A 57671-nucleotide genomic window follows, 5' to 3' on the forward strand; every position below is an offset into this window, starting at 1 on the left:
AATTTAAAATTATAAAATATTCTTTCAATTCTATCAATATTTTTTTAAGTATGTGACCTGATATATTTTGTCAGTAATTTTAAAAACGTAAACAATTAAATGAATTTGTAAATTTTTACATCAAACTATTACATCTCCACTATATTTCGATTATTATAATATACGCAAAACAAAATGTAAGGAGTGTTTCTTTTGAAAAAGCTGCTAGTGATTCCTTCTATTATGTTGTCTTTTTGTATAGGTTATAAGGTAACATTTGCGACAAATGAAGATACTCATTCAACCGCTAAAATTGCCCAACATCATAAAATAGCGAACGAAGAAATTCATTTTTTCGGATCAAGTATTTCTGGCTTTAACTATTCTCATGGAGATGAATTAAGTGTTCTTGTAAAAAATATAGGTGATTCTCCTTTTAGTTACACTTTATATAATGCTAAAGATTCTTGGATGATTGACGGAACTTTAAAACCTGGGGAACAAGCGATCAATGAATTTAGTATAAATTGGAGTGATTGGCTTCCTGAAGGTGAATACAAGATAAAATTTAGAAATAATGATGGTTCTCTTTCAAAAGTTCAAGTTATAGCAAAACCTAACATATAAATAAGGCACAAAAAAAGTATGGAAGAATATTTCTTCCATACTTTTTGTTTTATAACGCTCTTACTTGTTTCAACGGCCAGAAAACAGCTTGTCCTTTTCCGACAATCTCATCTTCTGAAATGAATCCGAACATACGACCATCTTTCGAAACTTCACGATTATCTCCTAAAACAAACACTTGGCCTTCTGGCACTTTCGTTTTTCCTGTGATTTGTTCTAACGTAAAGTCTGGAGTTAATACACGGCCTGCTGCTTTTTCTTTAAACTCTTTTAAATATGGTTCTTCCATCGCTTTTCCGTTTACATATAAAACATCGTTTTTATACTCAACTGTATCGCCTGGTAAACCAATTACTCGTTTTACTAAATCGTACCCTTCTTTTCCGTGGAAGACGATAATATCAAAGCGATCTAATCCACTTATACTATAACCGATCTTATTCACAAGAACTCGTTCGTTATTTTCTAAAGTGGGCATCATCGATTCACCTTGTACTAATGAGGGTGTAAATAAAACACCGCGAATAATAGCAATTAGGACAAGGGTAAATCCTATCGTTTTAGCCCATGAGAATAATTCTTTCTTCGTATTTTCCTTCATCGTTTCTCCTCTTTCTTATGTGCTTATTTTATTATTTGAACTAATTCTTGTACTAAATTCGGATCAATTTCAGAAAAACATGATTTCCCTTCTCTTACCGCTGTACCGACATGAGCTTGCGTGATTCCAGTTTCATCTAGCAATTGCTTTATATTTTCTTTCGTCACGCCAGCTCCAACTACAAGCTGAATTTGACCATCGCTTACCTTTTGCATTTCTGTAAGCACCGGTATATTCTCTACTATATTTCCTTGTCCACCTGAAGTTAAAACGTGAGTCACTTTATGAAACTTCTTTAAAGTTTCCATCGCTTCTACTGGATTTTCTATATCATCTATTGCACGGTGGTACGTTACATTTATTCCATCTACAACAGATAGTAAATCCGCTAATTTCTCGTCATCCACTTCATTTCGTTCGTTTAATACGCCTAATACAACACCAGCTGCACCTAACTTCTGCGCAATGATAATATCTTCCTTCATCATTTCAATTTCTTCTTCCGTATATGTAAAAGACTTCGCATGCGGACGAATCATAACGTGAATCGGTATATGTACCGCTTCTACCGCTTTTTTAATAAATGCATAACTCGGCGTTAAACCGCCTTCTGTATAAGATGTAATTAATTCAATTCGCTTCCCACCAGCTCGTTCAATTCGTTTCACATCTTCTAAACATGTTGCAATAACCTCTAGCATGAGATGACCTCTTTTCGTGCTTTTTTCTTATTATAACATTAGTAAAAATAAGAAACCTAGCTTTCTCCTATAAAACTGTAAAAAGAAGAATGAAAAGAAAGATTTTTTTATTGATTGCGTTTATTGGTAATTTTATATTCTACAAAAAAAAGGAGCGATACCTAGCACTTCGGACTAGGTATCGCTCCTTTTTTTTAGTTATTTTTCTTAGTTACTTCATTATAATAGTGGCTAAATGCTTCTACTAATGCGTCAACTGACGCATACAATTCTTCTGGTGTATTATCTACCCCTCCCATTTCAATAAGTAATGCATTCGGAGAAAGGTCTTGATTATATACTCCGTTCCCGCTTTTACGATCTTTAATAAAAATCCCTCGGCTTAAACCGTAATACTTCTCATCTAAATATGAATTTATTGTCGTTACTATTTTTTTATTTTTTTCATAGTTAGGATTTTCTCGTCCTAAAATAAAATAGAGCCTAGCATAATTCTTTCCGTTAATATTTTTTGTTGTAATATTTTTTCGGGCATCATCTCTATGAAGGTCCATTGGGAACATAATATTTTTATCTTGTGCTAATTTATCTTGTAATATTTGACGGGATCCTTTGTAAGATTGGGCCCAATTTAATTTTTTATTTCGCAGAAAATCCCTCATATTTGTCGTATCATGTGAAACACCTATTCCTTTTTCTTCTAACTTTTGTTTTAAATAGTTTCCAACAAACGTAATATTCACTTCATTATTTGTACTGGAAGCATCATCAGGTATCGTAGCACCTGGAATAAGAGGAATAAACGCTTCCCAACTATGTGTATGATAAATAAAAACTTTATTTTGTGTATTTGAATTTTCACCAGTAGAATTGTTTTCTTTCCCACTCTTTGGGTGTTCAATAGCAGTACCTTTATCTTTAATGTTATCTAAAGGAATACTGGATTCTTCAGGAATGTTCGTATAATCTGTTCCTTCCCCAGCAATTAATATTTCCGAATAAAATTGATTCATATTAGGAAGTTCCCGGGTTAATAAACTTCGGAGATCATTTACATTAATGTTTGTAGAAAGTGATAGTAAAAAAGATTCTAAAGACGCTCGTCCTTTTTCTTTATGAAATTCTTCTGCAAAATAACGATTTTCACTTCCTATCATATACATAAGTCCTTTAGTAGAATTCGTTCCTAATAACTGATTTATATAAAATGATTTAAATACGCTTGAATTACTAGAAATGAAGAATGAAGTGAGGATACATATAATAGTGAATAAAATACATATCACTATATACCTTACATTTAATAATTTCAGTTTCACTTTATTCATTTTATATCTCCCTTCATTTACTATATTCTTACGCATAATTTTTAAGTAATATGATTAATAATTTAATAGAACTGCCTCAACTACTATGTTTTCATTTAACCTCTTTCTGTAAAGTGAATGAGCTTAAAGTTGCTGTACGCAAATATCATCAAAGGTTTTAAAAGAAATTAAATAACCTGAGTCTATATAAATATAGAACTCAGGTTATTTAATACTATCTATTTGACCGGAGGCATTGCATTTTGATTGACTTTTTTATTTTCCATGTCAATGTCTAATTGATCTTTCAATAGCTTCACACCTTTTTTTGTAAGATGGACAGCCCGACTCTTATCCGTTTTTGTAATCCATTCCTGTTCAAAAAATAGTTTTGCTATTGCAGATCCTAACCAACCAGAAATATGGTAGCGTCGTTCACTCCAATCAAGACAAGGTTTTGCAAATACTCTCCTTTTTATCTCTGCCGTTTCAATATTTATTCCAAAATTCAGAAACCACCCCTTACCTTGTTCCGTTACAATGTATTCTCCTTCCTTTAAAATTATAAATTCCCTATGTAGTAATTTTTCAGTTATCTCTACACCGAGTCTGCCTGCAAGATGATCATAGCAAGTTCGCGCATAACGAATTTGTTTTAGCTGATCCGATTGTTTTAAAGACCGAACTTGGACTGTTGGTGCAATTGTTCCTAACTTTTCAAGAACTTCTGCTACCTCTTGATTAGCAAGTCGATAGTAACGATGTCTACCATGTTGTTCAACTGTAAGTAGATTTCCCTCTACTAATTTAGAAAGATGAGAACTAATCGTTGGATGTGACACCTTTGCCATATAAGCCAATTCGCTAGCAGGTAGTGCCTGATTATTCATTAGACAATCTAAGATAATTGCTCTTGTAGGTTCAGCAATTAGTTTAGCTATATATGAGATATTCGGATATACATTCATATTTCGATGATACCCTAACTATTAAACTGATACAATTATTTTAAGTTTAATAGTAAAGGAGAATGTATTATGAATGCAATTGATCTTAGTATATTAAATTTGAAAGAAACGAGAAGGCGCTCAGAAAAATTATGGAATTCTCTTCCCGATAATTTTCTTAATTGGAAGCCTGATCATGAAGCTATGTCCTTTGGTGAGATGATTCGTCATGTATGGAGCTCAACTTTTTATTATCATATGATTTTAAAAAACAACGGCTCAATAAATGACATACGTATCCCGTATGATGACGAGCCAATTACTTGTGTAAAAAAAGAAATTGAATTGGCACAAGTATACTTTACTGACTTTATAGAATATGTACAATCCATAAACAAAGCTGAGCTAGATTCCACTCTTATTGATCGAAGCGATGTTGGCTATCAACGATATTTAGGGGACATGCTATTACGAATTGCCTATCATGATGCGGTCCATGCAGGTCAATTTTTACAATATTTACGAATGGTAAACTTGGAAAGACCTTTAATTTGGGATTAAAAGTTGTCAAACTAACATTGCAATACATATTCATTCAGCCAATAACAATCCAAAATCATGATAACCATTTATACTAAAAATCTACATCTCAATTTGGTACTTTGTACACATAAAAAGCACATGTTCGATTAGTAACCAAACATGTGCTTTCAAAACAACTATATTGTCCATAAACAATAAAATGTAAATTTTTAAAAACTACAACCGAAACGCCGCATCCGCCAGCATAGACAGTGTTGCATCATCCATCGGCGGATTGTGCAATCCTGCTCTGACGTTTAAATAGTAGCGATGAAGTGGATTTTTTTCTGATAAACTTTTTGCTCCTACGATGCGCATTGCTTTATCTACAATTGATATTGCCGCATTCGTTACAGCATATTTCACTGCTGCTAATTCGGCTTGCAATGATAGTTTATCCTCTGCTTCATCGTACTTTTTCGCAATTTGATATAAAAAGACGCGAGCTTGCATAAGCTCAAGTTCTAATTCTCCAACTAATCTTCTAACATTCGGCAATAAACTAATAGAATGATTTAAACTATTTGGCTTGTATGATCCCGCAAACTGAACTGCATAATTTCTTGCTGATTGTGCAATTCCTAAATAACATGCTGGTATATGTAGCAACCAGCCAATACCCTTTTGTTTCACTTTCCCGCCCTTTACATCTGTAAAAAAGCGACTTTCTATCTCTACATTTTGTAAGACAAGGTCATGACTAGCAGTCCCTCGCATCGCAACGCTATCCCACGTTTCTTCAATGGATACACCGAGCGTATTTCTCGGAATGACAAACTCACCAACTTCTTCTCGGCCTTCAATACTCGCTGAAATAATAAAATAATCAAGTATTGGCGCCATCGTTGTAAAAGTTTTTCTTCCATTTATAATCCACTTCTCGCCTTGTTGAACCGCTATTGTTTCTGGTTTACCGCCACGCGTCGGACTCCCTGTTTTTGGTTCTGTTGCTGCCCGGTTAAAGAGTGCACCGTTACGCACTTCTTCGCAAAACCATTTGAACATCTCATCATTCCAAGAGTGATTTTCCGCTAGCTCTTTCACAATGCCAATATGCCAGCCAATTGATAATGCAGTAGCTCCGCAGCCTTCCGCGATTTTCTCTTGAAATAAAACGAAGTCATATAAAGAAATCGCACTACCACCAAATTCCTTTGGTAACGTTAATTTCGTATATCCGATATCTTTCAAATCACTCATATTTTCATACGGAAATGACCCTAATTCACTTAGTTGATGCTCCCTTTCCATGAACTTTGGAAGCAATTTATTTATTTGTGCAATAATGAAATATTGTTCTTCTGTTTCAACAAATGAGAGTGCCATACTATAATCTCCTTTATGCTCGATTCATCAACCGCTCACTTTTTCATTATGATTATATGAAGCTACCTCTCTATTGTTTCACTATTCCGATAAAAATACAATGTTTTTGACTAATAAGAAAAGTTCCTATTTAAAGATAGGTTCTTTTCTTATATTAGTCTCCCTTCAATGCCTTTAATGGCAAAGAGGTTACATATCCAATGTACGAGAATAATTCTTTAAAGAAGAATGGAATTTCTGTATCTAACGTTTTATATGCTGATGTCGGCGTTGGTGAAGCATACGCTTCAATATTAATATGTTTTGCGATTCTCATTGCGCGTTTCATATGAAGTGGATCACTTACAATCGTGTATGTGCGTATTCCGTTCTCTATTCCAACTTCCTTCGCATTCTTTAAGTTTTCTTCTGTGAAAAGGGATTTTGTTTCAATTAAAATATCTTCCTCTTTTACACCTTGTTTCATTGCATATACTCTTGCAGTACGCGCTTCCTCAAGTTCTGCCTCGAACTTTGTACCACCTGTAAAAATAATCTTTTTAATATCTCCGTTCTTATATAAAGAAATCGCATGATTAATTCTTTCTTTAAATACAGGAGATGGTTTTCCGTTCCAAGAAGCTGCTCCTAGTACGATACCAGCATCCGTTTTCACGCCATCATTTGTTTTAAAACGATAACTCCAAATATCGTAAGCTGCATAACTTACATATAAAATAGCAGAACAAATCATTAGTAAAAATACTTGAAAGATTCGTCTTTTCTTACTCTTCTTATTTTCTTTCATTTGTAATTGCCTCCGTACATCATCCATACTTCTATAAAAAAACATTTATATCAAATCGTTTCGTTTGAGTTTATTTAAAAGAAGGAACTTTACTTGTTATTTATGTATAAAAGGGTTTTCATTTAAAATTGAGGATTATCAATTCATTTTTATTTGCGGTTTTCATTACATGTTTTAAATTCATAAGTTTATTACCATACAACTACATTGTAACGAATTTTTTCTCAGAAGGGAACGATGAAACAAAAGGAATTAAAATAAAGTAGCATTTTGTAAGAAAAAAGGTATATTTTTCATACATCACGAACAATATACCTTTCAAAACACGAATTATAACTTTTCTTTATACAACTCTAAATTTTCTAATAAACGTGCTTTCACAACTGGCCATTCGCTTACGATAATACTATACACAACCGCATCTCTCACATGTCCACTTGGCAATTTCCTTTCATTTCTAAGCACACCTTCTTTAACTGCACCTAACCTTTCAATTGCTCGTTGTGCATTTTCGTTTCTTGCATCTGTCTTAATTTGTACCCTCAGCATACGCAGTTTTTCAAAAGCATACTGGAGAAGCATATACTTACACTCTGTATTGATACTCGTACGTTGCACACTTGGATGATACCACGTTTGTCCTAACTCGACTGTTTTATCTTCTACTGAAATATTATATAGACGTGTACTTCCTACAATCGTATTCGTCTGTTGATCCACTACAACGAAAGGTATTTGAGTACCCTTCCCATAACCCTGTATCGCTTTTTGAACGTATTGTTGCATATCTTGCACATTATCCATTTTAGAAATTAAATACGCCCAAATATCCCGATTTCCTTCTACAATCGAAAACAAAGTTTCGACATCATCACTATCTATTATCCGTAACTTTGCTCTTTCGTGAATGATTTCCATTTGTAAGCCCCCTTTGTTGTTACTATATCATACGAAACGAAAACGCTTTATAATAATAATAGAATATTTTTAAAAGAATTCCTTTTCAGATATAATCTTCTCGTATAAGGTAGGAAGGCTCATCAATAACCTTTAAAAAGGAAAATTTTGATAATTCCCAATAAATTCTATATAATGATAAACGGGAGGGGATAAAAATGCTAGATCAAATTACTTGGGGAACGCCAGGCAGCTTATTATGCTTAGGTTTCTTTTTTGCAGGACTAGGAATCTTCTTAAGAAGCATGACGTCATATTCAAAAAATAAATAAAAACATCACAAAAACAGAAAATAGTATATTTTCACGTTTTAGGATATTTGATTTTCTTAGCTTGATAGTAATGTGGGAGTAGCCCGCTTTTAAACAAAAGAAGCCTTCTGTAAAAAGGCTTCTTTATTTATAGCTTTATCTGTTAAAAACTTTAAAGCAACAAATAAGCAATCGGTGTAATAATAAGTAACGTTAAAATCGTTCTTTGTACGTAGAGAATAATAAGTTCTGATACTTTTAACGGAATGTCTGTCGATAAAATACAAGGAATGGAAGCTGAGAAGAACAATATAGATGATACCGAAACAACCGCAATGACAAACTTTGTCACAAGTGGTGCACTTACAACTAAAAGAGAAGGTAAAAACATTTCTGCGATACCAACGGATGCGGCTTTAGCAGCTAGTTCTGCTTCTGGTAATTGTAATAGCCATGTAAATGGATAGAAAATATAACTGATCCAATCAAATATTGGCGTGAATTTCGCTAAGACGATACCAATTAATCCTACTGACATAATGGATGGTAAAATTCCCATCGTCATAATAAATCCATCTTTTAAATTCACTGCGATATTTTTCATAATACTCGGTGCAGACTTTGATACTTCTAACGCATCTTCCCAAGCACGTTCTAGCATTTTCTCTTTATAAACAGGTTCTGGAAACCCTTCTTCCGTTACATATGTATCTGGTTTTCTACTAAGAGGCGGGATTCTTACGGTGATAGCAGTTACGATGAATGTTACAACGAGAGTAGTCCAAAAATAAACATTCCATAAATGCATAATGTCTAATGTTTTTGCGATGATGATCATAAATGTTGCGGATACTGTAGAAAAACCTGTAGCGATGATCGCTGCTTCTTTTGTCGTATACTTTCCTTCTTTATACACGCGATTTGTAATTAATAAAGCGAGTGAATAACTCCCTACAAAGGATGCAACCGCATCGATTGCTGATCGTCCTGGTGTATTCCATAACGGTCTCATAATGGGACGGCAAAACGTACCGATAAATTCAAGTAATCCGTACCCGACTAATAACGCTAAAAAAGCCGAGCCAATTGGCACGAGTAAACTTACCGATATGACTAGTTTTTCATACAAAAACGGCCCTACATCTGGCGCAAAGAACCAAGCTGGCCCTACTTTCAAGCAATACAATACGCCAAAGACAACACCAACTACTTTTAAAATCGAAAAACAAATGTCTACGATAGATGCATTCCACTTTTTCGTATAAAACGGATAAATCGCACCTATTATCATAACGAGTAGTGCATAATAAGGTACGACGCTCGGAACCGAAGTCCTGATCCATGATACGATATGATCAATCATAATGGACGAAGCACCGTTTATCGTAACTGGTACGAAAAACATAAACACCCCAACTAGACTAGCGAGTATAAACCGGAGAATCCCCCCCTTCTCACTCCCAGTCTTAATTACATTCCTTTTTAATTCAATTTCACTCAAAATTCGACACCTCCTATTATCTAAATATTCTGTATAATAATGTTGGATTCCTTCTTTCCATTTCTAATATTTCATCATATGAAAAAGCCTATTTTAAAATAGGCTTTTTCTACTATCTCTCATAATCATCCACAATCACTTGAATAACACGATACGATTCCTCTGCTACTATTTTATTACTAGTCTTATTTGCATCATATGTAATTAACGCTTTCCAAAGTGCCCATCCTCTTGCTCTATTCCACGTTTCTTCATCTATGCGCAATACGTCTTTAAATATGTTTCTGCTATTCTTATCAAAAAATGTCCATGCCATCGCTGCATCACAAGCCGGATCTCCTACTCCTAAAATACCAAAATCAATTACGGCACAAAGCTTTCCATCTTTAACGAGTAAGTTTCCTGGTGTAACATCTCCATGAACCCAAACTGGTTTACGCTCCCACGTTGACTGAAGTGCTACATCCCAAAGATGCTTTAATATTGTTTCATCAAAAACGTCCTTATTATTTTTGATAGCACCTCTCGCCTCTTCATCATATACAGCTATAAGCCCACCTCGGTAAAAATTATGTGCTCCAGCTATTGGGCCTTTACTCGCATCAATGGATTGTAATTCTACTAAAAATGATCCTAAGTTCTCCGCAAATTCATTTAAGTCACGGACATTTTGTTTCGTAACAGTTTCTCCTTCTATCCACTTATTTATAGACCAAGGCCACGGATACTCTTCAGATGGATTTCCTTTCGCAACTGGTGCAGAAATCGGTAAAGAAAGCTCCTTACTTAATATAGGTAGCCACTTATTTTCTTTCTCTACTTGTGGTGCATATGCCACGTCACTTGGCAATCTTACACTCATCTCATCCCCTAGGTGAAACGTTCTATTATCATGCCCACTAAACTTTACAGGCTTCACGTCTAAATGTGCCCATTTAGGAAATTGTTCCCCTATCAACCTTTTTACTAAATCAGTATGAATTTGATTCATTCACTTGCCCCTTCTCTTTTGAAATTTACTAAGTCCATCTGTACTCCCAATATAATCAAAACCACTACTCTTATAAAAGTCATTCAACGTACGATTATGTCCAACACAATCTAGTTTCAAAAACTCTTTGTCATGTTGTACATTCTCTTCTACCCACTGTAAAATCCATTCTCCGATTCCATTCCCCTTATACTTCCGTTTCACCGCAAATCTATGAATATATAAAGAATCGGAAACTTCCTCCTTACCAAAAATATGCTCATCCCATTCACTTTGTTTAGGAGATACTGTAACTGTACCGATTATTTCATCTTCATTCGTAACCACATATGTATATTTCTCTCTTATAGCTTCTATTATTTCAGCCGTAGCTTCTCCGCCTAACAGATACTGCCATTGATCGACTTCTTTATGTTGAAGCCACTCTGCTACTTCTTTTAATAGAGTTATAATGCTGTCGCTTTCCTCTTCAGTAGCAGTTCGAATTGTATATTCTTTAACTGTATTCCTCTTCATATTGCTGTTCTCCTGTCAAAACTTACTTCTCTCTTTATTAATTTACGTTTTATACATTATATACCAAAAATAATCATTACACCTTCAAGGTACCTATTTTACAACTTGTATTCCATCAAAAAAACCGCCCACTACTAGTGAAACGGTTTTAATTCCTTAAACATTCACTTCGACTTCACAAAATAATATAAAAACCACACCGCATGATTTTGTTCATCGGCAGCTATTCTGCGCAACAACTCTTTCAGATGTGCATCCGATGTCTCATCTGAAATTTCCAAATAGAAATCAACTGTCTTCTGTTCATCTTCTATTGCGAATTCTAATCCTTGTAAGTACGTATTCGGACATTCTTCCGTAATTTGTGGTTTCGGCTGCTGGCCAGTTACATTTGTATAGATTTGTACAAACTGATGAAAATGCTTTATTTCATCGTTTCGAATTTCAAGAATTTGATTTCGTTCCGCCACATTTGGAGCCATCTTAGCTAATTTCGCATAGCAATTTATAGCACTAAACTCTCCATTAATCGCTTTCTCAATATCACGAATCAGCTTATCATTTTGCCTATACGAATCATAATAATTCGAATTATACATCGTATCCCCTCCATTATTTCGCATAACATTTTATGCAATTTGAAATAGCAGGAGCATGTATATAAAATGATACCGCATCTTCTATTCCCTATAAAATATAGAAAAACCTGTTCTACTTGATTTCCCTATAAGTTTATAAAAATCAAACAACGCTTCACTCCTAGTGAAACGTTGTTTGATTTTACGCATTTACTTCCGTTTTATGTTCCTTCACTACACTACGTTTGAAAGCAGTCGCTAAAATAATCATCATACTTACCACACCAATCCAAACGAGCACAGTAAGGGGTGTACTCCAGCTTAGCCCTTTTCCGAAGAAGAATATTTCTCTAAGTCCTTCGATCATAAATCGCATTGGCAACCATGCGTACACCCAGTCTTGATAAAATGGCGACAACATTTCCGGTGCTAACGATAATAACGGTGCACCGAAGAATAGTAAGAGAGCGAATACACCGATTCCCTTTAGTCCAACTAATGAAAGTACCGCCGATATCATTAAGAAGAAACTAAAGGATGTAATAGATAAAAACAGTGCCGTATCAGTGAAATTCGAAATGTTTAATCCTACCATTCCATCCGCAATCCATGTAAGGCCAAACCCAATTACAAGTGCCGCGACAGCTCCTGTTATTATTTGTTTTAGTTTTAATACGAAGTTTTCTTTTCTTGTACCTACTAGCATTTTACTTATCGCAATAAAGATAATTGCTGCGCTCGCTAAACTTGCAATCCATAACGGCTGGAATAAAGACATTGGCGAGTTACCGTTCGCACTATTTTTTCCGATTTCATTTACGTTTGTCACTTTCTTTGCAATTGGTGTGACTACATTTGAAACTTGGTCTGCTGTTAATGTAGCTCCTTTTGCTTTCAATCCTTCTAATAGTTGTGTGCGAACAGTATTGTTCATATTATCAACGATCGTATTTAACATTTGTCCTGCCATAGTTGATGCCGCTGTATTCATTCCTTGGTTTATGAATATTTCTATCTCTGGCGAAGATGGCTGTGGTGTTCGTAATGATGCTTGTTTTGTGCTAAAGTCTTTCGGAATAACTAATACTGCGTAATATTCTTGATTATTTAAGCCATTTTGAACTGCTTCTTTATTTTTTACTTCTACCCACTTCACCGCAGGTTCTTCCTCTGATTTTGATGTCTTTTTCATATTATCAACAATCGTTTGCCCCATATTCATCTTCGATTGATTCGGAATTTCTACTCCTTGATCCTCATTTACAATTGCGATTGGCAAATTTTTCGGCTGAGGTTGAACGGTTGGAAATAACGTTAATGAAAAAATAAAAACTACAAGTAGTGCAATAACCGGTGATAATAATAAAAGTTTATTTTTAAACATTTTCTTTTCTCCTCCTATAATTTGATTTATAATAACCAACAACGTGTTGTTTATTTATATTTGAATTATATGTTCGAGTTGAACCTTATACAATAATCAAAAATCGTGAATGTGTCGGTTATAAGACACATCTTCGAAATGTGTTGGCTAAAAAGAAGGAGGGACATACTTTGCGTGATAGTAATTTAGATTTACGCGTTATTCGTACGAAAACTGCGATGCGAAATGCATTGGTCGAATTAATTGAAGAAAAAGGTTTTGACGCCATTACAGTGAAAGATATTACAACGAAAGCAAACATGAATCGCGGTACTTTCTATGCGCATTATCAAGATAAATTTGATTTAATGACGAAATGCCAAGAAGAAATTATGTATGAGTTTTCTAGCATTGCCAAACAGAGATTACCTGAAGTTATTGCTGATCTTGGGTCAAATCCTTCCCCAACAATGCCGTTTATACTTATCACTTCTATTCTTGAATTTCTAAATGAAAATAGTGATTTTATGAAAGCTGTATTAAGTCCAAAAGGTGATTTATCTTTCCAAACAAAACTGAAAGACTTTATGTGGAAAACACTATTTGAAGATACAAATGGTGCTCTCATTAATAAGGAGAATTTACTTGTCCCAAGCCAATATTTAGCTTCTTATATGGCATCTGCTCATATAGGTGTCATTCAGCAATGGTTAAATACCGGGCAAAAAGAAACACCTGAGGAAATTGCTCGTATTTTATCAACAATCGCAGTTCATGGACCTTTTTATGCAGCTGGTTTAAAGAAATAAGTCAGCTATATAATAAAAGATCATCCACTATAATAGCGGATGATCTTTTGTTTCATTACAACACTTCAATATACCCTTCTGTTCCATGTACACGAATTCGTTGACCGTCTTTTATTAATTTCGTAGCATTCTCTACTCCAACGACTGCTGGTAATCCGTATTCACGTGCAATCACTGCCCCGTGCGTCATGAGCCCGCCAACTTCGGTAACTAATCCTTTTATAGACACAAATAACGGTGTCCAGCCCGGGTCAGTAAAAGCAGTAACTAATATATCTCCATCTTCTAAATTCGCATCTTCCATGTTTAAAATAACGCGAGCTCTTCCCTCTATAACTCCTGAAGAAACAGGCAAACCTACAATCGCGTCAGCTGGGAGGTTTTCTCGTTTATATTTACCTGTAATGATTTCTCCATCAGACGTCATCACACGCGGAGGCGTTAGTTTTTCATATAATTTGTAATCATTTTTTTGCTTATGAATAAGCTCATAATCTAGTTTATTCGTGCGAACGACTTCGTGAAGTTCTTCAAAAGTTAGATAATATATATCTTCTATTTCATTAATAACGTTATTTTGCACAAGTTGCTCCGCTTCTTTCAGTAATGCCTGCTTATATATGAAATAACGATTAATCATGCCGTATTTTGGATATTCACGATAACCGATACAATTACGGATGTTACGAATCATACGCTTTGTCTCTTCTACTTTTTGTTTTCCATCCGGCAAGTGCTGTAATCGATCTAATAACTCTTCTTCTTTTTCCAAAGCTTCCTGCAGTCCCTCTTCAAACTTCCGCTTACTCGCACCAACTTCAAAGTCTCTTATATTATTTAAAATTATTGGGATCATGGTTGTTGGCTTTTCACTCCAGCGCGTTTTCGTAATATCGATTTCTCCGCTACATCTCATTCCGTATTTATTTAGAAAAGTTAGAATGGCATCTCGAGCTTTTTCTCCGCCTTTAAATTGAACTAATTCATCTAAAAAGTTATCATTTTCTACATGTTGTAAATACGCAATAACTTCTGGATATGGCCGAATCACATCAGCAACATCGAGTAATGCTAGCCCCATTTCAGACGTAATATTATTTTGTACGGATTGAGAAAGTGTGTCTGCTGCATTCTTTTCGCCTAGCCATTGCTCCATTTTTTCATTGATCCATGTTGAAGCATCCATACCTGCCATAATGACAGCCATACTTTGTGGATGAAATAATATTTTCTTTAATTGCTGAATATCTTCCAAAATAAAATCAAGTACATCCACTCCTGATTTCGTTTGCATGTTTCGTTTTAACTCTTCGATTGATGCTTGATTCCTCTTTATTAAATCCGTAACGATTGCTGGATTGTTTTCGACTTGTGGTTGCGAACTTGCAGGTGGTCCACTTTTACCAACACTCTTTTCTTTTTCATCATCTCGTAACAATGTAATAAAATCATCTCGCTCGACTACAGTCGTTAATGCATCTTTAATAAGTGGTTCCGAATTCCCTATCATATTTAATAAAAGTTCTCTACTAGTAGGCGAAGCCAATCTTTGTGCAACATCTACAAACAACCTTCCTCCAGCTTGAAACCTCTGTCCAAAAGATGTTAACTGGAATAAAGACATTCCTAATGGCTTCAAAGGATCGGTCATCATTTGCTGGTGACCAACCGATACATACACATGATTTTCCCCATCATTTACTTCTGGTATTGGATATAAAGTCGTGATTGGGCGACTTTGAACAATATAAAATGTATCATCCACTAAACACCATTCAATATCTTGTGGACAACCAAAATAGGCTTCAATCTGTCTTCCGATCTGTGCTAGTTGTAAAATTTGTTGTTCAGACAATGTTTGAATTTTTTGCTGAGCCGGATCAATCTGTTTCGTCTCCGTTCCGCCCTCTTTTAAAGCATAAATAGCTAATTTTTTAGTCGCTATCATCTTTCCGGTAATTTCGCCTTCTTTTACTTTATAATTATCGGCAGAAACCAGTCCTGATACTAACGCCTCACCAAGTCCAAAACTGGCATCAATGGATAACACCTTTCGGTTAGAGGTAACCGGATCAGCCGTAAATAAAATACCCGAAGCCTTAGGGAAAACCATTTTTTGAACGACAACACATATAGAAACTTGATTATGTTCAAAACCATTTTGCATGCGGTACATAACTGCTCGCTCTGTAAATAAAGAAGCCCAGCACTTTCTTACATGCTGCAAAATCGCTTCTTCTCCGATAATATTTAAATACGTATCTTGTTGACCAGCAAACGAGGCATACGGTAAATCTTCAGCCGTAGCACTAGAACGCACCGCATACGCATGTTCATTTCCAAAACGTGAGAGATAATGAGCTACTGATTCCACTACATCAACTGGAATTTCCACTGCCATAATGCTTTCTCTAATTTCCTTACTGATTTCACCAATTTGAGCTCGCTCTTCACGTTTCAACTTTGTTAGCTGCTGCAACAAAGTTTGAAGCTCTTCATTTTGCTCGATGGCCTTTTCATATCCTACCGTTGTAACACAAAATCCTTCTGGCACTTGTATCCCTTGAATTTTGGATAACTCCCCTAATTTTAATCCTTTTCCACCAACGAGTGAAAGCTGCGCGTTTTTTATTTCCTGAAAATCGTGAACGAAAGAACTCATTTACCATCTCTCCTTACTATGCATGTGTTCTTGATTGTAGCAGTAGTAAATACGAATAAACAGTCTATTTCGAACTTGATTTACATGATATAATTAAGTTAGGAAGAGATTAATAAGAAGCCCCAGTTGAACAACAGCAACTGGGGCTTCTTATTTCCGCTCAATTTTAAATTATAATTTATTCACAACTAACTTCAATGTATTTCTGCTTTTTCCCCTTTATATATAGAAACGCCATTCATTATCACACACAATTCTTACCTCAACAAATGGTATCTAACCCGAAATATGCTTTATTTTATCCTCCTGTGAGCCTTTTCACAGGAGTTTTTATACATACATATATTATTTATAATGAATCAGTTCTCCTATTTTTCAAAAGCATGTTCGGTGTCATAATAATGCTTTTTAGAATTTATATATACCTACTAATTTTTCTGAAAAAGGATGATTGTATTGGAAATGAAAAAGCTTCAAGGAATTTATGATGATGTTATTAGTTTAGGAGAAAATTGTTATACTGCTATTCATCTAAAAAAATATAGGTTGCGGAAATATTCAGGTCCTCTAGATTGGTTTGTATCACCGAATCTTTCTTCTATCAACGAATTATTGAAAAATAATTTTATAGACTTTATGGAGTTAAAAAACATGCACGCAATGCCGGATCAAAATGTTGTGTTTAATGATGGCGTGATACAACCTGTTTTTTCTCATATTATAAAAGATACAAAATATAACGTGACATCTTATCATGATTTCCCTGTTATTCCAAATGAAGATTGGTTCATCACATACCATGATTTTAAACAAAAATTAGATCGAAGAATTGATAATCTTTACAAAAAAATGCATAATTCACAATCCATTTTATTTGTTAGATGGGGCGGAAACTTGACTGAAGCACTAGAATTACAAACAGTTTTATCAAATATTGTTAAAAATAATTTTAAGATCCTTTTCCTCTATCCAACAGGACTTGAAAATGAAATAAACGAATTAGAATGGGGGCTTGATCATGTTTTTCCCATTCAAGTTTCAAGTAATTATCTAAATAAAAGAACTTGGTATATCCTCTTAAAAGATATACACCTAAACTCAAAATAATAAGTAGCTAATAATATAGCTTAAATAATGAACAGTGGGGCTATCGCTTTTCACACGCTTAAGGAAAAAATTTATTTCGGTACATTCATTAAAAATAAGATTATTAACCTTTCTCTAAGAACATACAAATGCATAACATTCCATATTTCCCCACCAGAACGATTGGTAGATGAACGAATCGTTCTAGGCATAAGCTTAAAGATGAGCCTGTTACCTAAAAACATACTTTAATCAATCTCAATTATATCACCAAACTTTAATATCCTTTGATTACGAAAAGCATCGGTACAAGTAATCGACTCATTTAATGGATTTATATCAACTACAGTTATGTAATTTTTATATAAGTAGCCACCACTATACTATGTATTGTAAAACCTCCTCCTCACCTAAATACAAAATTAACAGCTTATTTTCAATCATTTCTTTTGCATCTTGCGTTCAGATTGGACGCGGGACTTTCGTTTGCTCATGTATCATTTCTTTAATACAGGCGAACTGCTCTGGCATACTAGCAACGATAAAAAAGTAGGCATGCTAAATAAGCCTATTAAGTTTGTTTAAAAAATCGCTTTACTGCATTTATACAACGATATTATACAAAAGTTATGGCACCCTTCTGAATTACCATTAATTAGGGATAATATATGTTATTATATATTTGTAATTAATGAAATAATAAGAAAGAAGGGGTTGTTGTGGAAACAAAGATTATAGAAACAAAAAAGAAAATTGATTCAAAATCTCTTTTGGCTTTAGGATTATTAATTATTTCAGGAATTGTATATCAATGTATTGCACTTATAGTAGGTAATATACCTGAATTATTAGAAATGATTCTTGAAGCTTCATGGAATCTTGTATTATGTGGAATTATAGGATACTATTTTTTAGGAAAAATATCTTTAGAGCAATTCAAACATTTTAAATTTAAAACATTACTCTGGGGTGTACCTTTAACAATCATAGTGGGCATGGGTTCAGGCACACTATATAGCTATATTTTTGAACCTCCAACTACAAATTCTGTTGCTCAAGTAATAAGCGTTTCGATGATTTTGACCCGTGTACCATTCATGTTAATGGGTGAAGAATTGCTATGTACTAACATAATCATCGCATTACAGAAATTAGGATTAAAATTTGGTACAGCATCAATAATATGTAGCGTTCTGTTTGCCTTGTGGCATATTCCTGCTTATGGTTTCGTGCCAATGCAATTATTGATAACTATAGTCCCTGTTAGGTTATTACTGAATTATATATGGAAAAATTCAAAGAGTGTTTGGGTAAGTTGGATTTGCCACCTTGCTTTCGACATTATTGGATTTTTACCAATGCTTTTTAAATAAAAAATTACATTGTATTTATAAGTAACAAACAATAACATAAAAACAAAAAGAACCTTAGGGTTCTTTTTTACTTAACAGAAAATATTACTTAGAATATAGATAAAATACCCATTCATTTCAGGGACAGGTACATGAGAAATATATATATTTTTACACCTATAAAAGGACTCTTCAATGTTTGACACAAACTATATTGACTTCGAAAATTTTCAAATAGGCATTCAAAATATGAATTCGTATTTTGAATGTCTATTTAGTAGTGATCATTCTTATTTTTTAGGTTCTTTAAGTTTTAATATATTAGTCGGAAGTACGTGTTTTATAACTTGAAAACCCATGGTACTTACACTTTATATTATGAACTTCTTTTGTAACTTTGGGTTTTGCATAAAAATAGAAATAACACTTGAAGTAAATGAGCATTTCTTTGTAAATAGTACAAAAATACATCAGCTAAAAAGTTCTAATCAATTTCAATTACATCACCAAACTTAAAAATCTTCTTATTACAAAAAGCATCCGTGCAAGTAATCAACCCATTCAAGGGATTTATATCAACTACAGTTATGTAATTTTTATATAAGTATCCACCTCTATAATATGTAAGTAAAATCTCTTCCTCACCTAAATATGAGATTAACAGCTTGTTTTCAATCATTTCTTTTGCATCTTGCGTTAAGATGGGACGCGGGACTTTTGTTTGCCCCTGTATCATTTCTTTAATACAGGCGAACTGCTCTGGCATACTAGCAAACGGTTGCCACTTTACCATTCCTCTTCCTTTTGGCATATTAGCATTCTTCACGATTTGTGCCCTCCTAATAATGTGTTTCTATATCTTGCTGTTGCGACGCTTGTGTAGGAAATTCCACGTAAAATACTGTTCTTACCAAATCGTGTTCGAATTTCGTCCATAACCTTCGTTAATCTCATTTCTTTTTCTCTTTGTATAATGTTATCGAAAAGCGAAATTTGCTCTTCTCCTTCATGTATTAAATTTGTTAAGGAAAGACTTATCGAGCGAATCGGCTCTCCTGTATGCCGTTCGTATAAAAAATATGTACAAACGTTGTAAATGTCCATCGTTAAATTTGTTGCTCTGTTTAACGTATGTGCTTTTTTTATTCCTCCTCCGTATTCCCTACTATACCCAACTGAAAAATGAATCGTTTGCGCGTATTTCTTTTCTCGTCTCAATCTGTAACAAACTTCTTCTACATGCTCTAATAAAATAACGATGAACTCTTCTATTGAATAATCACGAAATAATATTTGGCTTTTCGCTATAGATGTTGTCGCTGGAACATATTTCTCTGCTATTCTGCTCAAATCAATCCCGTTACTATGCAAGTGTAATTCTTCTCCTATTACACCAAATGATTGTTTTAAATACTTCAATGGGTACTGCGCTAAATCCCCAATCATATGTATACCTTTTTGATTTAATTTCATTTCCGTTTTATACGATATACCCCAAAATTTACTGAGCGGTCTAATACTCCATAACTTCTCGGGTATATCGTCATACGTCCACTGCGCTATTCCATCTTTATTCTTTTTTGCTTCCACATCCATCGCTACTTTACTCAATAATAAATTTGGCCCAATACCAATCGTACTTTCGATCCGTGTACGTTCATATATTTCTCGCTTGAACTTTAATGCAAACTCACACGGATTACTCGCAAACAAATGAATACTTGCGGTCATGTCCATAAAAAACTCATCGATACTATATTGATGAAAATCTTCCGGTGCAACATACTGTAAAGCTAAACCTGTTATATAAGTTGAACACTTCATATACGTATGCATAATTGGATTCACAATAATAATATCTGGTCGCTTCGGTATTTCATACAATCTTGCCATCTTCTTTATTCCTAACGCTTTTAATGGTGGTGTTGCTGCCAATACGATCGATCCACTCCGGTGTACGTCTCCTACAACAGCCAATTTTGTATATCGTGGATCCAGTCCTTTTTTAATACATGATACGCTTGCATAAAAGCTACGAAGATCTACACAAAGAATAATACGATTCGGTAAAAGAGAATAATCATACAAGGTTATCACTCCTAACAAAAGAACGTTTGTTCTTATTATATACGAACTAACGTTCTTTTTAAAGGTATTTTCATGAAAATTTTGGTTAAAATAACCGTCATATCTATGCGCTATCAATTAAGGCAAGAAAAACTATGTATACAAAACCGCTATAATTTCCAATTAACTCATAAGTATAAAACTACTAAAACAAACCAATTAAACCTTTATTCTCAAAACATACTTTATATAAATTCCTTTGTTTCTTATATGTGTGAAGATGATAAAATAAAAAGCAAAGATTTTTATTTTACTTCAGCTTTCTTGCCTCTCATGCATATATTCTTCTAATTTTAATTTTTTCTTGTATATTTTTTCAGCAAAATCTCCTATATAGCGCATGTACCAAGATTCATCCGCATAGCTAGTTACATCCTCCTTTTTTCTATTGTTAATAGCTTCACAATAAAAACTGTTAAACGGAAAAAGTGCGAAGTCTTAAATTAGACTTCGCACCTTATATAAATTTACAATTAGTTACAATACCTATACAAATACAATAGTATATAAAATAATCACTCATTATATGTGTTGCTCTTTTAATCGACCAATGTATAAACCAATCCTTTTACTTAGCCATCTCTTATAGTTGGTTTGATTGTTTCTATATACTTAATTCCCTCTATACTCATTTCAAGCGGTAATCCATTCCGATTGGAATTATAAATGACAAAATTTATCCGTTTTTCCTTTTTTCCTACTTGCTAAATTCAGCAAGTAAAATATCTTTAAAAAATTCCGGATTATGAATGTTTAAACTGTTCGCATTGATAGCAAATGTATGTTTCCCTCCAAGTGTTCCACCAACAAAAGTGGAAAACCCTGGAACAGCACCCCTGTGTCCCCATACCGAAACACCGTTCGGAAGCTTAATTTCAAGGATTCCAAGGCCATATCTAGTTCCCTCTCTTTCTGTAGGAACTGTAGTAAGCATTTGTTTTAGTTGCTGTTCCTTCAGTAGTTTGCCACTGAGTAAATAAGAGAAGAATTTGTTTAAGTCGTCAGCATTAGAAATCATATCTCCATCCGAGCTACCTGGGTTAATATAAGTAACGTCTTTTAGCTCACTTGCTCCGTCTAGTTGCAAATAGCCACGTGCATGCTTGGTGCCTGGAATCACGTTTGAATTGCCAGGTAGGAATGTATTTGACAAATCAAGCGGTTCAATAATCCGATTTTCAACCTCTTCCGCATAGCTGTTTCCTGTTACTTTTTCAATAAGGATCCCCAGTATTACGTATCCTGTGTTTGAATAAGACCACCCCTTCCCTGGAGCAAAGTTTGGAGGAAGGGAAATCCCCATCTTTACAAATTCTTCAGCCGTATACGATTTTTTTATATCCGTAATATCAAAGTCTTTTGAATTTATATAGTCAGCAATACCACTTGTATGATTCAATAGTTGCCGGATCGTAATCTGGTTACCATCATATCCGTTTCCTTGAATGACACCAGGCAACCATTTTTCAATGGAGTCGTCTAGATTCAAACGGTTCTCTCCAGATAATTGAAGTAGAACTGTTGCAATGAACGTTTTCGTCACACTGCCAATGCGAAAGCGAAAATCTTCTTTCATTGGTTTCTTAGTTCTCAGATCCGCTACCCCAGCAGTATAACTCCAAGTTTTCCCCCCCTTAGAAATTTGAGCGAGTATTCCCGGGTATCCAAGTTGCAGTGTATCCCGCATTGCTTTCTTAACGGAAGTACGATCGCTTTGTGTATTTGTATGTAACGAACTAGATACATTTTGCACGGGTTCTGCTTTTACAATTGAGGCTGGTGGTATGTATAACAGGGAACTTCCAGCTATTAAAAGTGCTAGACTTGCACATGTAATTTTACTGCGTGTTTTCATAAAGTATTCCTCTCTTCTATTAAAATTGTATAGATAGTTGATAGCAGTGTCATATACGAACCACACAGCTATCCATTCTCCCAATGATGAAAAGCAACAATACATTTGCAATCATTGTACTCATTATTTTCACAAAACACTCTTGTTACTAATTGTTTTATATGTAGGCCGTACTTATCCCCCCTTCACGCCTCCTTATATTTTTATCCTACACAATGAAAATCTCTTTTTCCTTACCTATCCCTTACGAATTCCTTACATTCGAAATCGTTTCTATAATGATAGGATTGAAGTAGTATCTGTGCCCGAAAGCGCAAAAAAATAGATTACCTGCACACGAAAAATTATAGCGTACAGGTAATCTATTTGTTTTTGAGATTAATAAAAAACTAATTTATCTTTTGAATTCTTCCATCAATAATAGACTGAATTGGTTCTTTTGATTTCTTTATATAATCTACTAATGCTTCAAAATCAGTCGGTCCTGTTTCAGCATCTTTACCGTTTTTAAAGGATACAAATCCATCTCCACCTGAAGCTAAAAATGCGTTAGCAACGACGCTGTAAGTTTTAGAAGGAATGATTTCTTCTCCATTTGTTAAGCGAATACTTGTTACTTTTTCTCCATTAGGCTTGTTCGCATCCCAAGTGTATTGGATCCCTGAAATTTGAAGCATTCTTGTTATGTCTTTTTGCCATTGTTGATTTAAAATATCACGAATGTCTTGGCCTGTTAAATTTACTTTTATTAATTGATTTCCGAATGGTTGAATACCATATATCTCTCCCCATGTAATATCACCAGCATCTAAGTCATTACGAATACCACCAGGATTCATAAGTGCAATTTGAGATTGCATTGTTGTACGCTGGGCATCAGCAACTAAATTTCCGAGAGTAGATTCACCAGCCGTATTGAGTTTGCGATCTAGTGGAGCAATAGACTTACCTACAACTTCATTGACAAGAGGTGCGATTTTCGCTTGATATTTCTCCATCTTCTTCTTTATTTTTTTATCAGGCTCCATGCCTTCATGGTAAGTTGTAACAATTTCTGCTTTTTTCTCAACAATATCTTGTGTTTTACGATCAATCTTTACATCAACATCAGCAAAAGCCATACCATAAGAATTTGCTTGTACGACAAGTTTATTATTAACAGTTCCATTTACATAAGTGTGGCTATGCCCACCAAAAATAACATCAACTTCTGGATCAGTCTCATTTGCTAATCGGACGATATCACCATTTGTTACGCCGTTCCCATCTGTTGTACCTCCGTTATGCGCAAGAACAACGATAGATTTAACGCCTAGTTTTTTTAATTGCTTTACGGATTTGTTAATAGCTTCAACTTCATCTGTAATTTCTACATTCTTTAGCATAGTAGGCATAACAAGGTTAGGAACATCCGTTGTTACGACTCCTATAAATCCAACAGGAACTCCTTGTACCTTTTTTATAGTGAATGGTGGTAAAAATAAGCGACCGGTGGATTTATTATAGAAATTTGCAGCAACATATGGGAATTTTGCTCCTTTAAAATTCCCTGTTTTCTCATGGTACCCACCATAAATAAGGCGGTTCATTTCTGCAACACCTTCATCAAATTCATGATTTCCTATAGTTCCAACATCGAATTTCAAATCATTTAGAAATTCAATCGTAGGTTCGTCTTGTAATAATGCTGAAACAGGAGTACTTGCTCCAACAACATCGCCAGCATGTACCTTTAATGTATTCGGATTTTGTTTTTCACGATCACGTAAATAAGCTCCTAAGTACTCAATTCCCCCTGCATCTTTATTGTTAATTTTTTTTACAGTGTCTAGTTGCCCATGAAAATCGTTAATACCGAGCATTTGCACATCTATGTAGCGGTTTGGTCCTGTACTTGCTTGGGCTGAAGGCGCAGCAAATACACTAGTAAAAGTAACTGTACTTAGTGCTAAAGCAACTGGAATAATTTTTTTCAACATAAAATTTCTCTCCCCTAATTAAAATCTGACATAATACAATGTTATTTTAATATATTAAGAGGATTATTTCTATAAAAATTCTACCAATTATAAAAATTAATAAGATTTTATTGTTTTCCGACAAAGTACTTCTTCCTCAAAACGTGAAGGTGTAAAACGACAATTTTAAATGGAACTTTGTTAACGTACCGAAAAAACAGTTTTTAACTTAGTAATTCTTTAGCGTACGAAATTCGCGTTATGTTGGCGAGACCCCATGCCCATCAAGCTAAGGTTGGGTTTTCTATGAACTTCCGTTCTTGTCGCCTACATGCTTGATATTTTGTTTATTTGTTTTTAAAATACGCATACCAAATAAACCTTGATTAGATAATAGCCCACTCCAATTTATGTATCACCTGTTGCAAATTATATGCAGTTTGTTAGGAGAAGAATGTTTAATTTTAGTTCCATCTATCCTGGGGATATACTTTTTGAAAAAACAAGGGGTATGCGAAAAATGGTCGATGATTCTTATAACACTTGTTGGTGTATTTTTGTTTGGTATGGCGCATTACTCTACCTATGAGGGGAATTTAATTCAAATTCTTTTTGTAACTTGGTCTAGGAAGATTGCCCTTCAACTGGATTGTATTTAAAGCCAATTCTATATGGGCAAGCGTAATTGCTCATGTTTTTTATGATCTACCACTGCTCCTGGTTGCATTGTTAGTTGTCCCTGCATAACGTTAATAAAGCTGTTTATTAACTAGATATATTTAAATGTAGACAAAGTATACAGATTGATGCGATTAAAACGCATTTAGATGCTTTAATGAAAGTTAAAGGAGGTATCTACTCACCTAAAATTGCAGACTACGCCACCTATATCCGAGATCAAAAAATGGCACAAAATTTTGCATGGCTCACCGAAATGCAGTATAAAAACAAAAAAATTATTGTGTGAGGGCATAATTATCATATTCGAAAACAAAATTCAAAAATGATATTAGACTTTACGAAGGTGCAGCAATACAATTATGTTGGCCCAAATATGATGGATTATCTTCCGCAACGCATCAAAGACCAAATGTACACGATTGGTGTATTTGCGTATAGTGGAAGCAGTTGGGATGATGGTAATGAAGATATTATTCCTGTACATAATGAACATGAAGAACAAAGCGTTGAAAAAATTATCAGCACGGTGGGAAGTCCCCATGTTTTTATTAACCTAAAGGGAGAAAGTAACCTACCAGAAACTTCATGGATGTTTACTCCTACTGCAGCAAGTTATTGGGGAATAAAAGATAAAGAAGAAATCATGATTCCCACAGAAAAATATGATGGCATTCTTTGGTTAGAAAAGACGACGCCTTCTGTACTGAAGTAAATACAAAAGCATCCTTACAATATAAGGATGCTTTTACTTATATTTTTATACACTCTTTTTCTATGAATACATTTTTGTATATATGCGTTTTAAATAGTGATTTCTAATAATAAGGAAGTAAATAATTTGAATACAAATAAAGCTTATTAATACAACAATTGAACTTTGAATAACGGACATTTCTTTACTTACTGTTTGTCCTAATTGATGAAACGTTAGAAATGCAAAACTACTATGAACCATAGCCACTATAATCGGTAAGAAAAATAGTAGCATCATTTGTCTTGTCACGATTTGCTTTAACTCACTTTGGCTTAATCCTAATTTTGAAATCATTTGATATTGCTCTTGATCACGTTCTAAATCAGTAAATAGACGGAAATATAAAAAGCTTAGCGTAAATACGAAAAATACAATCCCCACCATTATACTTGAGATAGAAAGTAATCCGTTTTGTTGTTTCAATTCAAGCCATCTTAAATATAAAGATGAAAACATATAATAATCCTCTTGATTCTTACCAATAATCTTCATAAGTTTAGTAGAAACTTCATTCGTTTCAGACCAATTTTTAACGATAAAACCGTATATGGTGTAATCTCGGAGTACGTTTTCTTGTTGAGCATTTTTGACCTTATTATAAACATCATCAGAGACAATAATAGGCTTTTCGATTAACGATAATTCTGGGATATAAATTGTTTTTTGCACAGAGAGTGGGACCTCTATTTCACCATGTATTATTTCAAAAGTTTTTATATCCTCCGCGCTTTTCTCGTTCTTATTTTGTCGTATAGCAATACTATCATTTTCATTTGTTAATTTCTCTATTTCATACCCTAATTGTTTTGCATATTCATTATACGTAGATACATTAATTAACGCCAATCCGTTTAGTGTCCTTTTAAATTCTGTTGCAACAAGTTTATAAGAAAATCCATATTCTTTTAATTGCTTCTTTATCTCTTCAATATGGGCTTTTTCTTGTATATTCCCCTTATCCGATCGATACGTAAATGCATATGGGGTCTCATGTTTTGCTAGTTCTGGATTTCCAATAGCTGTACAAACTCCAATTGCTGTAAAAGAAACAGCAGATATAATTGTAACGATAAAGAATGTTCTCGCATTATCTTTCATTCGATACATCAATTCTGAAATAACAAGAAGATTGGTTCTTTTAAAGAATGTAGTTTCTCTATTTTTTAAAGTATATAACACATATACACACAATTGATTAAAGAAAAAATAGGTTCCAAAAACAATTAATAAGACACCTACCCCTACAAGTAGTAATAATTGATCTAAATCCATGTAATTCACTGCAACGATACTGTGGTGAACACAGGAGTAACCTGCCCCAAATAAAATTAGGACCAACATGGATATCCAGACGGAAACTTTCGGCTCAGCTTTTGGTTTTTCCTCTGATTTTATGAGTTCTACAAGCTCATTTATTTTCATCATTTTCGATGTAAATAATGAAATAAGTAGAAATAGAACAAAAAAGGAGATAGCTGTTATTCCCATAGCCTTTAATGGAAAGTAAAATGCTAACCTATGCCCTACTCCCAATAAGGACCCAGTAACTAGTAAGAACAATTTAGAAAAAACTACCCCAAGCCCAATTCCTACTAGTATAGAAGGAATTCCAATCAACATATTTTCGAAAAAAATTAATTGATGAAGCTGCCGATGAGACATTCCATGTAACATTAATAATCCAAACTCTTTTTTTCTATTTTTTAAAAAGGCACTAACTGAATAGAAAATAAATAAGAATGAAAAGACAAAGATTAAGTAATACGATAGTTGAAATCCTATCTTCCCAAACGTACTCAATATGGTGCTTACATGAGTCAGCTCGCCTTGTAGGTTTGGATGAAAGACAAGTAAGCCATAAGTGAAGAAAATCATTACCGCAAATGTGCTACTAAAAAAATGCCCAAGATATATTCGTTTATTCCGTATAACATTATTAAATGCGAGCTGTCGAAATGTCATTTTTATTACCTCCTAACCTAGAAAGACTGTCCACAATATTTTTATAAAATAGTGGGCGATCACCGTTGCAGCAAACTTCATTGTATAACTGTCCATCTTTAATAAATATAATGCGATCACAGTAACTAGCAGCAACTGGATCGTGCGTTACTAACATCATTGTTGCCTTTTCTTCTTTATTTAATAGTGTTAATATCTCCATTACATCTTGAGAGGATTTAGAGTCTAAGTTCCCTGTCGGTTCATCGGCAAGAACTAATTTAGGAGAGTGAATGAGTGCACGGGCTATCGCTGTTCGCTGCGCTTGTCCTCCTGATATTTCATATGTTCGTTTATTTAAAATTTCGTTAATACCTAATTTTTCCGAAATAGATTCTACTCGTTTATTTATTCTTTTCACATTCATGCCATCTAATACAAGCGGAAGAACCATATTCTCTTTTACTGTTAATGTATGCAGCAGGTTAAAGGATTGAAAGACGAACCCTAATTCCTGTCTGCGAAATAAGGCCAAATCATTGACCGAAAGCTGATATGGATTTTTACTATTAATAAATACATTACCTGATGTTGGCGAGTCAATAGTAGATATCATATTCAATAACGTTGTTTTTCCACTACCCGAAGGACCCATGACCCCAACAAATTCTCCCTCTGTTATTGTTAAATTAATATTTGAAAGTGCCGTGTGTGAAACATTTCCTGTGTATTCTTTACTAAGTTCTTTTACTTCTACTATTTTCATATGAGAAATTCCCTCCATTTTTATTTACTAAGAATGAGATTTGATAACTATTGCCTTCCTACATTTTGATTTATTTAAAATACGATTAATGTACTACTCATTAATAATTTGTTTCAGCTTTTATTATTTAAGGCTGTCATACTTGGTCGAATGTATTAAGCGCTAAAATAACTTGCTATCGTACTTCAGGATTTTTAAACATGTTTCTGTTTTTCATTGTAGTAGTATGGTTGTTTTTCTCATATTGAATTATCTTTCATTTTTCTTACACGCTTGAAATGTTTCTGAAAATACAGTCTATTAGGCCGAGAAACATAATTTTTTTGAGAGATAGCATTGAGGAATTTTTCATATGCACTGGACTATTTGCTACTAGATTTCCGTATAGATTTTATTTGCAATTCATCGTATTTTCTTTACCGTTCACCAAGTTCTTCCTATTCTTAAAATGGAACAAATTTATTATTTAGAGTGTCTATTACGTGTATTCCTAAAAATATGAAAGGACATATTATTACCAAAAGTAAAGTGATGTAAAAAAGTGTGTATTGAAATACTGTATTTAAATGTTACGAGTTTAATACTTTCACAGGTGAACGATTACAAGTGTAATTAAAAAAAGAAACAATCCAAACAACGTCTGTTCATTCGTCTGAATGTTTAAATTCTGCTTAACCTATTAAAATTCAACTTCAAAAGTATTGTTATCCTATACACACTTTAAATAACATCGGTATTTAAAATACCAAAACAAAAACCATATATTCTTGAAAGAGGTTGAAAATTTATGTTCGTTTTAAACAAGTTCTTTACCATTTCACATTACAAAAAGATTGCACCTGTGGTATTACTTTCATGCGTTACATTAATAGGCTGTTCTAATAGTAATACTCCATCTGAATCACCTAAACAAACAAATCAAATTAAACAAGAAAATACTGGTAATGATTCTTTTGCTAAACTTGAAAAAGAATATAACGCTAAGCTTGGTATTTATGCACTGGACACAGGTACGAATCAAACCGTTGCTTACCATGCAAATGATCGCTTTGCATTTGCCTCTACATCTAAATCATTAGCAGCGGGAGCTCTTTTACGTCAGAACTCAATAGAAGCTCTTGATGAAAGGATTACGTATAAGCGAGAAGACCTTTCTAATTATAATCCAATTACTGAAAAGCATTTGGATACAGGAATGACGTTAAAAGAACTTGCAGATGCTTCTGTTCGATATAGTGATAGTACGGCACATAATTTAATTCTTAAAAAGTTAGGTGGTCCATCCGCATTTGAAAAAATATTGAGGGAAATTGGTGATACTGTTACTAATTCCGAGAGATTTGAACCTGAATTAAATGAAGTAAATCCAGGAGAAACACATGATACGAGTACACCAGAAGCAATCGCTAAGACGCTTCAATCTTTTACATTAGGAACTGTACTACCATCTGAGAAACGTGAACTATTAGTAGATTGGATGAAGAGAAACACAACTGGAGATAAGTTAATTCGTGCAGGCGTACCAAAAGGATGGGATGTAGCTGATAAAACTGGTGCAGGGTCTTATGGGACAAGGAATGATATTGCAATTATTTGGCCACCAAATAAAAAGCCAATTGTTCTTGCCATCCTTTCTAATCATGATAAAGAAGATGCAGAATACGATGATAAACTTATTGCAGACACAACCAAAGTCGTGTTAGATACTTTAAAAGCTACGAATAAATAATCATCGATTATTGGAGAGTGTAATATAAACCGTGTAAATAACCTACTATCCTAGATAGAGGGGCGCTTCACGGTTTTTCTTTTTCTAAAATTACTATGAGGAAATGGTTACACTTATTGTTAGATAGAAAAGAGATCCAAAATCCGTAAATTTAGCTCAATCAATTTTTAAAGCTTACCAATCGGAAACTGTTGAAGATATGTAAGAGGCTTTGAAAGACGTTGTTGGACCTATGTTTGAGGCAATGGTTCAAGGCGAAATGAATCACCTTCTTGGTTTAGATTTAAACTCAAAAAGTGAAAAGAACAGGAAAATCGTCGTAATGGATATCCACACTTTGGATACCTAAAGTACCACAAACCTTGCGGTTATTTAGTAGCACTCCGTATCCAACCTCACTTTCATCCCATGCCTAAAGGCGATGGGCTTTTTCGTTGGAGAAGGACTGTAAAAGAACCCCAAAACAAATGGAATGGCAGTCATATTCCCCAATTGGCCAATGGTATTGAATCAACTTATGGTTAACATTAAAATTGCCAAACTTATTAAAAAATACAGTATTTATCTACCGTGATTTAAATCCGTCCTTTGTTCGATAAAAAACTTTGATATATCTGTGTTGGTGCCATTCCGCAAGAGGAATTCCACTAAATCTTGTTTTTGAAGAACAGGATTAATAACTGCTACATCTAACTGACTCAGAATCTGAACGATGCCATGATGTGAAACACTCTTGATTGTTTTAAAAAGTTCTGCATCACGTTTCTTTCGTTCGGCGGATTCTTGAGGATACCCAGTATTGAACGGTTCTTCAAAAAGTTTCTCAAGCGTGAAGCGAAGATTTAGTTCGCCCGCCCAACCGAAATTCAATCCAAGTGGCAGTGATGCACAGTTTCCGTTATTTATCCTACCAAACAGAAACGCATCTGTTGGAGTTGGCAGATAACCACTAATGACATTCGGAAGTATATTACAGGCAATCGACATACCAACACCGCTACTACATCCAGTGACGAAAAAATCAACTGCACCTGAGTTTAAAAGTAGACCAACAGCTAAGGACACTTGGATATAGCTTAACTCCGATTCCTCAATAGTAACGCCGAAATTCAACACTTCATATCCATGCTTCGCCACAGCCCTTTTTGTTTCTTCAAATATCAGTTCATTTTTGCTAGTTTGGGTACTTGCTTGTATCACAGCTATCTTCATTCTTTCACGACCTTTCGATTTAATTATTACACAAGCCGAAAGTCAAAAGTCAAAAGAAGATAAATAAGATAAAACTAATCTTAATATTTGCTATTCTATTTGTTCATTTCAAAAACTTACACATATTTTTTGACAATTCCGGTTATTATTTTCTATTTTTCCATCACAGTATTGTGATGCTTTTTATGTATTTTGAGAAGTATTGGCCATTTGATGTTACAGAAACTGTTATTCTTCCATTTCTATAGAAAAAGTTGGGGATTCCCCCAACTTTTTTATACATCTATTTTCTTATTAATCCTGTGGATGTGACCTGATATGTTCTTTTCTTACCTATATATTCCTGTTTTCCATTCTCAAGGTTAGTTAAAGTCGCTCGCGTTTTTTCCTTTGCTGCTTCCCCTTCTATATGAGTAAATTCTATATAATCTCCCACTTTTATAGGTACTGTTTGGGTTTCAGCATTTTGTTGTCTATTTCCCATGATTTCCTTATTGTACATAACGCTACCGGATGAGCCTTGGACTTTAATACTTGCATATGTACTATTAAAGTAAGAATGCGGTACGCCAGCTTCTAATTTGATTTTCAGCTCTTCTGCTGTTTTATTATAATCTACTTTTGCAATTTCTCGATCACTATATCCTTTTAATGACCATGCAAATTGTTTTCCATCTAGAATTGTTGTCTCTGGCATTTTTTCAACTTTCTTTAATCCCTCTTTAGTAACCAGATACCTTGCTGTCTTTCCAATAGTCTCATTTTTGTTATTTTCAAGATTCGTTAATGTTGCGCGTGTCTTTTCCTTTACTGCGTCTCCTTCTATATGAGTTAATTCAATGTAATCCCCCACTTTTACAGACACAGTTTGGCTTTCGGTATTTTGTTGTCTATTCCCCACGATTTCCTTATTGTATAATACGCTACCAGATGAGTTTTGGACCTTAATACTTGCATATGTGCTATTGAAGTAAGAATGCGGTACACCAGCTTCTAATTTGATTTTCAACTCTTCTGCCGCCTTATTATAATCTACTTTTGCAATTTCTCGATCACTATATCCTTTTAGGGACCATGCAAATTGGTTCCCTACTAAAATATCAGAATTTCCATTTGTAATTCCTACTTTTTTCTCTACAGTTCGATCAAATATGTCTGTTAATGTAATTTTGGCAAAAGCCGTTTGAGGTAATTGCATAGTTTGACTTATCTCAGTTTCGTAGGACTTAATATTATCAATTACTTTCAAAGGTTGTCCCATTAACTTTTCATTGTCATAGATTTCAATTTTCCCTTTAAATTGTGGAGTACTTTGTTCTTTCAATTTCCAAGAAACATTTAATTTCTCATCTTCAAAGCGAATATTTTGAATATCAAAATCTAAAATTCCCATTTCTGGTTGACTAGGCTGATTTAGATTGAAACTTTTTCCAGTACCAATAGTTGATTGAGTATTTCCTCCTGCCTTAACCCAGAGATATTCTGAAGTTGCACCTCCATCGTATTGATAGGACGTATCATGTTGCCCAGAGATACGCTGATTATTCCAAGAATTCCATTGTTGATCTGAAACTTTTCTGCTGTATCCATTTTTAAGGCGTGCTTCTCTTACATCTTGTCCATTACCAGCCCAGTCCTCTTGAAACATCGATAGACCATAGTTAAATGCAACATTTGCAACTGGATGATCCATAATAGCAACTAACTTCCATTGATTTAATTTATTATCTTTTATCCATTGGCCAAACTTTGTATGGCCATCTTCTTGCCAAGAACGTAGAGTCATTCGATACCATTCACTATCTTTCCAATTATAAGTTGTTTGTACCTTCAGACCTGTTCCTTCTCCACCAAATCTACCGGCTTCTGAAGTCGGCGATAAATATTCAGCTTTTATTGCTTGGTTTGATGCTATTGGATCCCAAAGCGCAAAATGAAGAGTACGTTTACCGGTTTGATCAAAGCCACTTTGTTGTTGGAAGCCAGCATAACCACCACCCTCTCCCCCCTGATTCCAGTTATGCACAGCCCAATACGTATAAGGTGCTGTTTGGACTGGTGACCAGTCTATGCTAATGATATCTGAAGCAGCAGTATTTTGTGGTGTTACATAAACCGATGGAGCATGAGATCGGATTGCTGCCTCTGTACTAGAAATTGGTGCTCCATACATTGACATCATGGTGCAAGCCGCAGTAATTATAACAATCTTTTTTAGTCTTCTATTTGTTTTTTCTTTAAACATAACTTCCTATCTCCTTTTAAATTATTTTAGTTACATTGAATAATAACGATGTACATACTATTAAACAAATTATGTAAAAAAATAACATTAGCTATATTACCTAGTTATGTTTAATGTTTTTTTCACTACTATTACTAATTAAATTATAGTATTTAGTAAGAAAATCGTATGATTTGTGACTAAATGTTGGCTAAAAATATTATAAAAATTCATAAATATATAGTTTTAGATTTTTATGCTGAAAGACTCCTTTGATATTTCATGATTTTTCAATAGATTTATTTCCTTAATTACTCGCGCTATTGACTATAAATTTGTTTACGGAAATAACATTATGTAAACATACATCGTGATAATTAGATAAAATAGCTTATCAATTTGCACGTGTCTTTTCAATAGATTAAAAGAGCCCACAAAAAACGTAGACTCCTTTAATTACCTAAACATTAAATATTGCAACCGACCAAAAATTAACATTAAATTCTTCTGTTAGCTTATTTAATATTTAATGAAGTAGATAATGTATTCCAAGGTGTATTTGTAGATGTGTTTTGATATTTGAATTGTCCATTTTGTTGTCCCGAAGCATCCCATTTATATTCCCATCCATCAACTGTTCTATCACCATTAATATCAATCATCTTAGAATCTACTTTTTTTAGTTTTTGACCACTCATTTGAGCAATCGGATTTCTACCATATCCCATTTCATTTGTATAAATGTATAAATAGCTTCCTCCATGATCTTTAACTGTACTAAAATTGTTTGGACCGATAAATTCAACTCCGCCTAATTGAGATTCAACTTTTACTACATTTAATGATGTTAATGGTGGTGCAGGTGCCGCAGATACATCTGTCGCTATGCCAACTGTTGCCCCCACTACTAATGACGAAACCCCTAGGATCATCCTTTTTAGCATACAATCATCCCCTTTATATTTAATACAAATTGATTCTATCATACTAATTTCATATACTTTCTTCCCTGTGAAAGAGTTAACAAAAAGTACCTATTTATATATGAAATTGTGCATATTCATTGCATTTTTACTATTTGCACTTATCATTAATCCTACTACAGCATAATTGGTTCTCTACCTTTATGGACTTTCAACACTTGGACTCGTTTCAAGGTGGCTTTTGTAAGAGCTAATAAATGGTGCGTAGTTCGGTTATTTAGCAAATAAAAAATAAAGTTGCAAATCCAACTCTATTTAAGCCGGCTTTTCTTCTAGCATTATAAGCAAGATCCACCACTTGCATCGATTAACTCACCAGTTATCCAACGGCTGTCTGATGAAGAAAGAAAACCTACAATATCAGCTATATCATTAGGTTCTCCCCACCTATTAAAAGTCGATAAACCTACAGCATATTTTTGGCCATCTTTATTCCTCAATGTCTCAGCGTTCATTTCTGTATTAATTATACCCGGGAGAATTGCATTTACTGTAATACCACGAGCACCAAGTTGTTGTGCTAAAGTATGAGTGAGTGTATTAATTGCCCCCTTAGATATACTGTAGGCAAAAACACTTGGGGTGGCTACTCGTGTAACAAATGATGAAATATTGATAATCCTTCCTCCATCTTTTAAACGTGGCAAAGCCTTTTGAATAATGAAAAATGGAGCCTTCACATTAATATTCATAACCTCATCAAAAGACTCCTCTGTAGATTCCTCTAACGTTAAAATCTGCCCAATTCCAGCATTGTTTACAAGAATATCAAATGTAGTATTACCTATATGTTTTTGAAGAGATTGATCCATCATTAAATACAAGTTATTAATGCCGTTAAAAGTACTTAAATCTGCACTGATTGCAAATGCGGCACCGCCATCTTGTTTAATTTTATCCACTATACTTTCTGCTTCTTCTTTTCTTTTACTATAGTGAACTACAACTAACGCACCAGCCTGTGCCAAATGTAAGGCAATACTTCGTCCTATTCCCCTACTAGCCCCTGTTACTAATGCAACTTTCCCCTTCAATTTATTCATCTCATCATCCCCTTGTTTAAAATTCTACTTAGTTATATCACAGGATACTCTTTGAAATGTTGCTCTCTAATTTGGTTTCCTTAAAGGACCAAGATTGTATTGATACTAATTTTATTTAATACTAAACAGCTAATTTTCTTTTTATGCTATAGTGCACCCATATCCGTTAAGCTAGGAAAAGTGAATACCACCAACAAAGAAAAGTATTATTTTTAGATTGTAGTACCTGAAAAATATCTAGTTTCTAAACCTTTGTTAAGTAGCCTCGATGAGCAATTATACAAAACCAATAATGAAAAAAGGATCTGATATGAATATCAAATCCTTTTTTACTATGTATAATTATTTCACCGCTTCTCTTAATTTTTTTCAGCTTTAAATGCCGGTACTTTAGAATCAACAATTCACATTTCTGCAACATTATTATATAGGGTTTTAACGAATTATATGTTAGACTTATTATATTCCAAGAAGTCCTTTACTTTTAGAATCGACAATTCTTGAATACCCTTAGACTTGCCCTACGTCCTCTGTAGGGCTTTTTCGATTAACAAACGTATTTACTTCTTGTACGCTCCCTGAATTTTATCTCCACTATTATGTATCCACTCAATCTAAAATTTTTTTAAAAATAAAAGTTTAAAAAAAGGGTATGAAATAATATATATTAAATCAAACGGATAATATGCTATATTTGCAAAAAGCTGATACATAATTTCTTTAGATTTGAAAAAACAAATCCCTATCTGTCCATTTTTGGATCGTCTTATAATGTCTTTTTTTCAAAAGAACGTACACAATTCATACATAAAAAACAAAAAGAATATGGGCTCTATTTTCAAATCCATTATACTTATTCCTTTCTTAATTAACCCTTTTTAGTGTTAATTTCGGATCTTGCTTTTGAGTTCTAAACCCTAATGCAATAGCAGCTCCAATACAGCTAGAAAAACAACCAACAAACAAATACGGGGATGGATCTGACTCACCGATTAAAACGGAAGCTATTCCTCCAATTACAGGGAATAGCGCCACCATATACCCACTTCGAGCTCCTCCGATTTTTTCTACAAGCTTCAAATAGAATAACCATGCTACAAAAGAAGCAAACAGAGTTAAATATAGCAACATACATACATATGAAAACGATGTGGGAAACGTAAATTTTTCCCCTTGAAATAATACAATTCCCCCCATCAATATACTACCTACTGTAAATCCAATTGTATTTGCATAGATAGGATTCACCTTGTGTTTTGCATTTCGTGCCGAGCTCGCATCACCTATTGCTGTAAGAAGCGTACCTAAGATTGCGACCATAATTCCTTTTATATCATTAAAACCTTGAAAATTATTTAAATTCGGATAGATGAGAATGCATACTCCTAATACACCTAAAATTCCTCCAACCAAAACGCGTGAATGTAACTTTTCTTTTAAAAAAATTCGAAGAGCGATTGGGGTCAAAATCACCTTTAATGAAAAAATTAACGTTACAATTGCCGCAGAACTTAAAATTGTAGCGTAATAAAGGCATAAATAGCTTAATGCAAAGTTACATACACCAAAAATCATTATAAATGGAATATCTTTTTTTGTTGGCATCCCTCTTGGGCGAAGGAACCAAATAAGAATCAAAAATAAAAAAGCTGTCATAACCAAACGATAAGTTAAGGATAGTTCTAAGCTGACAGGAGTTCCTTGAATTTTTACCGCAATAAAGTTGATTCCCCATACAATCAAACAAAATATGTACATAAATATTGTCATAAACTTTCTCCTAGATTAAATTTTGTATGAATTCATTATTTATTTATACTGTCATTTCTAAAAGGGACAGTTTACAATAAATACAAATGACAGATGAGGTGTTCCAATAATGAAGGAACTAATATTTAATATAAATCGAAAAAGTGAAAATCCTATGTATCAACAAGTTTATCAATATATACGAACTCAGATTTTATCTGGAAAATTAGAAAAAGGTAAAAAGTTGCCATCAATTAGACAACTTGCTATCCAATTAGAGGTCAGCAGAAACACAACTCAGGTTGCCTATGAACAATTACAATCAGAAGGATATATTCGAAGTGAGAACAAAAAAGGATTTTTTGTAGAGGCTATTATATCGGATGAAACACTAAATTTTCAACCTATCAGAGAACCGCATCATGAAACAAAGCATACTGCCATGAAAACTATTGATTTTAAGATTGGGACAGTGGATCAAGAAAACTTCCCTTTGAAAAAATGGAGAATGATTACTAACAAAATTATTAAAGACTCTAGCATGTTTTCATACGGAGAAAAGCAAGGCGACATTAAATTAAGGAAAGCACTAGCAGATTACTTATTTCAATCAAGAGGAGTTAATACTTCTACAGAACAAATTATTATTGGTAGTAGCACACAACATTTGTTATTACTTTTGTCACTGATGTTAAAGCAAGACTATAATTATCTGGCCGTAGAAGACCCTGGATATAACATGGCAAGGGAACTTTTTTTTCTTCAATCATTTATTATTGATCCAATTCCTGTAAAAGAACGAGGTATCCAAGTCGATCTACTTTTAAAATCGCCTTCTAGACTTTTATATGTGACTCCTACTCATCACTTTCCGTATGGGGTGACTATCCCTGTCAATGAAAGACTAAAGTTAATTGAATGGGCCAAAAAGATGGAAGGCTATATTATCGAGGATGATTATGATAGTGAATTTCGATATATCCATCAACCTATACCGTCTCTTCAAAGTTTGGATTCTAATGATAGGGTGGTTTATTTAGGAACTTTTTCAAAGGCACTCCTCCCCTCTGTCCGTGTCAGTTATATGGTTTTGCCTAAGCGGCTAATTAATGAATATAAAAAGATACTCCCTTTACTTGAACAAACATCCTCATCTATTCATCAGCAAACATTGGCAACTTTTATGGATGAAGGATATTGGTACTCGCACTTAAGAAAGATGAAAGCTTTGTATAAACGTAAAATGAATCTATTAAATAAGGAATTATCAAAGCACTTTAAGGAATATGTCAAGATTAAAGGTGGTAGCTCCGGCATTTTCGTTATTATTGAAGTGAAAACAAAAATGAGTGAAAAAATGCTAATTGAAAGAGCACATAATCACGGCATTATAGTATATCCTTGTTCAAAATATTTCTCAGAATATTCACCAGAATATCCGCATATTCAACTTGGATTTGGTAATTTATCTGAGGAAGAGATAATAAAAGGAGTATCTGAATTAGCAAAAATTTGGTTCTAATAGGAAAAGAGATAGAACAATTAATGAATGATTTTATTTAATTACGAATAGAAATCCCTCTAGTATTTTGAAATTTTTACACAAAGTGATATTTTACTTTTATATATATAAAAAAGACACCTTTAAGGTGTCTTCCTCCAAATTAATAACCGAATGTTATATCATAAACTTTCTCAATTATTATGAATTTAAACATTACTTTTAAATATATCCTTTTAACATATTTTTTGAGAAACGATTAGGATATAGAGCAATAAGCATTTCATATGGACTTCCTTTCCAATAGCGTTTTAACGGTGTCCATAATTTTTGTTTTATTAGCCATTTTTGATTAAATACTTTTAATAGCTGTTTTTCATCCAATTTTTCTTTTTCTTCAATAGTCCACCTTAACGCCTCTAATGCTTTACGTTTAGACCAATATCCAACAGGAGTAACTTTAAATTCCCATTCTTTAAAACGGTCTCTATACAAATCATTAATCATTCTGAACGGACTATTCCCCCAAAACATTTGACATACTGATGCTAATCCATGGGTTTTTAACCACTTTATATTGTATATATCAAGCAATTGTTTAGGAGTTACTCTCTCTTTTTCTTCAATGGTCCATTTCAATGCTTCTAATGCTTTTTCTTTAGTCCAGAAGTTATTAGGAGTCATACCAAATTCCCATTCTTTAAAACGCCTTGGATAAAGATCATTAATCATTGCATACGGGCTACTATTCCAATACATAGCCAGAGGTGCACTAAGCTTATTTTGTTTCAACCATTTTTTCCCGTATACTCCTAAAATCTTTTCTTGTGAAAGGCCCTCTTTTTCCTCAATAATCCATTTCAAAATTGTTAATGCTTTTTCTTTAGTCCAAAAATTTAAAGGAGTCATACCAAATTCCCATTCTTTGAACTGATTTGGATACAAATCATTAATTGCTTTAAACGGGCTATTTTCATACCTATGTTTGAGTAATCCTCGTAGCCTATACTTTACAAGTAATTTAGTGTTCCATTTTATTCTTATGTCTTCCTTATTCCATTTTAAAATACTGTAAAGCAAATATGTTATTACCCTCCGCGCCATTTTATTATCTTTATCTTCTTTCCATGTATTTGGAGGGAATTTATTTCTTTTTCCATCTAATATTTCCTGATAAATATCTTCTATAGCAACTTCTTTCATTAACAATATATAAATCCTCCTACATTTTGTATTAATATTTATACACTATCATCATTTTCAATCAATATATCTATATTAAATAATATAATTAAAACCCAAATTAAAATCAACACAAAATTTGTTTTTTATAAAAATTCTAATAATTAAATAAGTAAATTTTTATTTTAATTTTCTAATTATTAGTTTATACTAATTTAGTATTGTTATATTTAAATATAAGGAGTGCATTCGTATGGAGAAGCTTAGTAAAAGTGATATTATTCGTACTGTTCCGCAAAGCGGTTTTTTCGGACACCCTAAGGGGCTGTTTACCCTATTCTTTACAGAGTTTTGGGAGCGATTCTCTTACTATGGGATGAGAGCAATATTACTTTACTATATGTATTATTCAATCTCACAAGGTGGTTTAGGGATGGATCATGCGACCGCAGCGTCAATTATGGCCATCTATGGATCTCTCGTTTACATGTCTGGCATTATTGGTGGCTGGATTGCAGATCGTCTATTAGGTTCAAGTAGAACGATTTTTTGGGGTGGAGTTTTAATTATGATAGGTCACCTGATTTTAGCACTACCAGGGACTATAAGTACTTTATTCATATCTATGGTGTTTTTAGTACTTGGTACAGGTTTATTAAAACCTAATGTATCTAGCATTGTTGGTGATTTATATAGTGAAACAGATACTCGACGTGACTCAGGTTTCAGTATTTTCTATATGGGTATTAATTTAGGAGCTCTTTTATCTCCTTTTATTATAGGGACACTTGGTCAAAAGTATAACTTCCACCTAGGTTTTGGTGTTGCTGCAATTGGTATGCTATTAGGCTTAATTATTTTCGTTCTTACAAAAAAGAAAAATCTTGGTTTAGCAGGAACACAAGTACCAAATCCTTTAACAGACATCGAAAGAAAAAAAGTTATTATACAGTTTAGTATTGGTACAATAGCTATAGTACTATTTTGTATTTTAACGATACCAACAGGTATTTTAACTATTAATAGATTCACTTTATTAGTAAGTATCTTAGGTATTCTCATTCCAACTGGTTACTTTATTTTTATGTATCGTAGCCCGAAAACTACAAAAATTGAAAAGTCTCGTTTAATTGCTTACATACCATTATTTATAGCTGCTACAATGTTTTGGGCCATTCAAGAACAAGGAGCTATCATTTTAGCTTCTTATGCTGATCAGCGTACTCAATTAAAATTGGCCGGGATTGAACTTCAATCTTCATGGTTTCAATCATTAAACCCAATTTATATTGTTTTGTTAGCACCAGTATTTGCTTGGTTATGGATAAAGCTTAATTCACGTCAACCAAGTACGGCTAATAAATTTGCTATTGGTTTACTATTTGCTGGTTTATCCTTCTTAGTTATGATTATCCCTGCATATATCCATGGTACAGAATCCCTTGTAAGCCCTATGTGGTTAGCGATTAGCTTCCTATTAGTAGTAATCGGGGAACTTTGTTTATCACCTGTAGGTCTATCAATTACAACCAAATTAGCACCAGCTGCCTTCTCTGCTCAAACAATGAGTCTGTGGTTCTTAACTAGTGCAGCTGCACAAGCTATAAATGCTCAAATAGTTCGATTATATAATCCTGAAACAGAAATTATTTATTTCGGTGCAATTGGTGGCCTTTCAATCATTTTAAGTGTAATTTTATATTTTATGGCCCCAAAGATTCAAGTTTTAATGAAAGGCATAAAATAAAAAAAACTGTGCTAAAAACTTGTTATAATGCGGGTTTTTATGCACAGTTTTTTTGAATGACTATTTAGATTTTTCTATATGTAACATTCCAAAATATTTATCGTTTAAATTAACCCCCGCATAATGTAAAATTAATTCCACTTTTCAGTGCTCCGTCCTATCGAAATGTGTGCTTTTCATGCTTTATATTCTACTAGCAATGTATTTTTGTATTTAATCGTCGATTATAGTTTGTAAAATGCGGACATTTTTTACTGAGCCGATTTTTACGCCTTCCTTGTAAATAGTGTTGAATATATAAATGCTTACTTCTTTTGGTGTTTTGATTTTTCTTCAACAGGAATCTGCATATTCATAATTATCTGTCCTTCTGAATAAAACAGATTCAATTCATGTAAATCTGATTCAATTACATTACATGATCTAAACTGTAAACCATTTCTCTCTATATAGTCTGTAATATTTGTATATATTTGATGTCGTACTTCATCGATATGCTCTTCTGTACATACGTAATCAACACAAAGATAATTACCTGCAGGTATACTAAGAATATCAACATGCTCTATCTCTGTATCATTCAAAACAGGATAATAAACTGATAGTCCCAGATCATCATTGAATAAATTCTTAATAGGACACATTGTTATAAATTGTTCTTGAAAAAATTCACCTTGCTTAAAAATAGAACGGAATTTATCAAAAAAGGATTTTACACTATTAAAATCTTCTCCTTTGATGTGATAATATTTTCTTTCCTCAAAATAGACACTCTGAATTTCATTGAAGTTTTTACTTCTATTTTGTAGGAGATCGAGGATCCTAGTAATTTTCTTTTGCATTTCCATATATCGATAAATTTCAGTTTCAATTTCATCTTTTTTGTTCTGTAAGATATTTATATTGTTTATTATTTTCCTCTTATTTATTACTAAATCAATTTCTTCAATTGAAAAACCTATATCTTTACAAAAGAAGATTTGGCTAATTCTCTGTAGTTCTTCATTTCCATAAAGCCTATACTTATTTTTACCTACCTTTGGCTGAACTAATCCTTTTTCTTCATAGAATCGAAGTGTTTCTTTCGTTGTATTAAAAATCTTAATTACATCACTTTTAGTTAACTTATAGCTATCCATCTAATTATATTGCCTCCTATTAAGGAATAATATTTATACTATAAACTATGTGGTTACTTCATAGTCAATAAATAAAAAGAAATTCTTTTCACACCAAAAATGGTCGTTTAAGGAACCCTCCTAACTCGCGGTAAACTTAAGTTTTTCAACTTAGAAAATCCTTAGCGTACGAAATTCGCGTTATGTTGGTGGGACCCTATGCCCATCAACATAAGGTTATATACGTTTAATTTCAGGTGAGATTGTTTCTATTTTTAAATTTATAGTAAGAATTTTCAAATAATTCATATTAAATTTTTAGAAAACAGAAAGAAGGTCTAGTTTAATTGATTTTTATTTAATCTTAGCTTGATAGTGATGGGGTCCTGCCACATCGCTATCAAGCTAGTGAAAAAACACCTCAAAAACAGTAAAATTGATATTTCTGGGTAAAAATGTACAAAAATCTTATTTGGGGTCGTAAAAAACTTTTTAAGTTGATGGATGTGGGGTTCTACATTTTATGCCGCACTAAAACGATCTTCAATAATCAAAATTAGGTTACATAGTTTTTTCTTTTATCATCTCAACAAATCTCTGTAAAGCAGCAGAAAAAAGTACATCTTTTCTCATAATATAATAAGTTGGTACTTTAGAATATTTCTCAGGTAAATCAGTCATGGTTAAAGATTGCTCATGGTCTTTCAAAATTGATTTGACCATGACAGCAATGCCCATTCTAGCCTTCACACAACCATTAATCGCTTCAATTGTTCCGAATTCTATCACTCGCTTTGGATAAATGCCTGCTTCTTTTAACCACTTATCTACTCTATTTCGAAAGAAACAGCCTCTACTATAATTAACATTGAATGAGCTTAGCTTAATAGTGATGTGGCGGTACCCCTGGTACTATCCTAGGACGTTAAAACTTTTTTTAAAAAAGGTTTTAACGTCCTACGTTTTTGACCATTCTGTACAACGATAACTTTGGTTTATTAATTTCACTTGTAATCTGGTAGCCTAACCTCTGATACAATTTAATAGCAAGTTGGTTCTCTTTCTTTACCGTCAGAGAGCATTTGGCAAAGCCTTGCAGGGAAGCCTGTTCCTCGGCAAACTCAAGTAGTCTGGTACCTATCCCCAGTCCACGACTTTCGGGCAATAAAGCGATTGTTCCGATGTGAAACTCGTCATCTTCTCCCTCCTTCAAGGTAATCATGGAATAAAGCATTTTGATATTCCGAATGTTATAAACAACAAAATCCAACTTTCGGAATGAAAGCAGCTGTTTAAAAGTGGGCCAGGCAAGACGATTTAAAACGGGTACGGGATAGCAAGTAATCATCCCTAAAGTTTTCCCGTCCATTTGAGCTTCATAAGCGTATTGATGACTAAAACGGTTGTTCCCCTGCCGCCATAGCTTACAAAAAGTCCCTTCGACTGTGTTCTTCTCCTCAGATCCTGCAAGTGCAAATGCCATGTATTCCAATGCCATTACATTTAGCTGGGCACCGACCATAGATTGATAAACAGCCTTTACAATAGAGATTTTATTCATTTCCCAGTACTCCTTTTCGCTTTCTATATTATTGATGTTAATTATCATGGATTTGTATCATTTCACTTCCCTCTCGACTCATCCTTAGCTTTGAAACCATAATAAAATGTATTTAAAACAAGCTCTGCAGCAGATTTTTTAGCCACATTTCCTTCATGTACCTGTTCCCAAGTATGGAAAAGCAGAGCATAAAGCGTATTCAAAATCCATTCGCTGCTAACTGTTTGCTGAAAGTAACCTTTTTGTTGTAACAGCTCAATAACGCGTCGTAAGGGTTCCCTCAGCTTCTCTTCGGCTTCACCTAATTCTTTATTGTTAAATACAGATGCATCATGACCTAGAAAATAGATTTTGTCACCTAAAGGGATTAACGATTCAATGAGTTCTGGAATATAGTTCTCGCTTCTATCCTCATCCAGTGGAATCTGGTTTACGGTATCACTTACCAATTGTATAGCTCGATGGCCCAAGAATAGCATCAATCTCTCTCTGCTTTCGACGTAGCGATGGAGTGTAGCAATGCCAATTCCCGCATATTCCGCAATTTCATTCATCGAAGCAGTAGGATTTTCAACAAGCAATATAGTAGCCGAATCAAGAATTGCGTTAAATCTCGCTTCCTTTAACGTTGATAAGTCTTTCTTCATCGTCAATCTCTCCCTTTTTATATATAAAGCCGTCATTTTTTGATAGATAAATATATCATTTGATATTATGATAAACAATCTCAAACAAAGTGTCCAGCTGCTGAATGTAGCTTTCCAAAAGAATTATATTACTGAAACTGATAGTACTTTGAATGTTTCATTTTTAGCATTTCATTATTTAGATGCCGATGAAGAAATTAATTTTTTGATGTAATAAATACAAAAGCCAAAGGAAATGGTACGAGTCGCTTTCTTAGTAGAGAAAATGATCACATTAGCTGGGTTTCTTAAGCTATTTATCACGATGTTCCCTTGTGATATTTTATTTTTTCACTAATACAGTTATCCTTCTCGCTAATTTTTCCAGCATTTTTTCATGAAGAATTAATAATTACAGTAATTTTTCTACTTATATTAAATCTATTTGCACTTCATTTAATTACTGAATATTTTATAATGAAGGTACTTTCTGCATAAAGTTATCGGTTTACTTTAAAATTCACTTCCGGGTATTTGGTCATCAGCCTTTTAAGGGTTGAGCCATCATCCTTCTGTTTTACATACTGGTCAAAAAATGCCAGGCTGAATTCGTTGATAATGCGATGAACTTCCTTTGGATTTTCACCTGGGCTCTGCAACAGTGGGGAGAACAAATGTAAATCAGTGAAGCTTGTATGATCTGTATGAGGAATGACCATTGACATACCACCGCCAGCTAACCCACGCCCATATCGCTCCGTCACTTTATCGGGATCTGCCTCATCAGGCTCTACGGCACTCATGAGCAGAAATGGTTTTCCAATCCCACTTTCAGGTAAAATTTCCCCATACAAAGCGCCATCCATATTGATAGCTGCTTTGACACGAGAATCTTTTGCAAGTATTTGTGCTGCGGTAGCTCCACCGTAAGAGTGCCCAAACATTCCAATTCGCGAGGTATCAAGCCTTCCTGTAAAGAAGCCGGTCTCATCGTTTTGGTTAAGTTTCTCTATCTGATTAAGCACAAAGGTGACATCTTCCTCCCATAATTTTATGTGGCTATCCCCTGCGTCATCAGTTAAATTGAAGGGCTGTACGTAAGCAACTCGACCATCTGGAAAGACGGTAGCTGCAGTATCAAAGGTATGATCAATACTTAGAACAATATAGCCTTGACTAGCCAACTCCTCAACTTCAAACGTGTTTTGATTACGAAAACCATTAAAACCATGAGAGAAAAGTAATATAGGATATTGATTCTCTGAGTCTGAGAGTTGTAAATCCATAAACGAATGAGATTTTACCAATTCTAAGTGGCTGAATGCAAATGCAGGAATGGACAATGTTTTTTCCAATCCCTTAGAGAGTTCATTTATGTTACGAATATAAGGTTCTTGATCCCCCTTGCTTTTTTCAGCTGCAGGATACCAAATTTGCACCATCAATTCGCGTCGATCTGTTGGATTTTTCGAATATGGTTCATGTCTTTGATGATCAACCCAATGATATAGCTTCGTACCGACCCTATGTGGGCCAGTAGGTTCTTGAAATGAAAATACTGGCATAAGTAAAGGTAGTGCAACTGCTACAGACAAATAGATGCACAACAACAAAGTTTTAACTATGAATATACCCCGGCTTCTAAAGCCCTTTTTCCGCCCAGCTAATAAATAGCATAAAATCAAGATAACTGGGGATGCATATGCCGGAATCATCTGCCATCTAAAACCTTCTACCAATAGCTGAACTGTAACCATTACAACAGCAAGCAAAGTAGCTAATTTAGACCACTTTTTCGTTTCTCTACCTACTAACAGTATCCAACTTAAAAGACTAAAATTCACAACTATCAAAACGATTTCCCAGAAATTCATTGGCCTATCTCCTTTGAATGCATTTTACATCTAATTAAAGAGGTAATTTTCAATCTGAGCAAAAACAGATGAAACGCCTATATAGTTGCACCAATTATCCTTAATAATTGTTTCATATACTCCTTTCTTCAAATTAAAAACTTAAAATGCCCAGCTACCTTTACGGAAAATTGGCTCTACAGTTCCATCTGGTAAAATACCATCGATGTCCATCTCACTGCTGCCAATCATAAAGTCATCATGTGTTACTGAAATATTTGCACCTAACGTTTCGAGTTGATCGTTTTCTAAATCCCTTCCATCCTCTAAGCAAGTTGGATAAGCTTTACCAATCGCTAAATGGTTCGATGCATTTTCATCAAACAATGTATTAAAATATAAAATCCCCGATGCTGAAATTGGCGATTCATGTGGTACAAGTGCTATCTCACCTAAATAGCAAGAGCCTTCATCCACATTAATAAGCTCCTGTAATAAATCATGTCCTATCTGTGCTTCAGCTTTAATAATTTTTCCTTCTTCAAATGTCAGTTTAAAGCCGTCGATAATATTCCCTTGATAAACTAATGGTTTTGTATTGCTTACATAGCCATTTACACCTTGTTTCATCGGTAACGTATAAACCTCTTCCGTCGGCATATTAGCTATAAAGATAGTATCATCTGGCGTTTTACCACCTCCAGTAATCCATTTATGCTGTGGTGCTAATGCAATTGTTAAATCAGTACCTGACGCTGTATAGTGAAGCATCGCATATTTTTTATTGTTTAATATGACCGCACGAGACTCTAAATTTGTTACATGTTCACGCCATTTTTCAACCGCATTTCCTTCACCGATACGAACAGCTTTAAAAATAGCATCCCATAATGCTGGTACTTGATCCTCAGCTGCTAAATTTGGGAACACCTTCGATGCCCACTTTGATGAAGGAACTGCTACCATCGACCAAGCTATTAAATCCTTCATTACGGCGTTGCGATTGTTTCCTAGAGCAGCTCCTGATACCTTTTGATAGGTAGCTAGACGACCAGCTGAAATACCTGTAAATTTATCAGGGTCTGTAGCATCTATTATTAATAGTGCGCCTTTACGTTCAATCAGCTCATCATTCATTTTGACTATCCATTCTGGGAAACGATTAAATTCCTCATCTGAGGCATAATCAAAGTAAGCACGATCCATTTCCTCATCAGAAAAATTAACATGAACACGCCCTGCCCCAGCCTTATAGGCCTCTTTCACAACTAAACGAACGAAATCCAATGCATCCACTGATGTATTGACTAATAAGTATTGTCCTGGTTGAATATTGACACCAATTTTCACCGTAAGTTCTGCATATGCTTGTAATTTTTCTTCAAAAGTCATATTATTTACCTCGCTTTTATCCAATAATTTTTGAATTCCCCTTACTAGCTTGCCTTCATACCATACTTTGTGAATAGGTTTTTCAGGATTTTCTCTTGTCTATTTTTACGTTTTTCATCAAGACTCGATAACAACTAATGGATTTTTTCAATTCATTAGTTATCTCTTAAAATTAATTTAGTTACTAGACGAGAAAATATTTCAATGAGTTTCGATGTTTTTACCAAATAATCCAATTCAAGGGTATCAAGCACTACTTAAATTTATAGCGTTCTTTATTGTATAAGCTCACTCATTTCTTCCCAATCTTTTCAATGCTGCTGCACCTAAAGGCTTTCCACCAATGAGGCGTTTAACAATTTCAATCACACCTTTCTCTGTATAAAGTCATTTTTGATAGATAATACTATCATTTAATACAAATATAAATCATTTAACTTTAATTATCAAGCCGTTAAACTTTTTTTAAAAATTATTGGTAGAAAACTAAGTGAAACTTAATTCTATCTAAGTGAGCGATAACGGAAAGATCTTTATGCACACAGTACGAAATTACTGCTAAATATTCACGAGCCGATGTACTCTTAACTGAGTAAAAATCGGCTTTTTTGTTTCAAAATTTGCTTAGCATATATTTTGGTTAAAATGTGGGCGGTACCCCATGCCCATCAAGCTAAAATTTTCTTTCTCTACAGTTAGTTACTTTATGTAAGAAGTCAGCTGTTTTTTCATTTATTATATAAAGGTATTTTTGAATCATAAGAATAATCAGATGTTTATTTATCAAATTCTGAATATGTAATTATTTAACATAATATATTAATGTTTAAACGTATGTAAAATACCAATATTAGGAGGATTTGTAATGTTCAAAAAATAATTTTATCTAGTACTATTCTTTTGGGAACTTTAGGTATAACAACTTTGTCTTTTCCAGAATTAAGTTTAACAAAAGCAGAAGCTGCAATTAATGATGCGAAGATTCAAAAGGTTACGGTTGCGTATAACGATTCTTTCTAACATAAAAATACATCACTATTTAATAGTGATGTATTTTTATGTTAGATATTAGAATAGGAATACGGGCGAATTAATAAGGAAAAGGTTACTGCATAATATTTCTATAATAGGGTATCAATTAAAGATGCATGCTTTATTCCATAATAGAGCATTTAAATCCTAACTTCTCAATTTTATCTACACTTTCTTATCTGCCAACGAAACATTAGATACAATTATCAATCCATTTCCCTTTTAGGCTCTACCAACATGATGTGGGATTCCTTTTCAGTGAAAGGTTTATGCTCAACGCCTCTCGGGACAATGAACATCTCGCCCTTAGAAATTTTCACCTGTCCATCACGAAAATCGATGAACATCTCCCCTTCAAGCACGATAAATAGCTTATCCGTATTAGGATGCTCATGCCATATAAAATCTCCATTGGCCTTAAAAAGCTGAATTTGATCATCATTCATTTCACCAATCACTCGTGGATACCAATAATCGTTAATTTTAGATAACTCGTCATTTAGTTTAATAGGTTGGTAATGGATAATAATCCCTCCTCACTTTTAACTTCCACTATATTACAGTAATCTAAGTAAAAAAGTCGTCATTACGCTTAAAAAGAAAATGCTCAGGCCAGAACTTTTCATTCAGATAGTTCAAAAGAGTGATTTCAATGAAAGTTCTTTCAATCCAATGTTTCCTTTAACTCTCCATAAGTATAGAACAGTGATTTTCAAATAAGAATGGACCCCTGTTGACATTAGTATGGATTATTGATGAACTTCTCGCGATATTTAGTAGGCGAAATGCCAACTCGCTTCTTGAAAACTCTACTAAAATAAAAAGGGTCTGCGATTCCAACAGCCTGCGCAATTTGTTGTACAGGCACACCACTTGTACATAACATTTTTTGAGCCATCTTTATACGATAGTTCAATAAATATTCTGCTGGCCCCATACCTGCATGCTTTCTAAACACGTAAGAAAGACGATTTCGATTAATATTATTTTGTTCTGTAAGCTCGAGTATTGTAATATCTTTATAATAGCATTCATGAACGTAACTAGATATTCGTTCGAATAAAGTATGCGACTCATGGTTGTTTTCTCTATTGACAACACTTAATAAAGCTTCATTCAACGCTTCGCGAAACAGCATTTCTGTCTGAAACATCGAAATGCCTCCACGCTGATTAGACACATCCCAAAGACGCATAAGTAATTCGACAAGACGAGGAGATTGTCCTGTTAATAATTCAAAATGCTGATGAGTAAAGCCAGAGTCTTCTCGTTCTGAATTGCTTATCCGATATAAAACAAGAATATATTCCCAGTTTATTTCACCAAGCATTTTATGGGCTAATGTCATTTTTGCACCCCCATGTATAACTTTTCCTGGGGAAAGGGTATACGGCGTACCATTAAATTGAAATTGCGTCTTCCCTGTAAGCGGAAATACAAATCCGGGGAAATAATCTGTAGACTCAGCATAAGGCACACCTGGATTTTTAGCATAACGATATACTCCTTCTACTCGGAAAGGAGTATTGGCAAGATACTCTGCTAACTCATTCACGTCCAACTTCACAATGCACGCCTCATTTCAATAATAGTTTTCTTGTAATTCGCGAGATTAATTGGTGTACATTCTGGGCAACGCTAAACTAAAAATAGGACATACGACTTAACAAGATCTGGTTACTAACCTATAAATATATTGTTTTTCATTTATTTAGTCTACAGTTAAGCAGCTTTATTGAAAGTTAGAAATTCAACCTTCTTCTCCTAATTATACCATTCGTAAGAATAATTTGTTATGATCTGTGAGTGTATATTCTATTCATATCGAGTCGACATAATGTCCTATTATCAGTAGTAAGGACAAGGAGGAATCTTCCCCTTACAAGGGAACCTCCTTTCTTTTTCTATCGATCTATGCATTTTTTATACATTCCTATCCTGGCACGGTTTTATGGTTCTTTTTTGTTGTTGGATCAATAAAAAAACTGTATTAAATCTTGCATACTCCTAGAGGTCACTATATATGAACGCTACGTATTTGACTTTCTCAATGACCAACATTACTTAACGTGGTAAAATAGTATTCGGATGGGAATACTATTTTATTAAAATTAAAGTGGTTATCAAGTCGGAGGAAGGCATCTTAGGGTGTCTTTTCTTTTTAAAATATATAAGCGTACCATCCCTTTCCTAATAGAGGCCTCCCCTCATGCCTCCTTACAGGGAGAATGATAAGGCTTTTTTTATTTACCCAATTACCGAGCTCTCAAATATTTTAAATAGTTACAATACATGTATTGTTTCAATAACATATGATTATTCTTAAGAATGTCATTGAAATGTACCAATAGATGTTAGTACAGCAAAATAAATTGTGTTATGATGTGAGCAAATATAAAGCTATCTAACGGAGGGATTTACATGCCGCATGTTGTGTTTCGTGGAATTACTACTGAACAATTAAAACGCATAAGCAAGCCATTAGTAGAAGAGCTCGCAGAGATCTGTGAGTGTGGTACGGATAATTTTACGTTGGAACTACCAAGTTCTACGTTTGTATTCAATGGAGAAGAAATAGAAGCGTTTCCTCTTATTGAAGTGAAATGGTTCGAGCGTGGACAGGAAATTCGTGATCGATTTGCCAAGGCCATTACTACATATGTAATGGATTTTGGACTTCCAGAAGTAGAGGTTGTATTTACGGTTTTCACAGAATCAGCGTATTATATTAACGGGAAGCATTGTGCAAGTTAGAGCTATTTGAAGGATTTTTGTAACATTTATAAGAGGTAGAACCACATTGCCATCAAGCTAAGAAAAGCAAATATCCAAAAACAAAATAATGACCTCAATTCTCATAGACAACTATCTGTGAAGAGATAAAATTTTTGTTTTGGTGGACATCAAAATATTAGCTTGGTGGATATATGGCACTACCCCAATTAATAAATATTACTAACCATATATCTAGGTTAATATCTATCATATTTTTTAAAAACAGGACTAATTAGATTTAAAAAAAGATTTCTTTTTCTTTACTCGTAATAAATCACCTGTCCATCCTTTGACTTGCATATATAAATACATACCCCCTGTTGTGAAAATAATAAATAAGAGAGCGATTAAATAGCTATATTTCCATTCTAGTTCAGGCATGTATTTAAAATTCATACCCCACAATGCTCCTAAGGCTGTCAAAGGCGTACTCACAGCAGTTAATACAGTAAGAGCTTTCATAATTTCATTCCCACGATGAGAAGAAACCACTTCTTGTAAATGAATCATCGTGTCTAATTCTTCTTGATACTCTTTAACAAGTTGTAATCCACGCTCTAATTTCAAGTGTGTTTGTTTATAACAAAGAGTTTTTGTTATATTTTCTAACCAAGCTTCCTCCAAGCCTTGTAATACCTCTTGTATTAAACGAAACACATGTGTGTTCATAAATAATTCATGACGAATATGATAAATTTTTTCTAAAACTGCTATGTTATTATGATGATAAAAATCCCATAATACATTTCTAAAATGGTTTTCAAAATAGTCAACCTCTCGCAAATAGTGAGATATAAACATTGATAAGATGGCACATAATCCTTCAGCGGAACTATTACAATTTTTTGTACCCATAGGGAAATTATGTATTAACTTTTGGAAATCCTCTTCCTCTTTTTCCTGGACTGTTATCAATATTCCATGAGCTACGAAATAATGAAGAAAGTTTTGAATTTTGGCGTCCTTTTTATCTTGATCATATAAAAACGAACCATATACACAAGTTTGACTTGGTGATAACGTATAAACATATAATCCATTTTCACAAGGAGAACTTATTTTCTTTACAAATTGAGAGAAATAAGATGTTACATCACGAGGGATTATAGAAGAAAGTTTTTCAAGCTCACTAGTTTTCACATGATACCAATTCCATTTCGGCATTTTTATGCATTCCATATTATTCTTCCTTTCTGAATAGTTTTATGTTTGATCGAATAATATCCGTAATATGAAATTTGTATGTAGGTATTCATGTCTTCGAGGAAAATTTTTTAGATCATCTAAATTACAAACTAATATATAGGAGGTCTTATTCTGTTACAAGGAAGACCCCCTATATATTAGTTATTTGTATTCTAAATTTTAAACATTTCCTCTATACAAGCACTTTTTATCTTTTCTTATTTATATGTGGAAAAGAAGCCACATAATTTGGCACGTCTATTCAACGAACTCCATTTTGGTCGTTATTACAATTTGGATTCATATGCAGATTGATTGGTGATGTCGTCAAATACTTGACTTCCAATCATATAGTATCCATGAAGTGCAGCCTCTTTCGAAGCGTCTACCATACGGAAAGAAGAAATTTCACCTTGCATTTTTTCAATTCGTTTTTTGTGGATATCTACTATTCCTCCTGTCCAAATAATAGTTTCATACTGGTCTAACTTAAATTGTTCTTGTAATACACGCATAACGTCTTGGAAGTGTGTATCCAACTCTTTTTGAATCAAAGTATCAACCTGACTTGTCTGAGGATTTTCTTCTCGACCTCCATATCCTTTTTCTAATATTTTTGGCATGTCGTTAATATGCAAGTGATTACTTTCCCCCGCATGATTCTGCAGGATATTCTTAATATTTTTCAAAGGCTTGCTACATCCTAGTTCCGTCTCATAATGATTTAAAATGACATTCTGTTTCATATCTGTCATTTCTAATGTACGAAATCCACCATCAATAATTAAGATACGATCTTGTTCCTGAATGATTCCCTCTTTTAAGAAATAGGCATGTAAAGCGACCGGTTGCTGAAGAATCAAAGCATTTTCCACCGTAATATTAATAAATTTCCCATCAATTTGCACGGAAGTTTCTTTTTTTAATACATTTTGTAATTGCTCATGCTGACTACCAAAACAAGTAACGGGAAGCCCGGTAACAACTAAAGGTAACACGACATTTTCTTTATAATCCTTTGCAATGCAACCAAATATTTGTTGTTTAAACTGTTCGCTTTCATAATAATTTTCTATTTCTTCGTCAAATGGAGGAAGAAATGAAGCGTCAGATTGATGTGCTTCATTTCCCATGTAGTATGCAAAGTCTAAGTCTATAAAACTTACCTTTGTTAAATCTTCACTTTCAGTATGATTAGGTACACGGGCTAGTGTGGAAGCTTCACTCTTAATCGTCACCTCAGAATCTACATCCTTTCGATATGCCCGTTTGGTAAAGCCAATTCCTACATCAATTGCATACAGAGATTTCATACTTTTTTCCTCACTTTCTCTTTTTAGAATTAAATCTAAGCACTCTCTTCTTTCCCTTCTTTCATATATTTCTTTTCATTTTTCTTTTTTTCACCGTCTATGTCCTTACTATTTTGATTGATTTCGTAATTCTTTTCATCTTTTTTCTTTTTGTCATTTTCGTTTTCTGTTAAATCTTTAATAGTAGAAATGACAACTGGTGTGGCTGTAAGCAGTTGTGGTAATGTTTGTTTTGCAACATTAGCTGCAATTACAGAGAATTGTTTACTTGTCTCAGTTACCTTCCCCAATGTTTCCTTTATGCTTCCTTCTTGTAGTTTGTCTTTTACGCTTTTTCCTTTTGTTTGTATAGCTTTCCGATTTTCTTTTTTTAATAGAGAGACCATAACTCCGGTCGTAATCCCAATCACAGCATATTTAAATATTGTATGTTTCATTTTTCTCACCCTTCTCTACTTTTATTTTCTTCCATGCTACAACCTAAAATAATTAACTTATCTATTTATCAGATGTTGCAATCTATTAGAGAGAATGATAATTTTGTGGCTGCCTATCACTCGCCGTTGGTGTTTCAGCTGTTACTAGGAGTAAAATTCTCCCTTGATCTAATTTTTCTTCATATAAGTTAGCTTCCTCCTTCGACAACCCCATTTCCTCCATTTGATTTCGAAGTTCGTCCCCTTTTTTGGAGAAAAAGTTGATAATACTTGTGCCCATTCCTTGTTCTTTTACTCCAATCGTATTTATGTTTGTATCATCTGCAATCTTTTTTGTTAGATGTTTTTCATGTGCCAAGACATAAATGTCATCTTGGCGAATCCCTTGCAATTCTAGCTCTTTTACTTTCATAACTACTTCCTGTTCATTTTGATATTCATGAACCACCGGTTTTCTTTCATTCTTATGCATTGTATTTTTCCTCCTTTAGATTTTTTATTTAGTTGTTATGTAATATGTAATACACCTATTTTAAAGATGTTAAACCTAAATTTTCAAAAAACTTCATGCAATAGGTTATTAATATTTTTGAATATCAAAGAGATGTCATGAGAACTTTGCTTTGATAACAGTGTTACAAATAACAATTTGTTTGGAAGGCAAGCCTCTTTTTTATCATTGGGTTTTCCAATGACATAGAAGCACAGCGCTGCATTACATGTAACTGCCCCATTGGATTCTCTATTCCAAAAGAAAAAGCACCCCACTAGATGCTTTCTTTAATTGTTCTCACTATAATTTATTTAGATAATTCTCTTATTACTGTAAGATACATTTATTCTAGTTCCTAAATCTCACTTATTTCTCAATTCACTCATACCAATATAAAACCAAATAACCTACCATCAAAAAATAAAGAAAACAGGTTATTTGGCTATTCATTCCGTAAGCTTAATACTCAAGTTAATCTTTTTTCACACGGTTAAACTTTATTAAGAAAACCTTAAGAAATTCCCCTCTATATTTATAAGAATTTTTTTCTATACTCAAAAATGTAAATACAATAAGAGGAGAAACAATCATGAAGAAATTTGTACTTTGCATAATAGGATTAGGCCTACCGATATATTTATTACCTTTCATATTACGCGGGGATTTGGATAGATTTAATCCGATTGCTGAAGAAAAAAATGTATATGCCATTGCGAAAGGATATGGTGTTCCAGATTATCATCATAAAGGACGAGCTATGTACGCCCTAAAAGGTGTAGATGAAGCAAGGAATGAGAAAGAATATACAGTAGGCACTAGCACCCCTAATGATTTTATAAAAAAAACTTACTTAAAAATTCATGTAAAAGGAAAGTATGTGTATTCTTACGACGTTATTTCAGAAAAAGATATACCAGGGAAAGTAAAGGGACAATTGGAGATAGCAGATAAATAAAAAGAGCCTACTCGTATGAGCTGGCTCTTGATCACCTCTCCCACCTACCATTGGGCTATCTTAAGGAAGAAGAATTCTTTCAGTAAATTTATTAAATTCCTTATCATTGTTTCACTAACCATTGTTCAATTACTTTCACTGTTTCATCTCGTTGTGCTTTTGATGTAATTAAGCTCGCATTATCACCTTTTTGCTCACCATACATGCCAAAATGAGCATGGTTTCCCCCTTTTATCATGTGCATAGTTGTATTCTTTGACATTAACTTTTTATTGTTCTCTATTTTTTCTACTGTTGCTAAAGCATCTACTTCTCCATAAATTGATAACATCGGAATCGATTTCGTAGAGAAGTCATCTGCAGGATACGAACCTAAGAAAATGATCCCGTCTACCTTGTCTTCATTGTGAAAGGCATATTTAGAAATCATAGCTCCCCCCATTGAATGTCCAGCAACGTACCATTTTTGAACTTCCGGATACTGTTCAATTACAATGTCTACCTCATTGATTCCGAGTATCGCTAAGTTTAGTGGTAACTTAGGCATTACTACAAA

General features: G+C 33.8%; 49 protein-coding genes and 4 pseudogenes (1 of these 53 running past the window's edge). 14 read left to right on the forward strand and 39 right to left on the reverse strand.

Features of this window, described 5'->3' with window-relative positions:
- Positions 1-192: 192 nt before the first annotated feature.
- Complete coding sequence (locus ILS93_RS03095) at positions 193-606, forward strand: hypothetical protein (protein WP_222659911.1); 414 nt, start codon at positions 193-195, stop codon at positions 604-606.
- A 49-nt stretch (positions 607-655) separates the two neighbouring features.
- Here the strand turns inward: ILS93_RS03095 and lepB are convergent, their stop codons facing one another.
- The 4 genes from lepB to ILS93_RS03115 all read right to left on the reverse strand — a co-directional run bounded on the left by lepB (position 656) and on the right by ILS93_RS03115 (position 4183).
- The gene (gene lepB, locus ILS93_RS03100; RefSeq protein ID WP_000662489.1) at positions 656-1207 is read right to left on the reverse strand and encodes a signal peptidase I; all 552 of its coding nucleotides are present in this window, start codon (positions 1205-1207) and stop codon (positions 656-658) included.
- A 23-nt stretch (positions 1208-1230) separates the two neighbouring features.
- A complete protein-coding gene (locus tag ILS93_RS03105; protein WP_064475704.1) occupies positions 1231-1908 on the reverse strand; it encodes a copper homeostasis protein CutC in 678 nt (225 codons plus the stop codon).
- 194 nt (positions 1909-2102) lie between these two features.
- The gene (locus ILS93_RS03110) at positions 2103-3236 is read right to left on the reverse strand and encodes a stage II sporulation protein P (RefSeq protein WP_222659913.1); all 1134 of its coding nucleotides are present in this window, start codon (positions 3234-3236) and stop codon (positions 2103-2105) included.
- A gap of 218 nt (positions 3237-3454) precedes the next feature.
- Entirely contained in the window at positions 3455-4183 is a 729-nt protein-coding gene (locus ILS93_RS03115; RefSeq protein ID WP_064475706.1) for an ArsR/SmtB family transcription factor, read from the reverse strand.
- Positions 4184-4252: 69 nt separating this feature from the next.
- On the opposite strand from ILS93_RS03115, the gene ILS93_RS03120 reads away from it, so the two are divergent.
- Positions 4253-4723 carry a DinB family protein gene (locus tag ILS93_RS03120; protein ID WP_222659915.1) on the forward strand — a complete coding sequence of 157 codons (471 nt, stop codon included), beginning with the start codon at positions 4253-4255 and terminating at the stop codon, positions 4721-4723.
- A gap of 198 nt (positions 4724-4921) precedes the next feature.
- Here ILS93_RS03120 and ILS93_RS03125 read toward each other — a convergent pair whose 3' ends face one another.
- The 8 genes from ILS93_RS03125 to ILS93_RS03160 all read right to left on the reverse strand — a co-directional run bounded on the left by ILS93_RS03125 (position 4922) and on the right by ILS93_RS03160 (position 13074).
- The gene (locus ILS93_RS03125) at positions 4922-6070 is read right to left on the reverse strand and encodes an acyl-CoA dehydrogenase family protein (RefSeq protein WP_222659917.1); all 1149 of its coding nucleotides are present in this window, start codon (positions 6068-6070) and stop codon (positions 4922-4924) included.
- A gap of 154 nt (positions 6071-6224) precedes the next feature.
- Positions 6225-6857, reverse strand: a complete 633-nt coding sequence (locus ILS93_RS03130) for a YdcF family protein (RefSeq protein ID WP_000662228.1) — start codon at positions 6855-6857, stop codon at positions 6225-6227.
- Positions 6858-7187: 330 nt separating this feature from the next.
- On the reverse strand, positions 7188-7775 hold the full coding sequence (locus tag ILS93_RS03135) for a GNAT family N-acetyltransferase (protein ID WP_064475709.1): 588 nt from the start codon (positions 7773-7775) through the stop codon (positions 7188-7190).
- Positions 7776-8237: 462 nt separating this feature from the next.
- Positions 8238-9566, reverse strand: a complete 1329-nt coding sequence (locus ILS93_RS03140; protein WP_001289383.1) for a YjiH family protein — start codon at positions 9564-9566, stop codon at positions 8238-8240.
- 112 nt (positions 9567-9678) lie between these two features.
- Entirely contained in the window at positions 9679-10557 is an 879-nt protein-coding gene (locus tag ILS93_RS03145) for an aminoglycoside phosphotransferase family protein (protein ID WP_222659919.1), read from the reverse strand.
- The gene (locus tag ILS93_RS03150; protein WP_222659922.1) at positions 10558-11073 is read right to left on the reverse strand and encodes a GNAT family N-acetyltransferase; all 516 of its coding nucleotides are present in this window, start codon (positions 11071-11073) and stop codon (positions 10558-10560) included.
- 164 nt (positions 11074-11237) lie between these two features.
- A complete protein-coding gene (locus ILS93_RS03155) occupies positions 11238-11672 on the reverse strand; it encodes a ferritin-like domain-containing protein (RefSeq protein WP_098102041.1) in 435 nt (144 codons plus the stop codon).
- A gap of 181 nt (positions 11673-11853) precedes the next feature.
- The gene (locus ILS93_RS03160) at positions 11854-13074 is read right to left on the reverse strand and encodes a YhgE/Pip domain-containing protein (RefSeq protein WP_222660545.1); all 1221 of its coding nucleotides are present in this window, start codon (positions 13072-13074) and stop codon (positions 11854-11856) included.
- Positions 13075-13205: 131 nt separating this feature from the next.
- Here ILS93_RS03160 and ILS93_RS03165 point away from each other — a divergent pair, with 131 nt between their 5' ends.
- Positions 13206-13823, forward strand: coding sequence for a TetR/AcrR family transcriptional regulator (locus tag ILS93_RS03165; protein ID WP_064475718.1), 618 nt, complete (start codon positions 13206-13208; stop codon positions 13821-13823).
- A gap of 55 nt (positions 13824-13878) precedes the next feature.
- Here ILS93_RS03165 and ppsA read toward each other — a convergent pair whose 3' ends face one another.
- Positions 13879-16485, reverse strand: a complete 2607-nt coding sequence (gene ppsA, locus ILS93_RS03170) for a phosphoenolpyruvate synthase (RefSeq protein ID WP_222659924.1) — start codon at positions 16483-16485, stop codon at positions 13879-13881.
- A 447-nt stretch (positions 16486-16932) separates the two neighbouring features.
- Here ppsA and ILS93_RS03175 point away from each other — a divergent pair, with 447 nt between their 5' ends.
- Positions 16933-17592 carry a DUF1796 family putative cysteine peptidase gene (locus ILS93_RS03175; RefSeq protein ID WP_064475720.1) on the forward strand — a complete coding sequence of 220 codons (660 nt, stop codon included), beginning with the start codon at positions 16933-16935 and terminating at the stop codon, positions 17590-17592.
- Positions 17593-17819: 227 nt separating this feature from the next.
- Here ILS93_RS03175 and ILS93_RS03180 read toward each other — a convergent pair.
- Positions 17820-18102 (reverse strand): annotated as a pseudogene (locus ILS93_RS03180) (YolD-like family protein).
- 188 nt (positions 18103-18290) lie between these two features.
- Between ILS93_RS03180 and ILS93_RS03185 the strand changes: the two are divergent.
- Positions 18291-18944 (forward strand): CPBP family intramembrane glutamic endopeptidase, encoded by a 654-nt coding sequence (locus tag ILS93_RS03185; protein WP_000448285.1) that lies wholly within the window; start codon positions 18291-18293, stop codon positions 18942-18944.
- Between the two features lie 463 nt (positions 18945-19407).
- Here the strand turns inward: ILS93_RS03185 and ILS93_RS03190 are convergent, their stop codons facing one another.
- The 4 genes from ILS93_RS03190 to ILS93_RS03205 form a co-directional block, all read right to left on the reverse strand.
- Positions 19408-19749, reverse strand: coding sequence for a YolD-like family protein (locus ILS93_RS03190; RefSeq protein WP_222659926.1), 342 nt, complete (start codon positions 19747-19749; stop codon positions 19408-19410).
- On the reverse strand, positions 19746-21011 hold the full coding sequence (locus tag ILS93_RS03195; RefSeq protein ID WP_098102034.1) for a Y-family DNA polymerase: 1266 nt from the start codon (positions 21009-21011) through the stop codon (positions 19746-19748). Before ILS93_RS03195 ends, ILS93_RS03190 begins: the two co-directional genes overlap by 4 nt.
- A gap of 736 nt (positions 21012-21747) precedes the next feature.
- Positions 21748-22905, reverse strand: coding sequence for a serine hydrolase domain-containing protein (locus ILS93_RS03200; RefSeq protein WP_064475722.1), 1158 nt, complete (start codon positions 22903-22905; stop codon positions 21748-21750).
- Between the two features lie 389 nt (positions 22906-23294).
- Positions 23295-24884 carry a bifunctional metallophosphatase/5'-nucleotidase gene (locus ILS93_RS03205; RefSeq protein WP_064475723.1) on the reverse strand — a complete coding sequence of 530 codons (1590 nt, stop codon included), beginning with the start codon at positions 24882-24884 and terminating at the stop codon, positions 23295-23297.
- A 473-nt stretch (positions 24885-25357) separates the two neighbouring features.
- Between ILS93_RS03205 and ILS93_RS28625 the strand changes: the two genes are divergently transcribed.
- The gene (locus ILS93_RS28625; protein ID WP_241753394.1) at positions 25358-25522 is read left to right on the forward strand and encodes a hypothetical protein; all 165 of its coding nucleotides are present in this window, start codon (positions 25358-25360) and stop codon (positions 25520-25522) included.
- A gap of 134 nt (positions 25523-25656) precedes the next feature.
- A pseudogene (locus ILS93_RS03215) lies at positions 25657-26256 on the forward strand (erythromycin esterase family protein); the annotation flags it as partial.
- Positions 26257-26316: 60 nt separating this feature from the next.
- On the opposite strand, the gene ILS93_RS03220 reads toward ILS93_RS03215, so the two are convergent.
- Positions 26317-28260 (reverse strand): ABC transporter permease, encoded by a 1944-nt coding sequence (locus ILS93_RS03220; RefSeq protein ID WP_149174179.1) that lies wholly within the window; start codon positions 28258-28260, stop codon positions 26317-26319.
- Positions 28235-29005 (reverse strand): ABC transporter ATP-binding protein, encoded by a 771-nt coding sequence (locus ILS93_RS03225; protein ID WP_088048300.1) that lies wholly within the window; start codon positions 29003-29005, stop codon positions 28235-28237. The genes ILS93_RS03220 and ILS93_RS03225 overlap by 26 nt, the downstream gene beginning before the upstream one ends.
- A 787-nt stretch (positions 29006-29792) precedes the next feature.
- Between ILS93_RS03225 and blaIII the strand changes: the two genes are divergently transcribed.
- Both blaIII and ILS93_RS29050 read left to right on the forward strand, forming a co-directional pair.
- Positions 29793-30734, forward strand: a complete 942-nt coding sequence (gene blaIII, locus ILS93_RS03230) for a class A beta-lactamase BlaIII (protein WP_149174180.1) — start codon at positions 29793-29795, stop codon at positions 30732-30734.
- 163 nt (positions 30735-30897) lie between these two features.
- A pseudogene (locus ILS93_RS29050) lies at positions 30898-31064 on the forward strand (IS256 family transposase); the annotation flags it as partial.
- Positions 31065-31295: 231 nt separating this feature from the next.
- Here ILS93_RS29050 and ILS93_RS03235 read toward each other — a convergent pair.
- From ILS93_RS03235 to ILS93_RS03255, 5 genes are all read right to left on the reverse strand, one after another.
- On the reverse strand, positions 31296-31946 hold the full coding sequence (locus ILS93_RS03235; protein ID WP_222659929.1) for an RpiB/LacA/LacB family sugar-phosphate isomerase: 651 nt from the start codon (positions 31944-31946) through the stop codon (positions 31296-31298).
- A gap of 283 nt (positions 31947-32229) precedes the next feature.
- On the reverse strand, positions 32230-34191 hold the full coding sequence (locus ILS93_RS03240) for a DUF3472 domain-containing protein (RefSeq protein WP_222659931.1): 1962 nt from the start codon (positions 34189-34191) through the stop codon (positions 32230-32232).
- A 494-nt stretch (positions 34192-34685) separates the two neighbouring features.
- Positions 34686-35114 carry a DUF4879 domain-containing protein gene (locus ILS93_RS03245; RefSeq protein WP_064475729.1) on the reverse strand — a complete coding sequence of 143 codons (429 nt, stop codon included), beginning with the start codon at positions 35112-35114 and terminating at the stop codon, positions 34686-34688.
- 317 nt (positions 35115-35431) lie between these two features.
- Complete coding sequence (locus ILS93_RS03250) at positions 35432-36196, reverse strand: SDR family oxidoreductase (RefSeq protein WP_088048296.1); 765 nt, start codon at positions 36194-36196, stop codon at positions 35432-35434.
- Between the two features lie 864 nt (positions 36197-37060).
- Complete coding sequence (locus tag ILS93_RS03255; protein WP_064475731.1) at positions 37061-37966, reverse strand: DMT family transporter; 906 nt, start codon at positions 37964-37966, stop codon at positions 37061-37063.
- A gap of 109 nt (positions 37967-38075) precedes the next feature.
- Here ILS93_RS03255 and pdxR point away from each other — a divergent pair, with 109 nt between their 5' ends.
- A complete protein-coding gene (gene pdxR, locus ILS93_RS03260) occupies positions 38076-39467 on the forward strand; it encodes a MocR-like pyridoxine biosynthesis transcription factor PdxR (RefSeq protein WP_064475732.1) in 1392 nt (463 codons plus the stop codon).
- Between the two features lie 201 nt (positions 39468-39668).
- On the opposite strand, the gene ILS93_RS03265 is transcribed toward pdxR, so the two are convergent.
- Positions 39669-40655 (reverse strand): DUF4046 domain-containing protein, encoded by a 987-nt coding sequence (locus tag ILS93_RS03265; protein ID WP_064475733.1) that lies wholly within the window; start codon positions 40653-40655, stop codon positions 39669-39671.
- 226 nt (positions 40656-40881) lie between these two features.
- Between ILS93_RS03265 and ILS93_RS03270 the strand changes: the two genes are divergently transcribed.
- Positions 40882-42375 (forward strand): peptide MFS transporter, encoded by a 1494-nt coding sequence (locus ILS93_RS03270; protein WP_064475734.1) that lies wholly within the window; start codon positions 40882-40884, stop codon positions 42373-42375.
- A 305-nt stretch (positions 42376-42680) separates the two neighbouring features.
- Here ILS93_RS03270 and ILS93_RS03275 read toward each other — a convergent pair whose 3' ends face one another.
- The 8 genes from ILS93_RS03275 to ILS93_RS03310 form a co-directional block, all read right to left on the reverse strand.
- Positions 42681-43514 (reverse strand): MerR family transcriptional regulator, encoded by an 834-nt coding sequence (locus tag ILS93_RS03275; protein ID WP_103655993.1) that lies wholly within the window; start codon positions 43512-43514, stop codon positions 42681-42683.
- 540 nt (positions 43515-44054) lie between these two features.
- The gene (locus ILS93_RS03280) at positions 44055-44387 is read right to left on the reverse strand and encodes a LysR substrate-binding domain-containing protein (RefSeq protein WP_315971431.1); all 333 of its coding nucleotides are present in this window, start codon (positions 44385-44387) and stop codon (positions 44055-44057) included.
- Positions 44388-44442: 55 nt separating this feature from the next.
- Entirely contained in the window at positions 44443-45054 is a 612-nt protein-coding gene (locus tag ILS93_RS03285) for a GNAT family N-acetyltransferase (RefSeq protein WP_149174184.1), read from the reverse strand.
- Positions 45055-45116: 62 nt separating this feature from the next.
- A complete protein-coding gene (locus tag ILS93_RS03290; RefSeq protein WP_064475737.1) occupies positions 45117-45701 on the reverse strand; it encodes a TetR/AcrR family transcriptional regulator in 585 nt (194 codons plus the stop codon).
- A 479-nt stretch (positions 45702-46180) separates the two neighbouring features.
- Positions 46181-47554 (reverse strand): alpha/beta hydrolase family protein, encoded by a 1374-nt coding sequence (locus ILS93_RS03295; protein ID WP_064475738.1) that lies wholly within the window; start codon positions 47552-47554, stop codon positions 46181-46183.
- Positions 47555-47695: 141 nt separating this feature from the next.
- Positions 47696-48925, reverse strand: coding sequence for an aminopeptidase (locus ILS93_RS03300; protein ID WP_222659933.1), 1230 nt, complete (start codon positions 48923-48925; stop codon positions 47696-47698).
- Positions 48926-50163: 1238 nt separating this feature from the next.
- Entirely contained in the window at positions 50164-50403 is a 240-nt protein-coding gene (locus tag ILS93_RS03305; protein ID WP_000997182.1) for a cupin domain-containing protein, read from the reverse strand.
- A gap of 293 nt (positions 50404-50696) precedes the next feature.
- On the reverse strand, positions 50697-51524 hold the full coding sequence (locus ILS93_RS03310) for a helix-turn-helix transcriptional regulator (RefSeq protein WP_222659935.1): 828 nt from the start codon (positions 51522-51524) through the stop codon (positions 50697-50699).
- 854 nt (positions 51525-52378) lie between these two features.
- On the opposite strand from ILS93_RS03310, the gene ILS93_RS03315 reads away from it, so the two are divergent.
- Positions 52379-52711, forward strand: coding sequence for a DUF1904 family protein (locus ILS93_RS03315; protein WP_001120967.1), 333 nt, complete (start codon positions 52379-52381; stop codon positions 52709-52711).
- A 249-nt stretch (positions 52712-52960) separates the two neighbouring features.
- Here ILS93_RS03315 and ILS93_RS03320 read toward each other — a convergent pair whose 3' ends face one another.
- The 4 genes from ILS93_RS03320 to ILS93_RS03335 all read right to left on the reverse strand — a co-directional run bounded on the left by ILS93_RS03320 (position 52961) and on the right by ILS93_RS03335 (position 56139).
- Positions 52961-53911, reverse strand: coding sequence for a magnesium transporter CorA family protein (locus ILS93_RS03320; RefSeq protein WP_222659937.1), 951 nt, complete (start codon positions 53909-53911; stop codon positions 52961-52963).
- A 293-nt stretch (positions 53912-54204) separates the two neighbouring features.
- Positions 54205-55230 carry a ParM/StbA family protein gene (locus ILS93_RS03325; RefSeq protein ID WP_222659938.1) on the reverse strand — a complete coding sequence of 342 codons (1026 nt, stop codon included), beginning with the start codon at positions 55228-55230 and terminating at the stop codon, positions 54205-54207.
- A 35-nt stretch (positions 55231-55265) separates the two neighbouring features.
- On the reverse strand, positions 55266-55667 hold the full coding sequence (locus ILS93_RS03330) for a peptidase U61 (RefSeq protein ID WP_149174195.1): 402 nt from the start codon (positions 55665-55667) through the stop codon (positions 55266-55268).
- Positions 55668-55752: 85 nt separating this feature from the next.
- Positions 55753-56139 (reverse strand): YflT domain-containing protein, encoded by a 387-nt coding sequence (locus ILS93_RS03335; protein WP_000549435.1) that lies wholly within the window; start codon positions 56137-56139, stop codon positions 55753-55755.
- Between the two features lie 111 nt (positions 56140-56250).
- On the opposite strand from ILS93_RS03335, the pseudogene ILS93_RS28910 reads away from it, so the two are divergent.
- Positions 56251-56355 (forward strand): annotated as a pseudogene (locus ILS93_RS28910) (acyl dehydratase); the annotation flags it as partial.
- 394 nt (positions 56356-56749) lie between these two features.
- Positions 56750-57115 carry a YxeA family protein gene (locus ILS93_RS03340; protein ID WP_000714941.1) on the forward strand — a complete coding sequence of 122 codons (366 nt, stop codon included), beginning with the start codon at positions 56750-56752 and terminating at the stop codon, positions 57113-57115.
- 103 nt (positions 57116-57218) lie between these two features.
- Here the strand turns inward: ILS93_RS03340 and ILS93_RS03345 are convergent, their stop codons facing one another.
- Positions 57219-57671: the 3' portion of an alpha/beta hydrolase gene (locus ILS93_RS03345; RefSeq protein ID WP_064475743.1), read on the reverse strand. It continues 258 nt past the right edge of the window; only the last 453 of its 711 coding nucleotides appear in the window; its start codon lies beyond the right edge, outside the window; it ends in the stop codon at positions 57219-57221.

Source organism: Bacillus sp. 16GRE42 (genome assembly GCF_019837435.1).
Lineage (GTDB): Bacteria > Bacillota > Bacilli > Bacillales > Bacillaceae_G > Bacillus_A > Bacillus_A wiedmannii.

Bases quoted from the DNA above. Each gene is read 5' to 3' on its own strand.
- ILS93_RS03245 (WP_064475729.1), bottom strand. From the start codon at position 35,114: ATGCTAAAAAGGATGATCCTAGGGGTTTCGTCATTAGTAGTGGGGGCA.
- ILS93_RS03115 (WP_064475706.1), bottom strand. From the start codon at position 4,183: ATGAATGTATATCCGAATATCTCATATATAGCTAAACTAATTGCTGAA.
- ILS93_RS03125 (WP_222659917.1), bottom strand. From the start codon at position 6,070: ATGGCACTCTCATTTGTTGAAACAGAAGAACAATATTTCATTATTGCA.
- ILS93_RS03175 (WP_064475720.1), top strand. From the start codon at position 16,933: ATGATTGTATTGGAAATGAAAAAGCTTCAAGGAATTTATGATGATGTT.
- lepB (WP_000662489.1), bottom strand. From the start codon at position 1,207: ATGAAGGAAAATACGAAGAAAGAATTATTCTCATGGGCTAAAACGATA.
- ppsA (WP_222659924.1), bottom strand. From the start codon at position 16,485: ATGAGTTCTTTCGTTCACGATTTTCAGGAAATAAAAAACGCGCAGCTT.
- ILS93_RS03330 (WP_149174195.1), bottom strand. From the start codon at position 55,667: ATGAAACATACAATATTTAAATATGCTGTGATTGGGATTACGACCGGA.
- ILS93_RS03150 (WP_222659922.1), bottom strand. From the start codon at position 11,073: ATGAAGAGGAATACAGTTAAAGAATATACAATTCGAACTGCTACTGAA.
- ILS93_RS03275 (WP_103655993.1), bottom strand. From the start codon at position 43,514: ATGGATAGCTATAAGTTAACTAAAAGTGATGTAATTAAGATTTTTAAT.
- ILS93_RS03290 (WP_064475737.1), bottom strand. From the start codon at position 45,701: ATGAAGAAAGACTTATCAACGTTAAAGGAAGCGAGATTTAACGCAATT.
- ILS93_RS03120 (WP_222659915.1), top strand. From the start codon at position 4,253: ATGAATGCAATTGATCTTAGTATATTAAATTTGAAAGAAACGAGAAGG.
- ILS93_RS03145 (WP_222659919.1), bottom strand. From the start codon at position 10,557: ATGAATCAAATTCATACTGATTTAGTAAAAAGGTTGATAGGGGAACAA.
- ILS93_RS03135 (WP_064475709.1), bottom strand. From the start codon at position 7,775: ATGGAAATCATTCACGAAAGAGCAAAGTTACGGATAATAGATAGTGAT.
- ILS93_RS03225 (WP_088048300.1), bottom strand. From the start codon at position 29,005: ATGAAAATAGTAGAAGTAAAAGAACTTAGTAAAGAATACACAGGAAAT.
- ILS93_RS03250 (WP_088048296.1), bottom strand. From the start codon at position 36,196: ATGAATAAATTGAAGGGGAAAGTTGCATTAGTAACAGGGGCTAGTAGG.
- ILS93_RS03155 (WP_098102041.1), bottom strand. From the start codon at position 11,672: ATGTATAATTCGAATTATTATGATTCGTATAGGCAAAATGATAAGCTG.
- ILS93_RS03315 (WP_001120967.1), top strand. From the start codon at position 52,379: ATGCCGCATGTTGTGTTTCGTGGAATTACTACTGAACAATTAAAACGC.
- ILS93_RS03325 (WP_222659938.1), bottom strand. From the start codon at position 55,230: ATGAAATCTCTGTATGCAATTGATGTAGGAATTGGCTTTACCAAACGG.
- ILS93_RS03235 (WP_222659929.1), bottom strand. From the start codon at position 31,946: ATGAAGATAGCTGTGATACAAGCAAGTACCCAAACTAGCAAAAATGAA.
- ILS93_RS03305 (WP_000997182.1), bottom strand. From the start codon at position 50,403: ATGAATGATGATCAAATTCAGCTTTTTAAGGCCAATGGAGATTTTATA.
- ILS93_RS03220 (WP_149174179.1), bottom strand. From the start codon at position 28,260: ATGACATTTCGACAGCTCGCATTTAATAATGTTATACGGAATAAACGA.
- ILS93_RS03340 (WP_000714941.1), top strand. From the start codon at position 56,750: ATGAAGAAATTTGTACTTTGCATAATAGGATTAGGCCTACCGATATAT.
- ILS93_RS03300 (WP_222659933.1), bottom strand. From the start codon at position 48,925: ATGACTTTTGAAGAAAAATTACAAGCATATGCAGAACTTACGGTGAAA.
- ILS93_RS03270 (WP_064475734.1), top strand. From the start codon at position 40,882: ATGGAGAAGCTTAGTAAAAGTGATATTATTCGTACTGTTCCGCAAAGC.
- pdxR (WP_064475732.1), top strand. From the start codon at position 38,076: ATGAAGGAACTAATATTTAATATAAATCGAAAAAGTGAAAATCCTATG.
- ILS93_RS03335 (WP_000549435.1), bottom strand. From the start codon at position 56,139: ATGCATAAGAATGAAAGAAAACCGGTGGTTCATGAATATCAAAATGAA.
- ILS93_RS03130 (WP_000662228.1), bottom strand. From the start codon at position 6,857: ATGAAAGAAAATAAGAAGAGTAAGAAAAGACGAATCTTTCAAGTATTT.
- ILS93_RS03295 (WP_064475738.1), bottom strand. From the start codon at position 47,554: ATGAATTTCTGGGAAATCGTTTTGATAGTTGTGAATTTTAGTCTTTTA.
- ILS93_RS03320 (WP_222659937.1), bottom strand. From the start codon at position 53,911: ATGGAATGCATAAAAATGCCGAAATGGAATTGGTATCATGTGAAAACT.
- ILS93_RS03205 (WP_064475723.1), bottom strand. From the start codon at position 24,884: ATGTTGAAAAAAATTATTCCAGTTGCTTTAGCACTAAGTACAGTTACT.
- ILS93_RS03285 (WP_149174184.1), bottom strand. From the start codon at position 45,054: ATGAATAAAATCTCTATTGTAAAGGCTGTTTATCAATCTATGGTCGGT.
- ILS93_RS03105 (WP_064475704.1), bottom strand. From the start codon at position 1,908: ATGCTAGAGGTTATTGCAACATGTTTAGAAGATGTGAAACGAATTGAA.
- ILS93_RS03110 (WP_222659913.1), bottom strand. From the start codon at position 3,236: ATGAATAAAGTGAAACTGAAATTATTAAATGTAAGGTATATAGTGATA.
- ILS93_RS03240 (WP_222659931.1), bottom strand. From the start codon at position 34,191: ATGTTTAAAGAAAAAACAAATAGAAGACTAAAAAAGATTGTTATAATT.
- ILS93_RS03255 (WP_064475731.1), bottom strand. From the start codon at position 37,966: ATGACAATATTTATGTACATATTTTGTTTGATTGTATGGGGAATCAAC.
- ILS93_RS03200 (WP_064475722.1), bottom strand. From the start codon at position 22,905: ATGAAAACACGCAGTAAAATTACATGTGCAAGTCTAGCACTTTTAATA.
- blaIII (WP_149174180.1), top strand. From the start codon at position 29,793: ATGTTCGTTTTAAACAAGTTCTTTACCATTTCACATTACAAAAAGATT.